This window comes from Streptomyces sp. NPDC001056 (genome assembly GCF_053598955.1).
Map to the genome: position 1 here is coordinate 388,425 of NZ_JBSFLI010000001.1, position 56,451 is coordinate 444,875.

The 56,451-nt window shown below is 72.0% G+C and carries 52 protein-coding genes and 1 tRNA gene (1 of these 53 cut by a window edge); 21 read left to right on the forward strand and 32 right to left on the reverse strand.

The features are described from left to right. The first annotated feature begins 161 nt into the window (after window positions 1-161). Entirely contained in the window at window positions 162-581 is a 420-nt protein-coding gene (locus tag ACWDD7_RS01780) for a GlcG/HbpS family heme-binding protein (RefSeq protein ID WP_450455674.1), read from the forward strand. An 80-nt stretch (window positions 582-661) separates the two neighbouring features. Here ACWDD7_RS01780 and ACWDD7_RS01785 read toward each other — a convergent pair whose 3' ends face one another. From ACWDD7_RS01785 to ACWDD7_RS01810, 6 genes are all read right to left on the reverse strand, one after another. Continuing rightward, window positions 662-1,528 carry a GNAT family N-acetyltransferase gene (locus ACWDD7_RS01785; protein ID WP_450455676.1) on the reverse strand — a complete coding sequence of 289 codons (867 nt, stop codon included), beginning with the start codon at window positions 1,526-1,528 and terminating at the stop codon, window positions 662-664. A gap of 85 nt (window positions 1,529-1,613) precedes the next feature. Then, window positions 1,614-2,096: an NUDIX hydrolase gene (locus ACWDD7_RS01790; RefSeq protein WP_351867166.1), complete on the reverse strand. Its 483-nt coding sequence runs from the start codon at window positions 2,094-2,096 to the stop codon at window positions 1,614-1,616. Window positions 2,097-2,178: 82 nt separating this feature from the next. Continuing rightward, window positions 2,179-3,084: a LysR family transcriptional regulator gene (locus ACWDD7_RS01795; RefSeq protein ID WP_450455678.1), complete on the reverse strand. Its 906-nt coding sequence runs from the start codon at window positions 3,082-3,084 to the stop codon at window positions 2,179-2,181. A 235-nt stretch (window positions 3,085-3,319) separates the two neighbouring features. Further along, window positions 3,320-4,468, reverse strand: a complete 1,149-nt coding sequence (locus tag ACWDD7_RS01800; protein ID WP_392212264.1) for a cystathionine gamma-lyase — start codon at window positions 4,466-4,468, stop codon at window positions 3,320-3,322. Next, window positions 4,465-4,986 (reverse strand): low molecular weight protein-tyrosine-phosphatase, encoded by a 522-nt coding sequence (locus tag ACWDD7_RS01805; RefSeq protein WP_450455679.1) that lies wholly within the window; start codon window positions 4,984-4,986, stop codon window positions 4,465-4,467. Before ACWDD7_RS01805 ends, ACWDD7_RS01800 begins: the two co-directional genes overlap by 4 nt. A gap of 7 nt (window positions 4,987-4,993) precedes the next feature. After that, window positions 4,994-5,371: a phage holin family protein gene (locus ACWDD7_RS01810; protein WP_450455680.1), complete on the reverse strand. Its 378-nt coding sequence runs from the start codon at window positions 5,369-5,371 to the stop codon at window positions 4,994-4,996. A gap of 59 nt (window positions 5,372-5,430) precedes the next feature. Between ACWDD7_RS01810 and ACWDD7_RS01815 the strand changes: the two genes are divergently transcribed. The 4 genes from ACWDD7_RS01815 to ACWDD7_RS01830 all read left to right on the forward strand — a co-directional run bounded on the left by ACWDD7_RS01815 (window position 5,431) and on the right by ACWDD7_RS01830 (window position 7,712). Further along, window positions 5,431-5,748, forward strand: a complete 318-nt coding sequence (locus ACWDD7_RS01815; RefSeq protein ID WP_351867154.1) for a cupin domain-containing protein — start codon at window positions 5,431-5,433, stop codon at window positions 5,746-5,748. 152 nt (window positions 5,749-5,900) lie between these two features. Further along, on the forward strand, window positions 5,901-6,113 hold the full coding sequence (locus ACWDD7_RS01820) for a DUF5326 family protein (RefSeq protein ID WP_046418730.1): 213 nt from the start codon (window positions 5,901-5,903) through the stop codon (window positions 6,111-6,113). A gap of 202 nt (window positions 6,114-6,315) precedes the next feature. Next, on the forward strand, window positions 6,316-7,176 hold the full coding sequence (locus ACWDD7_RS01825; RefSeq protein ID WP_351867151.1) for an IclR family transcriptional regulator: 861 nt from the start codon (window positions 6,316-6,318) through the stop codon (window positions 7,174-7,176). A 98-nt stretch (window positions 7,177-7,274) separates the two neighbouring features. Next, window positions 7,275-7,712 carry an SsgA family sporulation/cell division regulator gene (locus tag ACWDD7_RS01830; RefSeq protein ID WP_351867148.1) on the forward strand — a complete coding sequence of 146 codons (438 nt, stop codon included), beginning with the start codon at window positions 7,275-7,277 and terminating at the stop codon, window positions 7,710-7,712. 152 nt (window positions 7,713-7,864) lie between these two features. Here the strand turns inward: ACWDD7_RS01830 and ACWDD7_RS01835 are convergent, their stop codons facing one another. Then, the gene (locus tag ACWDD7_RS01835; RefSeq protein WP_450455841.1) at window positions 7,865-9,322 is read right to left on the reverse strand and encodes a YibE/F family protein; all 1,458 of its coding nucleotides are present in this window, start codon (window positions 9,320-9,322) and stop codon (window positions 7,865-7,867) included. A 251-nt stretch (window positions 9,323-9,573) separates the two neighbouring features. On the opposite strand from ACWDD7_RS01835, the gene thiC reads away from it, so the two are divergent. Then, a complete protein-coding gene (gene thiC / locus ACWDD7_RS01840) occupies window positions 9,574-11,358 on the forward strand; it encodes a phosphomethylpyrimidine synthase ThiC (protein WP_351867142.1) in 1,785 nt (594 codons plus the stop codon). A 277-nt stretch (window positions 11,359-11,635) separates the two neighbouring features. Here the strand turns inward: thiC and ACWDD7_RS01845 are convergent, their stop codons facing one another. From ACWDD7_RS01845 to ACWDD7_RS01855, 3 genes are all read right to left on the reverse strand, one after another. After that, complete coding sequence (locus ACWDD7_RS01845; RefSeq protein ID WP_450455683.1) at window positions 11,636-12,349, reverse strand: hypothetical protein; 714 nt, start codon at window positions 12,347-12,349, stop codon at window positions 11,636-11,638. A gap of 181 nt (window positions 12,350-12,530) precedes the next feature. Continuing rightward, the gene (locus ACWDD7_RS01850; RefSeq protein ID WP_351867135.1) at window positions 12,531-13,610 is read right to left on the reverse strand and encodes a metallophosphoesterase; all 1,080 of its coding nucleotides are present in this window, start codon (window positions 13,608-13,610) and stop codon (window positions 12,531-12,533) included. 261 nt (window positions 13,611-13,871) lie between these two features. Continuing rightward, window positions 13,872-14,984, reverse strand: coding sequence for a LacI family DNA-binding transcriptional regulator (locus tag ACWDD7_RS01855; RefSeq protein ID WP_351867132.1), 1,113 nt, complete (start codon window positions 14,982-14,984; stop codon window positions 13,872-13,874). Between the two features lie 430 nt (window positions 14,985-15,414). Between ACWDD7_RS01855 and hisC the strand changes: the two genes are divergently transcribed. From hisC to cydD, 4 genes are all read left to right on the forward strand, one after another. Then, window positions 15,415-16,494, forward strand: coding sequence for a histidinol-phosphate transaminase (hisC, locus tag ACWDD7_RS01860; RefSeq protein ID WP_351867129.1), 1,080 nt, complete (start codon window positions 15,415-15,417; stop codon window positions 16,492-16,494). 360 nt (window positions 16,495-16,854) lie between these two features. Then, window positions 16,855-18,363 (forward strand): cytochrome ubiquinol oxidase subunit I, encoded by a 1,509-nt coding sequence (locus ACWDD7_RS01865; RefSeq protein ID WP_450455684.1) that lies wholly within the window; start codon window positions 16,855-16,857, stop codon window positions 18,361-18,363. A 15-nt stretch (window positions 18,364-18,378) separates the two neighbouring features. Beyond that, a complete protein-coding gene (cydB, locus tag ACWDD7_RS01870; protein WP_450455685.1) occupies window positions 18,379-19,383 on the forward strand; it encodes a cytochrome d ubiquinol oxidase subunit II in 1,005 nt (334 codons plus the stop codon). A 59-nt stretch (window positions 19,384-19,442) separates the two neighbouring features. After that, on the forward strand, window positions 19,443-22,964 hold the full coding sequence (gene cydD, locus ACWDD7_RS01875) for a thiol reductant ABC exporter subunit CydD (protein ID WP_450455687.1): 3,522 nt from the start codon (window positions 19,443-19,445) through the stop codon (window positions 22,962-22,964). A gap of 41 nt (window positions 22,965-23,005) precedes the next feature. Here the strand turns inward: cydD and ACWDD7_RS01880 are convergent, their stop codons facing one another. From ACWDD7_RS01880 to ACWDD7_RS01900, 5 genes are all read right to left on the reverse strand, one after another. After that, entirely contained in the window at window positions 23,006-23,893 is an 888-nt protein-coding gene (locus ACWDD7_RS01880; RefSeq protein WP_351867117.1) for an HAD-IIB family hydrolase, read from the reverse strand. A 91-nt stretch (window positions 23,894-23,984) separates the two neighbouring features. Continuing rightward, entirely contained in the window at window positions 23,985-24,887 is a 903-nt protein-coding gene (locus ACWDD7_RS01885) for an LLM class flavin-dependent oxidoreductase (RefSeq protein WP_351867114.1), read from the reverse strand. Between the two features lie 55 nt (window positions 24,888-24,942). Then, a complete protein-coding gene (locus ACWDD7_RS01890; protein ID WP_450455690.1) occupies window positions 24,943-25,491 on the reverse strand; it encodes an RNA 2'-phosphotransferase in 549 nt (182 codons plus the stop codon). Between the two features lie 160 nt (window positions 25,492-25,651). Then, window positions 25,652-27,409 (reverse strand): SDR family oxidoreductase, encoded by a 1,758-nt coding sequence (locus ACWDD7_RS01895; RefSeq protein WP_450455692.1) that lies wholly within the window; start codon window positions 27,407-27,409, stop codon window positions 25,652-25,654. Next, window positions 27,406-28,248: a M24 family metallopeptidase gene (locus ACWDD7_RS01900; RefSeq protein WP_450455694.1), complete on the reverse strand. Its 843-nt coding sequence runs from the start codon at window positions 28,246-28,248 to the stop codon at window positions 27,406-27,408. Before ACWDD7_RS01900 ends, ACWDD7_RS01895 begins: the two co-directional genes overlap by 4 nt. 244 nt (window positions 28,249-28,492) lie before the next feature. Between ACWDD7_RS01900 and ACWDD7_RS01905 the strand changes: the two genes are divergently transcribed. The 5 genes from ACWDD7_RS01905 (at window position 28,493) to ACWDD7_RS01925 (ending at window position 32,329) form a co-directional block, all read left to right on the forward strand. Continuing rightward, a complete protein-coding gene (locus ACWDD7_RS01905; RefSeq protein WP_351867217.1) occupies window positions 28,493-29,470 on the forward strand; it encodes an ABC transporter ATP-binding protein in 978 nt (325 codons plus the stop codon). After that, a complete protein-coding gene (locus ACWDD7_RS01910) occupies window positions 29,460-30,368 on the forward strand; it encodes an ABC transporter permease (RefSeq protein ID WP_351867103.1) in 909 nt (302 codons plus the stop codon). Before ACWDD7_RS01905 ends, ACWDD7_RS01910 begins: the two co-directional genes overlap by 11 nt. Continuing rightward, window positions 30,365-31,276: an ABC transporter ATP-binding protein gene (locus ACWDD7_RS01915; protein WP_351867101.1), complete on the forward strand. Its 912-nt coding sequence runs from the start codon at window positions 30,365-30,367 to the stop codon at window positions 31,274-31,276. The genes ACWDD7_RS01910 and ACWDD7_RS01915 overlap by 4 nt, the downstream gene beginning before the upstream one ends. 10 nt (window positions 31,277-31,286) lie before the next feature. Further along, the gene (locus ACWDD7_RS01920; RefSeq protein ID WP_351867098.1) at window positions 31,287-32,006 is read left to right on the forward strand and encodes an ABC transporter permease; all 720 of its coding nucleotides are present in this window, start codon (window positions 31,287-31,289) and stop codon (window positions 32,004-32,006) included. Between the two features lie 83 nt (window positions 32,007-32,089). Further along, on the forward strand, window positions 32,090-32,329 hold the full coding sequence (locus ACWDD7_RS01925; protein ID WP_450455697.1) for an SGM_3592 family protein: 240 nt from the start codon (window positions 32,090-32,092) through the stop codon (window positions 32,327-32,329). A 38-nt stretch (window positions 32,330-32,367) separates the two neighbouring features. Here ACWDD7_RS01925 and ACWDD7_RS01930 read toward each other — a convergent pair whose 3' ends face one another. The 9 genes from ACWDD7_RS01930 to ACWDD7_RS01970 form a co-directional block, all read right to left on the reverse strand. Next, the gene (locus tag ACWDD7_RS01930; RefSeq protein ID WP_450455699.1) at window positions 32,368-33,165 is read right to left on the reverse strand and encodes an HAD family hydrolase; all 798 of its coding nucleotides are present in this window, start codon (window positions 33,163-33,165) and stop codon (window positions 32,368-32,370) included. Continuing rightward, complete coding sequence (gene serS / locus ACWDD7_RS01935; protein WP_351867090.1) at window positions 33,162-34,439, reverse strand: serine--tRNA ligase; 1,278 nt, start codon at window positions 34,437-34,439, stop codon at window positions 33,162-33,164. The genes ACWDD7_RS01930 and serS overlap by 4 nt, the downstream gene beginning before the upstream one ends. Before the next feature lie 508 nt (window positions 34,440-34,947). After that, window positions 34,948-35,880: a prephenate dehydratase gene (gene pheA, locus ACWDD7_RS01940; RefSeq protein WP_351867087.1), complete on the reverse strand. Its 933-nt coding sequence runs from the start codon at window positions 35,878-35,880 to the stop codon at window positions 34,948-34,950. A 137-nt stretch (window positions 35,881-36,017) separates the two neighbouring features. Further along, window positions 36,018-37,292, reverse strand: coding sequence for an iron uptake transporter deferrochelatase/peroxidase subunit (gene efeB / locus ACWDD7_RS01945; RefSeq protein ID WP_450455701.1), 1,275 nt, complete (start codon window positions 37,290-37,292; stop codon window positions 36,018-36,020). Between the two features lie 8 nt (window positions 37,293-37,300). Further along, window positions 37,301-39,280: a copper resistance CopC/CopD family protein gene (locus ACWDD7_RS01950; RefSeq protein ID WP_450455703.1), complete on the reverse strand. Its 1,980-nt coding sequence runs from the start codon at window positions 39,278-39,280 to the stop codon at window positions 37,301-37,303. A 14-nt stretch (window positions 39,281-39,294) separates the two neighbouring features. Further along, window positions 39,295-39,756: a copper chaperone PCu(A)C gene (locus tag ACWDD7_RS01955; RefSeq protein WP_450455705.1), complete on the reverse strand. Its 462-nt coding sequence runs from the start codon at window positions 39,754-39,756 to the stop codon at window positions 39,295-39,297. After that, window positions 39,753-40,409 carry an SCO family protein gene (locus tag ACWDD7_RS01960; protein WP_450455707.1) on the reverse strand — a complete coding sequence of 219 codons (657 nt, stop codon included), beginning with the start codon at window positions 40,407-40,409 and terminating at the stop codon, window positions 39,753-39,755. Before ACWDD7_RS01960 ends, ACWDD7_RS01955 begins: the two co-directional genes overlap by 4 nt. A gap of 96 nt (window positions 40,410-40,505) precedes the next feature. Continuing rightward, entirely contained in the window at window positions 40,506-41,267 is a 762-nt protein-coding gene (locus ACWDD7_RS01965; protein WP_450455709.1) for a YcnI family copper-binding membrane protein, read from the reverse strand. Window positions 41,268-41,382: 115 nt separating this feature from the next. Then, window positions 41,383-42,228, reverse strand: a complete 846-nt coding sequence (locus ACWDD7_RS01970) for a hypothetical protein (RefSeq protein WP_450455711.1) — start codon at window positions 42,226-42,228, stop codon at window positions 41,383-41,385. 212 nt (window positions 42,229-42,440) lie between these two features. Between ACWDD7_RS01970 and ACWDD7_RS01975 the strand changes: the two genes are divergently transcribed. Continuing rightward, on the forward strand, window positions 42,441-42,878 hold the full coding sequence (locus ACWDD7_RS01975) for an ATP-binding protein (RefSeq protein WP_351867066.1): 438 nt from the start codon (window positions 42,441-42,443) through the stop codon (window positions 42,876-42,878). Between the two features lie 21 nt (window positions 42,879-42,899). After that, the gene (locus ACWDD7_RS01980) at window positions 42,900-43,463 is read left to right on the forward strand and encodes a GNAT family N-acetyltransferase (protein WP_351867063.1); all 564 of its coding nucleotides are present in this window, start codon (window positions 42,900-42,902) and stop codon (window positions 43,461-43,463) included. Between the two features lie 105 nt (window positions 43,464-43,568). Here ACWDD7_RS01980 and ACWDD7_RS01985 read toward each other — a convergent pair whose 3' ends face one another. Beyond that, complete coding sequence (locus ACWDD7_RS01985; RefSeq protein ID WP_450455714.1) at window positions 43,569-45,029, reverse strand: aminopeptidase P family protein; 1,461 nt, start codon at window positions 45,027-45,029, stop codon at window positions 43,569-43,571. A 191-nt stretch (window positions 45,030-45,220) separates the two neighbouring features. Next, window positions 45,221-46,636: a PP2C family protein-serine/threonine phosphatase gene (locus ACWDD7_RS01990; protein WP_450455716.1), complete on the reverse strand. Its 1,416-nt coding sequence runs from the start codon at window positions 46,634-46,636 to the stop codon at window positions 45,221-45,223. A 610-nt stretch (window positions 46,637-47,246) separates the two neighbouring features. Between ACWDD7_RS01990 and ACWDD7_RS01995 the strand changes: the two genes are divergently transcribed. Next, entirely contained in the window at window positions 47,247-47,915 is a 669-nt protein-coding gene (locus tag ACWDD7_RS01995; RefSeq protein ID WP_450455717.1) for a bifunctional DNA primase/polymerase, read from the forward strand. 397 nt (window positions 47,916-48,312) lie between these two features. Next, a complete protein-coding gene (locus tag ACWDD7_RS02000; RefSeq protein ID WP_351867052.1) occupies window positions 48,313-48,816 on the forward strand; it encodes a hypothetical protein in 504 nt (167 codons plus the stop codon). 252 nt (window positions 48,817-49,068) lie between these two features. On the opposite strand, the gene ACWDD7_RS02005 is transcribed toward ACWDD7_RS02000, so the two are convergent. The 3 genes from ACWDD7_RS02005 to ACWDD7_RS02015 form a co-directional block, all read right to left on the reverse strand. Further along, window positions 49,069-50,058, reverse strand: coding sequence for a DUF5926 family protein (locus tag ACWDD7_RS02005; RefSeq protein ID WP_392212200.1), 990 nt, complete (start codon window positions 50,056-50,058; stop codon window positions 49,069-49,071). Between the two features lie 168 nt (window positions 50,059-50,226). Then, window positions 50,227-50,883, reverse strand: coding sequence for an ATP-binding protein (locus tag ACWDD7_RS02010; RefSeq protein ID WP_450455719.1), 657 nt, complete (start codon window positions 50,881-50,883; stop codon window positions 50,227-50,229). Window positions 50,884-50,969: 86 nt separating this feature from the next. Beyond that, window positions 50,970-51,800 carry a glycerophosphodiester phosphodiesterase gene (locus ACWDD7_RS02015; protein ID WP_392212196.1) on the reverse strand — a complete coding sequence of 277 codons (831 nt, stop codon included), beginning with the start codon at window positions 51,798-51,800 and terminating at the stop codon, window positions 50,970-50,972. Between the two features lie 323 nt (window positions 51,801-52,123). Between ACWDD7_RS02015 and ACWDD7_RS02020 the strand changes: the two genes are divergently transcribed. Then, window positions 52,124-53,656, forward strand: a complete 1,533-nt coding sequence (locus ACWDD7_RS02020) for a S1C family serine protease (RefSeq protein WP_450455721.1) — start codon at window positions 52,124-52,126, stop codon at window positions 53,654-53,656. Window positions 53,657-53,749: 93 nt separating this feature from the next. Beyond that, window positions 53,750-53,836 (forward strand) — tRNA-Ser (locus ACWDD7_RS02025). Between the two features lie 223 nt (window positions 53,837-54,059). Here ACWDD7_RS02025 and ACWDD7_RS02030 read toward each other — a convergent pair. The 3 genes from ACWDD7_RS02030 to ACWDD7_RS02040 form a co-directional block, all read right to left on the reverse strand. Beyond that, window positions 54,060-54,419 carry an ASCH domain-containing protein gene (locus ACWDD7_RS02030; RefSeq protein WP_450455722.1) on the reverse strand — a complete coding sequence of 120 codons (360 nt, stop codon included), beginning with the start codon at window positions 54,417-54,419 and terminating at the stop codon, window positions 54,060-54,062. Continuing rightward, window positions 54,301-55,530 carry a hypothetical protein gene (locus ACWDD7_RS02035; protein ID WP_450455724.1) on the reverse strand — a complete coding sequence of 410 codons (1,230 nt, stop codon included), beginning with the start codon at window positions 55,528-55,530 and terminating at the stop codon, window positions 54,301-54,303. The genes ACWDD7_RS02030 and ACWDD7_RS02035 overlap by 119 nt, the downstream gene beginning before the upstream one ends. A gap of 639 nt (window positions 55,531-56,169) precedes the next feature. Next, on the reverse strand, window positions 56,170-56,451 hold the 3' portion of the coding sequence (locus ACWDD7_RS02040; RefSeq protein ID WP_450455726.1) for a hypothetical protein. The gene runs 159 nt beyond the window's last position; only the last 282 of its 441 coding nucleotides appear in the window; its start codon lies beyond the right edge, outside the window; it ends in the stop codon at window positions 56,170-56,172.

Here is a 56,451-nt window from a genome sequence, read left to right on the forward strand (position 1 = left end):
GAACCGCGGCCCCCGCACCGAACCGCGGCCCCCGCACCGAACCGCGGCCCCCGCACCGAACCGCGGCCCCCGCACCGAACCGCGGCCCCCGCACCGAACCGCGGCCCCCGCACCGGACCGTGGTGCGGCCCCCCGCAGCAACACCCGAGGAGACACGTCCCATGACCACCACCGCCGTCGCCCCGCTCACCACCGAGGACGCCGAACTGCTCGTCGCCACGGCTCGCCGGGCGGCCGAGGACGCGGGAGTCACCATCAGCGTCACCGTCCTGGACGCGGGCGGCCATCCGCTCGCCTTCCGCCGGGACGACCGGGCGGTGCTGATCTCCGGTGAGACCAGCACCCGCAAGGCCTACACCGCGCTCCAGCTGAACGCCCCCACCGCCGACCTGGTCGACGCCGTCCAGCCGGGCGGCCTCTTCCATACGCTGCCCACGGCCCTCGACCGGCCGCTGCTGTTCATCGCGGGCGGTGTGCCGGTCCGCCGCGACGGCCGGCTGATCGGCGCGGTCGGCGTCGGCGGCGGCGCGCCGGAACAGGACCACGGCTTCGCCACCGCGGCCGTAGAGGCCCTCGCCTGATCACCCGGTCCGCGACGGACCCGGGCCCCGCCGCTCCGCGCGGCGGGGCCTGCCCGCGTCGTACGGCGTCGTACGGCGCCTCAGCCGGCGGCCACCGTCAGCGGGGCGAACCGCCGCGTCCAGTCGCCCGGAAGCTCGGCGATGCCGTACGTCATCACCGAGTTGCACGTGACCGACGCCAGGCCCCGCTCCTTCGCCCAGGCCAGCAGTTCCTCGTGGCGTACGTCGATGTCGGTGCGCAGCGGGCGGTCCGTGCCGGCCGCCAGCGAGGCGACGAGTGCCTGGGCGGTCTTTGTGTCCCGGGCGATCAGCGGGCCGACGACATGGGTGTGCATGTTGGGCCACGCGGCCGCGTACCCGATGATCCGGCCGCCCTCCTCGGCCACCCGCAGCTGGTCCGCGAAGGCGGGCAGGCGCGTGACGAGGGGCGTCCGGTCGGCACCGAACACCTCCTCGTCCAGTCGCAGGATCGAGGGAAGATCCTCCGCGGTGGCGGCACGGGTCTTGACCCCGGTCTCCGGACCGCCGGGGGTGAAGCGGCCCCTGAGCATCTCCGCCCGGCCCGTCACCTTGAAGCCCAGCTCCTCGTAGAGGGGGCGGCCGTTCTCCGTGGCGTACAGGGTCAGCGGGGTGCCGTCCATGGTGGACATCACATGGCGCATCAAGCGGCGCCCGACGCCCCGGCGGGCGTGTCGTTCGGCGACCAGGACCATGCCGATGGCCCCGAGTTCCGGCTTCCCCCAGGAGCCGTACTCGGTGATGACGCATGCGGCGACGAGACCGCCCCGGGGGTCGTCGATGCCGAAGCCCCGTCCGGCCGTGAGGAGGAAGCCCCACTTGTGTTCCTCGCGTGGCCACCCCCTGTCCTCGGACAGGTCGGCGCAGGCGGGTAGATCACGCAGCGTCAGACGGCGGATGGGCAGTGCGTCGAGGGAAGGAGTTGGCACGCACGTCAGGCTGTCCGAAGCAGGCCCCCGGCGTCCACCCGTTTCACGTGAAACATCGCCCCGTCCACCCGGCGGTCGGTGCTCCCTACCCCAGGTCGGGAGCGTGCATGGCCCGTACGCCCTCGATGTTGCCGTCCAGATAGTGGCGCAGCGACAGCGGGACGAGATGGACGGACGCGATGCCGACGCGGGTGAACGGGACGCGGACGATCTCGTACTCGCCGGCCGGCTCCTCCATCTCCGGGCCATGGCGCAGGGACGGGTCCATGGACTCCAGGCGGCAGACGAAGAAGTGCTGCACCTTCACGCCGGTCGCGCCGCCGTCCTCGCCGATGTGCTCCACGGTGTCCACGAAACACGGCACCACATCGGTGATCTTGGCGCCCAGCTCCTCGTACACCTCCCGGTGCAGGGCGTCCACGACGGTCGAGTCCCCGGGCTCGACCCCGCCGCCGGGGGTCACCCAGTAGGGATCCACGCCGGGCTTGGTGCGCTTGATCAGAATCAGGTCGTCACCGTCCAGCAGAACGGCACGGGCGGTGCGCTTGACCACGGGTCGGACGGTCATGGGAGAAATGTGGCCCGACTGGTTCCACGTGAAACATCGCAAAGCGGCACCGGGTCATCGCGGTGTGTGCTCTTCGAAGGTCTCAGCACCAGCCCGCGGCCGCCCGCAGCAGCCATTCATGGGCGCGGGCCACGGGCGGCAGAGCGAGCGTGCCCGTGCGCACGACCAGGAAGTAGGTGCGCAGTGGCGGCACCACCGGGTCGTGCAGGGCCACGACCGCCCCCCGGCCGAGGGCCGGCGCGCAGAGATAGCGGGGTAGCACGGCCAGACCCGCGCCCGCGGCCGCACAGGCGAGCACCGCCCGCAGATCGGGGACGACGACCGTGCCGGAGGCGGCCGGACGGGCGTCGAAGACAGAGGCCCAGTAGCGGGAGACGAAGGGCAGCGACTCATGGACGTCGACCACGGGCAGATCCTGGAGCGCGGGCGCCCCCTTCAGCCGGAGCGCGTCCGGGCCGAGGCGCTTCGCCCAGCGGGGTCCGGCGACCAGCACGTGCTCCTCGTCGCAGAGCGCGGTCGCGGTGAACGGGGCGCCGCGTGGCCGGGCGGTGCTGATGGCCAGATCGTGGCGACCGGCCGCCAGCCCCTCCAGAACCTCGTCCGGGGTCCCGAAGGAGACGCGCAGCGCGAGGCCCCGGCGGCCGTCCCCGGTCAGCTCGGCGAGGGCGGGCAGGGCCCGTTCGGCGGTGAACTCGGGGGGCCCGGCCAGGTGCAGCGTCGCGGGCGAGGACTCGTCGTCCGGGCGGCACTCGGCTATCTCCATCAGCGCGTCGAGGTGGGGCGCGGCCTTGTGTGCGAGTTCGTCGCCGATGGTGGTCGGGGTGACGCCGCGCGCCTGGCGCAGGAAGAGAGGCTTGCCCAGCTGGCGTTCCAGGGTGCGGATCTGCGAGGTGACGGCGGGCTGGGAGAGGCCGAGCAGGGCGGCGGCGCGGGTGAAGGAACCGGCCCGGTGCACGGTGACAAACGTGCGCAGCAAGGCCAGATCCATGGCGTGCCCTCCCTTGCCCTGACTCGTCCGGCCCCGGCAGGCGTCAACTATAAATATGTCGATAGGCGCCTGTCGTCAGCGTGATTGGACACTGACAGAGAGTCAACTAGCCTTGGTCGCAAGGTTCTTCGCAAGCGGAACCGAAGACGGTCCGAGCCACGAGGGGGGAGGCTCGGACCGTCGTTCGTCATGCGCCCGGCGGCATCCCTCCCAGTCAGGGGGCCGCCTCGGCCGGCTACTCCGCCGACTCGTCCAGGGCGCGCAGGATGTCGGCCACCAGGTCCTCGGGGTCCTCGGCGCCGACGGACATCCGGACGAAGCCCTCCGGGACCGCGTCGCCGCCCCAGCGGCCGCGGCGCTCGGCCGTGGAGCGCACCCCGCCGAAGCTCGTCGCGTCCTCCACCAGGCGCAGGGCGGCGAGAAAGCGTTCGGCGCGCGCACGCGTGGGCAGCGTGAACGACACGACACACCCGTAGCGGCGCATCTGCCGCGAGGCGGTCCTGTGCGCGGGATCGTCGGGCAGCCCCGGGTAGCGCAGAGCGGAGACCTCCGGCCGCTGCCGCAGCGCCTCGGCGACGGCGAGCGCGGTGGCGTTCTGCCGGTCGACGCGCAGCTGGAGCGTGGCGATGGAGCGGTGCGCGAGCCATGCCTCCATGGGCCCCGGGATCGCCCCGACGATCTTGCGCCAGCGGCGTACGGCGGCCATCGCCCCGGCGTCGCGGCCGGCCACGTAGCCGAGGAGGACGTCGCCGTGCCCGGTGAGCTGCTTGGTGCCGCTGGCCACGGCGAAGTCGGCGCCCAGGGCCAGCGGGCGCTGGCCGAGCGGGGTGGCGAGGGTGTTGTCGACGGCCACCAGGGTGCCCTGGGCTTGTGCCGCGACCGCCAGGCGCCGGATGTCGCACACATCGAGCCCCGGGTTCGACGGGGACTCGATCCACAGCAGCCGCGCCCCTTCCAGGACCTCCAGCTGGGCGTCCCCGCCGGTGGGGGCGGTGCGCACCTCGACGCCGTACGCCTCCAGCTGGGTGCGGACCAGCGCCAGCGCCTGGTAGCCGTCGGACGGCAGCACCACCGCGTCCCCGGCGCGCAGCTGGGAGAACAGCACGGCGGAGATCGCGGCCATGCCGGAGGCGAACACCAGCGTCTCGACGTCCGCCCGCCCGGGAGCCTCCAGCTCGCCGATGGCGTTCTCCAGCAGCGTCCAGGTCGGGTTGTCGTCACGGCCGTAGGAGTACGGCCCCGTCACCTCGCCCGGCAGATGGAAGTGCGCGGCGAAGACAGGGCCGGGCAGCGTCGGCTCGTGCTTGACCGGCTCGGGCAGTCCGGCCCGTACCGCGCGTGTGCCGTCGCCGACGGGCCCCTCGTCAACGGTCCCGTCGCTCATGCGGCTCGTCCTTCCAGGTGCTCGCGTACGACGGCGAGCAGTGCGGCGCTCGCCTCCTCCACCATCTCAAGGCATTCCTCGAAGCCCTCCGGACCGCCGTAGTACGGGTCCGGTACGTCGAGGTCGTCGCCCAGGAACTCGTCCGGTGTGAGGGCGCCGGGCGAGCGGCGGGTGTACGCGCGCAGCAGGCGGACCTTGCGCGCGTCCTCCTCGGTGGGCGCCAGGCGGCGCAGGGCCCTCAGGTGACCGGCGTCGAGGGCGATCACGAGGTCGCGGCGGGCGAACCAGGACGGCTGGAACTGGCGTGCGACGTGGTCGCAGTCGTAGCCGTGGTCATCCAGGACGGCGGCGGTGCGCGGGTCGGCGGCCTCGCCCTCGTGCCAGCCGCCGGTGCCCGCGCTGTCGATCTCCACCCGGTCCTCCAGCCCGGCCTCCGCCACCCGCGCGCGGAAGACGTACTCGGCCATCGGGGAACGGCAGATGTTGCCGGTGCACACGAAGCAGACGCGGTAGGTCACGGGGTACTCAGTCCTCGTCCGGCAGGATCATGTGCAGGGCCCAGGAGACGACCGAGATGATCAGACCGCCGAGAACGGCCGTCCAGAAGCCCTCCACATGGAAGCTCAACTGGAGCTTGCCGCACACCCACGACGTCAGCAGCAGCATCAGCGCGTTGACGACCAGGGTGATCAGGCCCAGGGTCAGGATGAACAGCGGGAAGGTGAGTACCTTCAGGACGGGCTTGACCAGCCAGTTCACCAGGCCGAAGATCAGCGCGACGACGATCAGCGTGCCGGCCTTCTTGGCGGTGTTGCCGCCGGTCAGGGTGATCTTGTCCAGGAGCCAGACGGCCACCGCAAGGGCGCCCGCGTTCGCGATCGTCTTGACTACGAAATTCTTCATGTGTCTGATCGTGGCAGAACCGATCGGATGCGAGCAGTGAGGCGAGGTCGACAACCGAGATGAAGGCATTCCGGCTGGACGAACTGGAGGCGGAACGCGCCGCCAACGAGGGTGCCTACCTCCAGTTCCTGCGCGAACGGAACATGTCGGTCGGCCTCTACGCCCTCGACGCGGGCGCGGCCGACCCCCAGAAGCCGCACGGCCAGGACGAGGTGTACTTCGTGGTCAGCGGCCGGGCGTCGATCACCGTCGGCCTGGAGACGACCGAGGTGGCGCGGGGCAGCGTGGTGTACGTGCCCGCCGGCGTCGCGCACAGGTTCCACCACATCAGCGAGGATCTGCGGGTCCTCGTCGTGTTCTCTCCCCCCGAGGCGTGAGGGTCTGTCTCCGGGTTCCCTAGGGGACGGTTCAGGGGAGGACAAGGGCTGCGAGGCTCCCGCGAGGCCCTCCCGCGGCCCTAGCATCGAGTGCGGAACATCGAGACCGTACGAGACATACGCGTACGCACGAGACGAGAAGGACGAGGGCCATGCGAGGGATCTTCGCGGGACTGCCGTGGTGGGTGAAGTGGGTCGCGGTGCCGGTCATCGCCCTGGTCGTGTTCGGCGGCCTGATAGCGAGCGTCGTCGGATTCGTGATCGGCCTGCTGTTCAAGGCGCTGGTGTTCGTGGCCCTGGTCGGCGGTCTGATCTACATCGTGCGCAAGTTCATGTCCAACTCCTCCTCGCACGGCGACTGGTGACGCACAAGGGAGCCGGTGACCGGTAAGGGGGTGCCGGTTCCCTCGGGGGAGGGAAGTTTCCCCGTGAGCCCGGCCGCACGCGGCGGCGGGCGGTTAGAGTCCGGAACTCCCCGCGGGGTGCGGCCTCGCGGGTGGCGCAGACACCCCATCCGTGCTCCCCGCCCACGCACGGGCTGCCCCCTCGCGCTTCCGGAGTAAACCCTTGGCCACGGTCGACACCGCACCGGCGGAAACCCCCGCACTCCCCGCCCAGCCCCGCCCCCGCACCCCGCCCCCCCGGCGGCCCTCCGGGATGGCCGTCCCGCGGCAGCCGGCCGCCACGACCCTCATCGGCTCCGTGCAGCGCGCCATGCGGCTGCTGGAGACGGTCGCGGCCCATCCGTACGGCGCCCCCGCCAAGCAACTCGCGCGCGCGACCGGCCTGGCCCTGCCCACCACCTACCACCTGCTGCGCACCCTGGTGCACGAGGGCTATCTGCGCCGGGACAAGGGGCTCTTCTTCCTCGGCGACGCGGCCGAGCGGCTGAGCAGCAGCGGGGCCCGGGAGAAACGTCGCGGCAGGGTCGCGGACACGCTCGCGCACTGGCGCGATTCCATCGGCGCCCCGATGTACTACGCGATGTACCGGAACGGGGAGGTCGAGGTCCTGTGCGTCGCCGACTCCCGTGAGGCCCCCGCGGCCGAGGAATGGGCCGACTTCCGCGAGACCGGGCACGCGCACGCCATCGGGCAGTGCCTGCTCTCCCAGCTGGACGAGGGCGCCCGGCGGGAGTATCTCGCGCGCTATCCGGTGCAGGCCCTCACGCCGTACACCGTGCGGGACAGCGACGCCCTGCTGCGGCGGCTGACCCGGGTGCGGCGCATGGAACCGGTGACGGAGCGCCAGGAGTACGCGCTCGGCACGGTCTGCGCGGCGGTCCCCATCACGGTCGGCACGACCGCGGCCACCGTGGCCCTCTCGCTCCCCGCCCACCAGGCCGACCGGCTGCTGCCCGCCGCCCAGCGGCTGCAGGCCGAGGTCGGACGGCACCTGGGATCCCTCGCCCTCTCTATCAGCATCTGAAAACTTACTCCTTGTGATCCACTGAGTACTTTCAGCAAGATTTACCACGGTCAGAGGGATCAAACCCGGCCAGTCGATGTCATATGACGGGGTAGGCGATGCGCGAGTCCGTACAGGCAGAGGTCATGATGAGCTTTCTCGTCTCGGAGGAGCTCTCCTTCCGTATTCCGGTGGAGTTGCGCTACGAGACCGGCGATCCCTACGCCGTGCGGCTCACCTTCCATCTGCCCGGCGATGCCCCGGTCACCTGGGTCTTCGGCCGGGAACTGCTGATCGACGGCGTCGGACGGCCGTGCGGGGAGGGCGATGTGCGGATCTCCCCCGTCGAGGCCGAGGTGCTGGGCGAGGTCCTGATCAGGCTTCAGGTCGGCAGCGACCAGGCCCTGTTCCGCTCGTCGGCGTCGCCGCTGGTGGCCTTCCTCGACCGTACGGACAAGCTGGTGCCGCTCGGCCAGGAGGGAGCGCTCGCCGACTTCGACGCGCATCTGGACGAGGCGCTGGACCGCATCCTGGCCGAGGAGCAGAGCGCGGGCTGAGACGCCGCGGGACGGAGCGAGGACGTCCCACCGGGTGGCACGGGGTCTTGCAGTAACGCTTCTTCATGGGCCTCCGCGCGGGCTCCCACACGGTGCGGCGGCCGTTCCCGCACCGCCGCACCGCCGCACCGCCGCCGGGCAGCCGACCCGCCTCACCGCTTCCGGCGCCGCCCCCGGCCCCCACGCGTCGGCAGGGAATGGCCGCCGGTGGAGGTCTCCGCCTCCGGGGCGCCGCGGTCGGCCGCGACCACCAGGGCGGCGAGCGCGGTGGTGACCGGGACCGAGGCGACCAGCCCGATGGAGCCCACCAGGGTGCGCACGATCTCCTCGGCCACCAGCTCGCTGTCGGCCACCGCCCCCACGCTGCTCTGCGCGATGGAGAACAGCAGCAGCAACGGCAGCGCGGCACCGGCGTAGGCGAGCACGAGGGTGTTGACGACGGACGCGATGTGGTCGCGGCCGATGCGGATGGCCGCCCGGTACAGCCCGCGCGGGCCCATCGCCGGGTTGGCCTCGTGCAGCTCCCACACGGCCGAGGTCTGGGTGACCGTCACATCGTCCAGGACGCCGAGGGAGCCGATGATGACGCCGGCCAGCAGCAGACCGCTCATGTCGATCTTCGGGTACAGGCCGTGGATGAGACCGGTGCTGTCGTCGGTGTTGCCGGTCAGGGCGGCCCAGCCGATGAACACGGAGCCGAGCAGGCCGATCAGGGTCAGCGAGATCAGCGTGCCGAGCACCGCCACCGACGTGCGGGCCGACAGGCCGTGGCACATGTACAGGGCGATCAGCATGATGGCGCTCGACCCGATGACCGCGACGAGCAGCGGATTGGAGCCCTGGAGAATCGCGGGCAGGATGAACTGGTTCAGGACCAGGAAGCTCACCGCCAGCGCCACGAGGGCCATGACCCCGCGGATCCGGCCCACCACCACGACGGCGAGCGCGAAGATGCCCGCGAGCAGCGTCATGGGGAACTCGCGGTTCACATCGGTGACCGAGTACTGCAGGTCCTTCGGGGCGGTGGGTTCGTAGGCGGCGACGACCTGCTCGCCCTGGTGCAGCTGCCGGGGCTGGTCGGGCTGCACGATCTCGGTGAACGTACGGCCCTTGTCCTTGCCGGTGTCGACGCGGACGGTCGCCTTCTTGCAGGTGCCGCCGGGCTTCTGTCCCGTAGAGGCGTCCCCTGCGCCGTCGCCGGCCGGCGCCCCGCCGGAGGCGTTCACCGAGGCACAGCTCACCTCGACCACCCGGGTGACGGTGGCCTGTTGGGTCTGCCGGTCGAAGCCGACACCACTGTGCTTGTGCGAGGGGGCGCCACCGGGCCAGAGCACCACGAGGCCGACCAGGACCGCCGCGGTGAACGGGACGAGGATGGCCGCGATCACCTTGCGCAGATGCCGGGAGACGGGCGCGGCGGGCCCATGGCTGTGGCTGTGCCCGTGCCCGTGTCCGGTGTCGTGGCCGTGGGCCTGCGCCTGCGCCTGCGCCTGTGCCTGCGCTGAGGATTGCCCCTGGGCGTGGCCATGGCGGTGACGGTGGCCCTGGCTCGGCTGCACCGAGTCGTCGGGCCGGCGCGGGCCGGGTGGCTGGTACGGGTGCTGGTCCATCCGGGTCATCGCCAGATCATCGCAAGAACCGAGGAGGGCCCACTGTTCATCGCGTCCCTGAGGACGCTAGCGTGGAGACACCTTTGCACACGCGGGAGCTCGGAGCACCGGGCTGAGAGGGCGCTGACCTCCGTAGACGCGATGTTTCACGTGGAACATGTGATGTTCCCCGAGAGACGTCGAACAACGGGAATCGCTGCGTCGACCGCCGAACCTGTTACCGGGTAATGCCGGCGTAGGGAGTAGGTCTCATGACCAACAAGGACGCACGCACGCCTGCCTCCGTCCAGGACGACATGTCCTCGGAGGCCGGGAAGTCCATCGGCTGGCACAAGGCGTATGTCGAGGGTTCGCGCCCCGACCTGCGCGTGCCGGTCCGTCAGGTGCACCTCACCAACGGGCAGTCGGTCACGCTGTACGACACGTCGGGCCCGTACACCGATCCGCTCGCCGACACCGATGTGCGCCGGGGCCTGGCGCCGCTGAGGGAGAACTGGATCATCGCCCGCGGCGACACCGAGGAGTACGCGGGCCGTCCCGTCCGTCCCGAGGACGACGGGATCAAGCACACCTCGCCGCGTGGCGGGCTGCGCAACCTGGACGCGGTCTTCCCGGGGCGTCCGCGGCAGCCGCGGCGGGGCCGCGGCGGGCAGGCGGTGACGCAGCTCGCGTACGCGCGCCGGGGTGAGATCACTCCGGAGATGGAGTTCGTGGCCCTCAGGGAGAACGTCTCCCCCGAGGTGGTGCGCGAGGAGATCGCTGCGGGCCGGGCGGTGCTGCCGGCCAACGTCAACCACCCGGAGATCGAGCCGATGATCATCGGCAAGCGGTTCCTGGTGAAAGTGAACGCCAACATCGGCAACTCCGCGGTGACGTCGTCCATCGAGGAGGAGGTCGAGAAGATGACCTGGGCGACCCGCTGGGGCGCCGACACGGTCATGGACCTCTCCACCGGCCGCAACATCCACACCACCCGCGAGTGGGTGCTGCGCAACTCCCCCGTGCCGATCGGCACGGTGCCGCTGTACCAGGCGTTGGAGAAGGTCGACGGCAAGGCCGAGGAACTGACCTGGGAGATCTACAAGGACACGGTCATCGAGCAGGCCGAGCAGGGCGTGGACTACATGACCGTCCACGCGGGCGTGCGGCTGCCGTTCGTGCCGCTCACGGCCAACCGCAAGACCGGCATCGTCTCGCGCGGCGGCTCCATCATGGCCGCGTGGTGCCTGGCGCACCACAAGGACTCGTTCCTGTACGAGAACTTCGAGGAACTGTGCGAGATCCTCGCCGCCTACGACGTCACGTACTCGCTGGGCGACGGGCTGCGCCCCGGCTCCATCGCGGACGCCAACGACGAGGCGCAGTTCGCGGAGCTGCGGACGCTCGGGGAACTGGGCAGGATCGCCCGGCGGCTGAACGTGCAGACGATGATCGAGGGCCCCGGGCACGTCCCGATGCACAAGATCAAGGAGAACATCGACCTCCAGCAGGAGATCTGCGACGAGGCCCCGTTCTACACACTCGGCCCGCTGACCACGGACATCGCGCCGGCGTACGACCACATCACCTCCGGCATCGGCGCCGCGATGATCGCCTGGTGGGGCACGGCGATGCTCTGCTACGTCACGCCCAAGGAGCACCTGGGCCTGCCCAACCGGGACGACGTCAAGACCGGCGTCATCACCTACAAGATCGCCGCCCACGCGGCCGACCTCGCCAAGGGACACCCGGGCGCGCAGGACTGGGACGACGCCCTCTCGGACGCGCGCTTCGAGTTCCGCTGGGAGGACCAGTTCAACCTGGCCCTCGACCCGGACACGGCCCGCGACTTCCACGACGAGACCCTCCCGGCCGAACCCGCCAAGACGGCCCACTTCTGTTCCATGTGCGGCCCGAAGTTCTGCAGCATGAAGATCTCCCAGGACATCCGCCGCGAACACGGCGGCAACCGGGCCGAGATCGAGGAGGGCATGGCCCAGAAGTCGAAGGAGTTCGCCGAGGCGGGGAACCGGGTGTACCTGCCGATCGCGGACTGACCGACGCGCGGACGAGCGCCGTTTTGGACCGGAACCCCGGGGCGGCGCTCGGGACGGGTGCGGACGCCTCGACGGCGGTGCGCTCTTCGACTTCCTTCGTTTTCTCGGCATGGAGTGGCGCACCGGCCGCGGTACCGACCCGTCTGTCTGGCCTTGCTCACCACCGAGCCGTCGTGGCGAGGGAGACCGGCAGGGCACGCCGAACTCGCCGTGCCGGCGAGCCGGTTGGCTGCGGCTCGCGGGACGGCGGGGGCGGGACGTGCTCGGGACGGATCGGTCAGTCCGGCTGGTGTCCTGGGCCGTGGTCGGGGCCGGCGTGTTCCGAGCCGGTGTAGTGGGGGCGGTCGGTGAGGGACTCCTGGAGGAAGGGGAGGATGCCGCGTTCCAGCAGGGCGTCCTCCCAGTCCGCTCTCGCTCTGGCTACTTCCTCGGCTGCGGCGTCGTGGGCCCGGGATTCGGGGGAGGCGCCGTTGCGCAGGGCGGTGAGGAGCAGGCCGGCGGCGGCGACGAGGAGCGCGGCCACGGTCAGGGCCCCGAACACCCAGCCGGCGGTGAGCATGGTGCCGGCGAAGGACTGTCCGGGGTCCAGGGTTCTCAGGATGTAGCCGATGAGCAGGAATATCGCCGCCGCGGTCGCGGACAGGAGCGGCGCCAGGACGGCGACGACCGCGACCGCGCCCGCGCCGTGCGGGGCGGCGAGGTCCGCCGCGACCGCGTTCGGCTCGGCGGGGCCGGTCGCCCCCGAGGCCTGCTCCGGGTGGCGCAGTTCGTCGCGGACCCGCACATAGCGCTGGTACTCGGCGGCCGCGGCCGCCGCGATGAGTGCGGAGGCGTCGATGGCCATGGCGCGCAGTTGCGCGCGGCTGAGCCGCTGTCCCACGGCGGCCAGTTCCGGTCGGTGTGGTGCGGAGCGCAGTACCTCGTCGAGGAGCCGTTCGAACTCCCGGCGGTCCTCGCTCCGCAGGTGCTGCGGAAGGCTGTTCATGTGCATCCCCCGATGCTCCGTAGGGCTTGGGGCTCGCACACCGGCGAGCCGTCGGGCAGAAACGGAGGGGAGCCTGCTACGGATAAGCAGATGGTAGAGCCGTGACGGCGCGTGGTGACAGGGGATTGCCGGAAATTGCGTCCCGGCCTGCGCGTACTCCCGTGGGCCGAGGCCCGGACGAGGAACGTCAGCCTTCCAGGGGGAGCTGCCTCACCAGCAGCTTCCCGGCCATGGTCACCCCGCCGTCCATGGCGATGGCGAGCCCGTCGGCGTAGACATGCGGACCCTCGACCACCGGACCGGTGCTCTCCTCGCCCTCCTCGGAACCGACCTCGCCGAGGAGGTAGGGGATGGGGCTGTGGCCGTGCACGATCCGCGTGCCGCCGTAGGTGTCCAGCAGGGAGCGCACGGCGTCGGCGCCGCCCTCGTCGCGGAAGGAGAAGCGCTTGGTGAACTTGCGGAACAGGTCCCAGCACTCGTCCGCGTCGTTGCGGGTGAGTCTCTCGCGGACCGTGTCGTTGACGGCCTCGATCGAGTCGCCGTAGTCGAGGTAGGCCGTGGTGTCGGAGTGCACCAGCAGATAGCCGTCGACCTCCTCAAGCGCGTCGAGGCGGGCCATCCACTGCAGATGGTGGTCCTGGAGGCGGTCCATGTCGGTCTTCTGGCCGCCGTTGAGCAGCCAGGCCGCCTGGAACGTGGCGGTGCCCGCACCGGAGTTGACCGGCGTGTCGCCGAACCGCTTGGCGCCGAGCAGCAGCAGCTCGTGGTTGCCCATGAGCGCCTTGCAGTAGCCGCCGGCCGCGGCCGCCTCGGCGGACAGCCGCATCACCAGGTCGATGACGCCGATGCCGTCCGGACCGCGGTCGGTGAAATCGCCGAGGAACCACAGCCGGGTGGTGCCCGCGCACCATCGGCCCGCCTCGTCGATCAGCCCCTGCTCCCGCAGGGCGGCCATCAGCTCGTCGAGGTAGCCGTGCACGTCTCCGACGACGTAGAGCGGCCCGGGGCCGGCCGCGGGCTGCGGAGCCGGGGCGGCGGGGGCCGGTTCGACGGGGACCTGGAGGGTGTCGCCGCGGTTGATGACGGGCAGATCGCGCTCGGTGGGGGTGTACCCCTCGGGGTACGACTCCTCGGCGGGCGGCGCGGCCTCGTCCTGCTGGGCGTGGGGGACGTACGGACCGGACTCGTGGACGTACGCGGGCACCCGGAAGTCACGCAGCGTCGCCGTCCGCTCCACCTCGGGTCCCTGACCGGCCCCCTGAGTCATCAGACCCCTCCACCATCGCGCCGCATCTGCACCGCTTCGGACTGCCTGGTCGCAGCGGTCCGCGGTGTCGTGGGCCCATCATAGGAATGCGCGTCGCGCCATGTGATGACCCAGGGGTGGTGAATCGGAACAAGACTCCGCTTCACCGGGGCTTTCGCCCCGTTTGGGCAGGTGTTCGCCTGTGGTCCGGGGACCACAGGCCCTGTACGGCCCGCCCGGCGCCTCGGCCGAACGGTGCCCTCCGCCCGTGCGCGGCCCCTCCTACGTGTCGTCCGGGGACCGGGGCGGGCTGACCGTGGTGCGCGGGGGCCGCCGCTGGGAGGAGGTGCGCACGATCAGCTCGGTCGGTATGACCTGCTCCACCGGTTGCTCCGACTCCACGCCCTCGATGGCGTCGATGAGCAGCTGCACGACGGCGGTGCCGATGCGGCGCGGCTTGAGGGAGAGCGTGGTGACGGGCGGCTCGGTGCTGGCGTACACGGTGGATTCGCTGCAGCACACCAGCAGCAGATCCTCCGGGACGCGCAGCCCGTAGCGGCGGGCGGCGGCGAGCAGGTCGGTGCCGTTGGGGTCGAACAGTCCGTAGACGGCGTCGGGCCGGTCGGGGCGGGCGAGCAGCCGGTCGGCGGCGACGGCGCCCGCGCACGGGTCGTGCGCCGGGTAGGCCTCGTAGACCGGGTCCTGGCCGACCCGGTCGCACCAGTGCAGGTAGGCCGTGGTCGACAGATGGGTGTAGGTGTCGGTCGAGGTGCCCGTGAGCAGGCCGATCCGGCGGGCGCCGGCCGCGGCGAGGTGGTCGAGGATGCCGAGGACGGCGGCCTCGTGGTCGTTGTCCACCCAGGCGGTGACCGGGAGCTCGCCGGCCGGGCGGCCGTCGGAGACGACGGGCAGGCCCTGGCGGACCAGTTCGCTGACCACCGGGTCCTGGTCCGAGGGGTCGATGACGACGGTGCCGTCGAGGGCGACGTTGGACCACACGTCGTGGCGGGAGGTCGCGGGCAGGATGACCAGGGCATAGCCCCGCGCCAGCGCGGCCGAGGTGGCGGCCCGCGCCATCTCGGCGAAGTACGCGAACTCCGTGAAGGTGAAAGGTTCATCCCCGTACGTGGTCACGGTCAGGCCGATCAGCCCCGACTTGCCGGTACGGAGGGTGCGGGCGGCGGCCGAGGGGCGGTACCCCAGCCGGTCGGCGACCTCGCGGACGTGGCGTCGGGTGGCGTCCGGGAGCCGGCCCTTGCCGTTGAGGGCGTCGGAGACGGTCGTGATGGAGACCCCGGCGGCGGCGGCAACGTCCCTGATGCCCGCCCGGCCCGGCCGACTGCCTCGACGTGAGGTTTCCGCGCGGCTCACCTGGTGCTTCCCTGCTGCTGTCATGGCGAGCCGATAGTAGGGCTCATGCGGTGGGGTAGTGCGGACGCATATGCACTCGTTGACAGGCACGTTTCTGCATGGCGCAAAAGCGCTAACTGCCTGTGAATCAAAGGTAGTTGAGCGGTTTCTTGGCAGGACATAGCGTAACGGCGCGCATGAGCCTGCCAACGGTCGGATGTCTCGAAGAGGTCTCAACTCACCTGCACGGGTGATGCGCGCTACGGCGCGAGCCACCGGCGCATAGATATATGTACGGTGCGCCCCCCGAAAGATCCGCCTTCATGCGTCGATGTCCCGTGATGCCCGGGTTGCCGTCGCGGTCCCACGAGGTTTGCCCGCGGCCGGTACTCAGCGCAGCCGAATCCTCATATGGTGAGCAGTATTGGAAGCCGGCGGCGTCGACGGTCCGCCGGTGGTCGCGAGGAGGACTGTGGTGAGCGAGACGAGCCCGAAGCTGCGCGCCGAGCTGGAGGGTATCCCCACCTACAAGCCGGGCAAGCCGGCCGCGTCCGACGGACCGGCCGCCTACAAGCTGTCCTCGAACGAGAACCCGTACCCGCCGCTGCCCGGTGTGCTGGAGAGTGTGACGGCGGCCGCCGCCTCCTTCAACCGCTACCCCGACATGGCGTGCGCCGCCCTGACGGAGGAGCTGGCGGAGCGCTTCGGGGTGCCCGCCGCCCATGTGGCCACCGGCACGGGTTCGGTGGGCGTCGCCCAGCAGCTGGTCCAGGCGACCAGCGGTCCCGGCGACGAGGTGATCTACGCCTGGCGGTCCTTCGAGGCGTACCCGATCATCACGCAGGTCAACGGGGCCAGGTCGGTGCAGGTGCCGCTCACGGAAGGCGATGTGCACGACCTGGACGCGATGGCGGACGCGATCACCGACCGGACGCGGCTGATCTTCGTCTGCAACCCGAACAACCCGACCGGCACGGTGGTGCGGCGGGCCGAGCTGGAGCGCTTCCTCGACCGGGTGCCCAAGGACGTCCTGGTGGTGCTGGACGAGGCCTACCGGGAGTTCAACCGCGACCCCGAGGTACCCGACGGCGTGGAGCTGTACCGGGAGCGGCCCAATGTCTGCGTCCTGCGGACGTTCTCCAAGGCGTACGGCCTCGCCGGGCTGCGCGTCGGCTTCGCGATCGCCCATGAGCCGGTGGCCGCCGCGCTGCGCAAGACGGCGGTGCCGTTCGGCGTGAGCCAGCTGGCGCAGGAGGCGGCGATCGCCTCGCTGCGGGCCGAGGACGAGCTGCTGGGCCGGGTCGGCTCGCTGGTGTGCGAGCGCACCCGCGTGGTCGACGCGCTGCGCGCGCAGGGCTGGACGGTGCCGGAGACGCAGGCCAACTTCGTGTGGATGCGGCTCGGGGAGCGTACGACGGCGTTCGCGCAGGCATGTGAGGAGCACGGTGTGGTGGTCCGGCCGTTCGCGGGCGAGGGTGCCCGGGTCACGATCGGCGAGGCCGAGGCGAACGACATCTTCCTGAAGGTGACGGAGGCCTTCCGCAGCCGGCCGTAAGCCGGCTCACGGCTGTAATCCGGCTCACGCCGGAGAAGACCACGGGCGCCCGGCTCTGCCGGGCGCCCGTTTCACGTGAAACGGGGTGGTGGGGTCAACTGCCGTGCAGGCGACGGGAGTTACCCACGAACGGGCAGATCCATGCCCGCCCTGCGGCCCCTTCGTCGCGACCTTCGGGGGACTTCGGGAATCTTGACTCCGAGGCAAGAGAGCGACCCCGAACTTCCTGGCTGAAAACCGGTGCGCCATAATGGCTTGTGAATGTGAACGCGTTCACAAGCGCGTCCCGTTTGCCCCGTATGTAGGTGACAGGCGGGGCGAATCGCCGCAGTACCACGGCGTAGTAAGGAGAGTGACGACGTGGACCTGGCTCTGGCGCCGGAGACACTGGCGCGCTGGCAGTTCGGCATCACGACCGTCTACCACTTTCTGTTCGTTCCGCTGACGATCTCCCTGGCCGCCCTCACGGCCGGGTTGCAGACGGCCTGGGTGCGGACGGAGAAGGAGAAGTACCTCCGCGCGACGAAGTTCTGGGGCAAGCTCTTCCTGATCAACATCGCGATGGGTGTGGTCACCGGCATCGTGCAGGAGTTCCAGTTCGGCATGAACTGGTCCGACTACTCGCGCTTCGTCGGCGACATCTTCGGCGCCCCGCTCGCCTTCGAGGCGCTGATCGCGTTCTTCTTCGAGTCCACGTTCATCGGGCTGTGGATCTTCGGCTGGGACAAGCTGCCGAAGAAGATCCACCTGGCCTGCATCTGGATGGTCTCGATCGGCACGATCCTGTCGGCCTACTTCATCCTCGCGGCCAACTCCTGGATGCAGCACCCGGTCGGCTACCGGATCGACAAGGTCAAGGGGCGTGCCGAGCTCACCGACTTCCTGGCGGTGCTCACCCAGAACACCGCGCTGAGCCAGGTCTTCCACACGCTGTCCGCCGCGTTCCTGACCGGTGGCGCCTTCATGGTCGGCATCTCCGCCTACCACCTGGCCCGCAAGAAGCACATCCGCGAGATGAAGACCTCGCTGCGGCTGGGCCTGATCACCGTGATCATCGCCGGCATGCTCACCGCGGTCAGCGGCGACACCCTCGGCAAGGTCATGTTCAAGCAGCAGCCGATGAAGATGGCCGCCGCCGAGGCGCTGTGGGACGGCCAGAAGCCGGCTCCGTTCTCGATCTTCGCCTACGGCGACGTGGAGAAGGGCCACAACACGGTCGCGATCGAGATACCCGGCCTGCTCTCCTTCCTCGCCAACGACAACTTCACGTCGGAGGTCCCCGGGATCAACGACGTCGACAAGGCCGAGCAGCAGCAGTTCGGGCCCGGCGACTACCGGCCCAACATCCCCGTCGCCTTCTGGGGCTTCCGCTGGATGATCGGCTTCGGCATGGCCTCCTTCGCCCTCGGCCTGGCCGGACTCTGGCTGACCCGCAAGAAGTTCATGCTGCCCGAGCAGCTGCGGGTCGGCGAGGACGAGGTGCCGCATCTGGTGCTGTTCCGGAAGAAGGCGCTCGGCCCCAAGCCGGCCACCTGGTTCTGGCGCATCGCGACCTGGACCATGGCCTTCCCGCTGATCGCCAACTCCTGGGGCTGGATCTTCACCGAGATGGGCCGTCAGCCGTGGGTCGTCTACGGCGTCCTGCGGACCCGGGACGCGGTCTCCCCCGGTGTCTCCCAGGGCGAGGTCCTCACCTCGATGATCGTCTTCACCTCGCTGTACGCGATCCTCGCGGTGATCGAGGTCAAGCTGCTCGCGAAGTACGTCAAGGCCGGCCCGCCCGAGCTGACCGAGGACGACCTCAACCCGCCCACGAAGATCGGCGGCGACACCCGTGACGCCGACAAGCCGATGGCCTTCTCGTACTAGGCCGAGGGAACAGTCATGGAACTTCACGACGTCTGGTTCGTCCTGATCGCCGTCCTGTGGACCGGCTACTTCTTCCTGGAGGGCTTCGACTTCGGGGTCGGCATCCTCACCAGGCTGCTGGCCCGGGACCGGTCCGAGCGCCGGGTGCTCATCAACACCATCGGACCCGTCTGGGACGGCAACGAGGTGTGGCTGCTCACGGCGGGCGGCGCGACCTTCGCCGCCTTCCCCGAGTGGTACGCCACCCTCTTCTCCGGCTTCTACCTGCCCCTGCTGGTCATCCTGGTCTGCCTGATCGTCCGCGGTGTCGCCTTCGAGTACCGGGCGAAGCGACCCGAGGAGAACTGGCAGCGCAACTGGGAGACGGCGATCTTCTGGACCTCCCTGATCCCGGCGTTCCTGTGGGGCGTGGCCTTCGGGAACATCGTGCGGGGCGTCAAGATCGACCGGCATTTCGAGTACGTCGGCAGCTTCTGGGACCTGCTCAACCCCTATGCCCTGCTCGGCGGGCTGGTGACGCTCACGCTGTTCACCTTCCACGGCGCGGTGTTCACGGCGCTCAAGACCGTCGGCGACATCCGGGGGCGGGCGCGGCAGCTTGCCCTGTGGGCCGGTCTCCTCGCGGCCGTGCTGGCGGTGGCCTTCCTGCTGTGGACGCAGGCCGACAGCGGTGACGGCAAGAGCCTGGTCGCCCTGATCGTGGCGGCCGTCGCCCTGATGGGTGCGCTGGCCGCGAACCAGCTCGGGCGCGAGGGCTGGGCGTTCACCCTGTCCGGCCTCACCATCGTGGCGGCCGTGGCGATGCTCTTCCTGTCGCTCTTCCCGAACGTCATGCCCTCCACCCTCGACGGGGACTGGAGCCTGACGGTCAGCAACGCCTCGTCCAGCCCGTACACCCTGAAGATCATGACCTGGCTCGCGGTGATCGCGACCCCGCTGGTGCTGCTCTACCAGGGCTGGACCTACTGGGTGTTCCGCAAGCGGATCGGCACACAGCACATCGCCGAACCCGCACATTGAGTCCGCCGAGGGTGTGTTTCACGTGAAACACACCCTCTGGACCGAAGGGCCTGTTTCACGTGAAACCAGTCGATCCTCGTCTGCTGCGGTACGCCCGCGCCACCCGCTTCTTCCTGGTGGCGGTCGTCGCCCTGGGCGCCGTCGGTGCCGGGCTGGTCATCGCCCAGGCGATGCTCATCGCCGAGGTGGTCGTCGGCTCCTTCCAGCGCGGACGGTCCGTCGCCGAGCTGTCCGCCCCTCTGCTGCTCCTGGTGGCGGTGTCCGCGGGCCGGGCCCTGGTCGCGTGGCTCACCGAACGGGCCGCCCACCGGGCGGGCGCGGCGGTGAAGTCCGAGCTGCGGGGGCGGCTGCTCGACCGGGCGGCGGCGCTCGGCCCCGGATGGCTCGGCGGTCAGCGCACCGGCTCGCTGGTCACCCTGGCCACGCGCGGGGTCGACGCCCTCGACGACTACTTCTCGCGCTATCTGCCGCAGCTGGGGCTCGCGGTGGTGGTGCCGGTGGCGGTGCTGGCGCGGATCGTCACCGAGGACTGGGTGTCGGCGGCGATCATCGTCGGCACCCTGCCCCTCATCCCGCTGTTCATGATGCTGATCGGCTGGGCCACACAGGCGCGGACGGACCGGCAGTGGCGGCTGCTGTCCCGGTTGTCCGGGCACTTCCTGGACGTGGTCGCGGGGCTGCCCACGCTGAAGGTGTTCGGGCGGGCCAAGGCCCAGGCCGAGTCCATCCGCCGGATCACCGGTGAGTACCGCCAGGCGACCATGCGGACCCTGCGGATCGCCTTCATCTCCTCCTTCGCGCTGGAGCTGCTGGCCACGCTGTCGGTGGCGCTGGTCGCCGTGACGATCGGCATGCGGCTGGTCCGCGGCGACATGGATCTCTACATCGGTCTGGTGATCCTGGTGCTGGCGCCGGAGGCGTATCTGCCGCTGCGCCAGGTGGGGGCCCAGTACCACGCGGCGGCGGAGGGGCTGGCCGCCGCGGAGGAGATCTTCGCGGTGCTGGAGACGCCGGTGCCGGCGTCCGGGGCCGGTGCGGTGCCGTCGGGGGCGGTGGCCTTCGAGGGGGTCACCGTGCGGTATCCCGGGCGGTCCGTGGACGCGGTGACCGAGGTGTCGTTCACCGTCGAGCCCGGGGAGACCGTGGCGCTGGTTGGGCCGAGCGGGGCGGGCAAGTCGACACTGCTGAACGTGCTGCTGGGGTTCGTACGGCCCGCCACGGGCCGGGTGCGGGTCGGAGGCGTCGACCTCGCCGAGCTGGACATCGCGGAGTGGCGGTCGCGGATCGCGTGGGTGCCGCAGCGCCCGCATCTGTACGCCGGGACGATCGCGGAGAACGTGCGGCTGGCGCGGCCGGACGCGGACGACGACGCCGTGCGCCGGGCGCTGCGGGACGCGGGGGCGCTGGACTTCGTGGACGCGCTGCCCGACGGCGCCGGCACGGTGCTCGGGGAGGACGGGGCAGGGCTGTCGGCGGGGCAGCGGCAGCGGCTGGCACTCGCGCGGGCGTTTCTCGCGGACCGGCCCCTGCTGGTGCTGGACGAGCCGACGGCGGCGCTGGACGGGGTGACCGAGGGGGAGGTCGTCTCGGCGGTTCGCCGGCTGGCGGCCGGACGGACGGTGCTGGTGGTCGTGCATCGGCCCGCGCTGCTGGATGTGGCCGACCGGGTGGTACGGCTGGACCCCGCGGAACCGTGGGGCGCGCGTGAGGGCGCCGGGCCTCCCGTGGGACTCCGCTCCCCGGACCCCCGGCCGCGTCCCCTTGCCGCCCGGAACGGCCCGCTGGAAGGGGAGCCCGGCGAGCCGGGAGGGCCCGGCGGGGCGGAGCGGGCGCGGAGCGTGCTCGGCTGGGTCCGGGGGACGGCCGGGGCCCGGCGGGGAAGGCTGGTCCTTGCCTGGCTGCTCGGGGGGATGGCGCTCGGGAGTGCCGTCGGGTTGATGGCGACCTCCGGGTGGCTGATCTCGCGGGCCTCGCAGCAGCCGCCGGTGCTGTACCTGATGGTGGCGGTGACGGCGACGCGGGCGTTCGGGATCGGGCGGGCCGTGTTCCGCTACGCCGAGCGGCTGGTCTCGCACGACGCCGTGCTGCGGATGCTGGCCGACACCCGGGTCGCGGTCTACCGGCGGCTCGAACGCCTCGCGCCCGCGGGACTGCGCACCGCCCGCCGCGGTGACCTGCTGACCCGGCTGGTCGCGGACGTGGACGCGCTCCAGGACTACTGGCTGCGCTGGCTGCTGCCCGCCTCCGTCGCCGTACTCGTCTCCGGCGCGACCGTCGGCTTCACCGCCTGGCTGCTGCCCGAGGCGGGCGCCGCCCTCGCGGTGGGCCTGCTCGCGGCCGGGGTCGGCGTGCCGCTGGTGACCGCGACCGCGGCCCGGCACACCGAACGCCGGCTGGCACCCGCCCGCGGCGAACTCGCCACCCGCGTCACCGATCTGCTCACCGGCACCGCCGAGCTGACCGTGGCCGGCGCGCTGCCCGCCCGTACCGGCGCGGCCCGGCGCGCGGACGGCACCCTGACCCGGATCGCCTCGCGCGCCGCCGCCGTCACCGCGCTCGGTGACGGGCTCACCGCGCTGGTCTCCGGCCTGACCGTCACGGCCATGGCGCTGCTCGGCGTCCAGGCGGTGGCGTCGGGCCGGCTCGGGGGCGTCGCGCTGGCCGTCGTCGTGCTCACCCCGCTGGCCGCGTTCGAGGCCGTGCTCGGGATGCCGCTCGCCGTCCGCTACCGGCAGCGGGTGCGGCGCAGCGCGGAGCGGGTGCGCGAGGTGCTGGAGGCGCCCGAGCCGGTCTCCGAGCCCGAGCGGCCCCGGCAGGCGCCCGCGACACCGTTCCCGGTGGTCCTCAAGGGGCTGACCGCGCGGCACGCGGGGCAGCGGCAGGAGGCGCTGGCGGGGCTCGACCTGACGCTGGACCAGGGCCGCCGGATCGCCGTGGTCGGGGCCTCCGGCTCCGGCAAGACGACCCTCGCCCAGGTGCTGCTGCGCTTCCTCGACCCGCGTTCCGGCTCCTACACCCTCGCCGGGGTGAACGCCCGCGAGCTGGCCGGCGACGATGTGCGGCGACTGGTCGGGTTGTGCGCGCAGGACGCGCACCTCTTCGACAGCTCGGTGCGCGAGAACCTGCTGCTGGCCAGGAAGGACGCCACCGAGGCCGAGCTGCGCGGGGCGCTGGCCCGGGCCAGGCTGCTCGACTGGGTGGACGGGCTGCCCGACGGCCTGGACACGCTGGTCGGCGAGCACGGGGCGCGGCTGTCCGGCGGCCAGCGGCAGCGGCTCGCGCTGGCCCGCGCACTCCTCGCCGACTTCCCCGTACTGGTCCTCGACGAGCCCGCCGAACACCTGGACCTGCCCACGGCCGACGCCCTCACCGCCGACCTGCTGGCCGCCACCGAGGGTCGTACGACCCTGCTCATCACCCACCGGCTCGCCGGTCTGGACGAGGTGGACGAGGTGCTGGTGCTCGACGCGGGCCGCGTCGTGCAGCGGGGCCCCTACGCGGAACTGGCCGCGGTGGACGGTCCGTTGCGCGAGATGGTGCGCCGGGAGGCGGAGGCCGAGACGCTGGTGGGGGCGCGCTGACGCCCCGGCACCCGGCGCGGCGGGTGCCGGGGCGACGGTGCTCAGGCGTGCAGGCTGAGCAGCTGCTCGATCACGATCGCCACGCCGTCCTCGGTGTTGGCGGCCGTTCGGCCGGAGGCGGCGGCGACGGCGTCGGGGTGGGCGTTGCCCATGGCGTACGAGCGCCCGGCCCAGGTCAGCATCTCGATGTCGTTGGGCATGTCCCCGAAGGCGACGACCTCCTCGTGCGAGATGCCGCGTTCGGCGCAGCACAGGGCGAGGGTGCTGGCCTTGGAGACACCGGGGCCGCTGAGTTCCAGCAGGGCGCTGGGGCTGGAGCGGGTGACGGTGGCGCGGTCGCCGACGGCCAGCCGGGCCAGGGTGAGGAAGGCGTCGGGGTCGAGGGCCGCGTGGTGGGCGAGGATCTTGAGCACGGGCTGGTCGGCGGTCGGGCCGTCGGGCGCGAGCAGTTCCTCCGCGGACAGCAGGTGGCCCGGCACCTCCATGTGCAGCCTGGGATAGGCGGGCTCCTGGTGGAAGCCGTACGTCTGCTCGACCGCGAACACCGTGCCGGGCGCGGCCTCGCGCAGCAGCCGTACGGCGTCCAGGGCGTTGGCGCGGGCCAGTTCGCGCACCTTGGTGAAGCGGTGGGCGCCGGGGCCGCCGTGCAGGTCGACCACGGCCGCGCCGTTGCCGCAGATGGCCAGCCCGTGGCCGTGCACATGGTCGCTGACGACGTCCATCCAGCGGGCCGGGCGGCCGGTGACGAAGAAGACCTCGATGCCCGCCTGCTCGGCGGCGGCCAGGGCGGCGACGGTCCGCGGGGAGACCGACTTGTCGTCGTGCAGCAGGGTGCCGTCGAGGTCGGTGGCGATCAGCCGCGGGCGGATCGCGGCGGCGGGGGTCCCGGGTTGTCTGGTCGCTGAGGTCATCCGGTCATTCTCGCGCATATGCCCGCACGGGCGTGCGGAACTGTGCACAGATGAGACACAGATGACGCTCCGGGCGCCCCTGCCGCCCCACGAGTCATCTCCGGACGCATCAGTCCAGCTGCGCGAGGGCCTCCATGGCGATCTTCTCGAAGACCTTCTGGTCGGCGGCGAAGTCGGAGTCCGGGATGGGCCAGTGGAGGACGATCTCGGTGAAGCCCAGTTCGCGGTGGCGGCCGGCGAAGTCCACGAACGCGTCCACGGAGGTGAGCGGGCGACCGCGGTCCGGGGTGAAGCCGGTGAGCAGGATCTTGTCCATGCCGGCGGCGTCCCGGCCGGCCTCCGCGCAGGCGTCGGTCAGCCGGGCGAGCTGGCCGCGCAGCGCCGTCACGGACTGCTCCGGGGTGCCGGTCTCGTACAGCTTCGGGTCACCCGTGGTCACCCAGGCCCGGCCGTGGCGCGCGGCGATCTTCAGGCCGCGCGGGCCGGTGGCGGCGACGGCGAACGGCAGCCGGGGGCGCTGGACACAGCCGGGGATGTTCCGGGCCTCGTCCGCCGAGTAGAAGCGGCCCTCGTACGACACCGCGTCCTCGGTGAGCAGCCGGTCGAGCAGCGGCACGAACTCGGCGAACCGGTCGGCGCGCTCGCGCGGGGTCCACGGGTCCTGGCCGAGGGCGGTGGCGTCGAAGCCGGTGCCGCCGGCGCCGATGCCGAGGGTGACGCGGCCGCCCGAGATGTCGTCCAGGGAGATCAGTTCCTTGGCGAGGGTGACCGGGTGGCGGAAGTTCGGGGAGGTGACCAGGGTGCCGAGACGGAGCCGCTCGGTGGCGGCCGCGGCGGCGGTCAGGGTGGGGACGGCGCCGAACCAGGGGCCGTCGCGGAAGCTGCGCCAGGACAGGTGGTCGTAGGTGTACGCCGTGTGGAAACCCAGCTGCTCGGCGCGGACCCAGGCGGCGCGGCCGCCCTCGTGCCAGCGGCGGTACGGCAGGATCACGGTGCTCAGACGCAGACTCATGCGTTCGAGGGTAAGCGGACGGGGCGACGGGGGAGCAAGCGGTCGCACCGTGTGCTCAGTGGGCGGCGGGAAAGCGCAGGTACTCGGGCGGCACGGCGGCGGTCAGCCACACCCCGTTGGCGCTGACGCGGAAGACGTGGCCGTCGCGGTGCATGGCGGCGGCGTCGACGGCGAGGACGACGGGTCGGCCGCGGCGGGCGCCGACGCGGGTGGCGGTGGCGCGGTCGGGCGAGAGGTGCACGGCGTGCCGGCCCATCGGCTTCAGACCGCTCGCGCGGATCGAGGCCAGGGCGCGGGGGGTGGTGCCGTGGAAGAGGTACGGCGGCGGGGTCGCCGGGGGGAGGCCGAGGTCGACGGTGATGCTGTGGCCCTGGGCGGCGCGGATCCTGGTGCCGTCGATCGTGAAGCGCTGTTTGTCGTTGACGGCGACGACGGTGTCGAGTTCCTCGCGGGTGAAGGGGAAGCCGTGGGCCGTCGCCGCGGCGACCAGGGTGTCGATGTCCACCCAGCCCGCGGGGTCGGGGGTGAGGCCGATGCGGGCCGGCTGGTGGCGGAGGTGTCTGGAGAGGTACTTCGAGATCTTGATCGTGCGTCTTTCGTCCACGCGTCCAGGGTGTGGGAGAGACGCGGATCACGCAGCTCGTTTTCACGGGGAGGTTTGATCCACAGACAACTGCGTTTATCCACAGGGGATGTGGCGGAACTGTGGACAACAGGGCTGCTCCGGGCGCGTGTTGGGAGGGAGACCCTCCCAACACCCCGCCTCACACCTTCGGTTCCACCCGCGCCAGCCGTCGCAGCGCCCCCGGCATCACCCTCGACAGGAAGTGCGCGCCCCGGGCCTCCGGGGTCACCGGAACCACCGGGCGGTTGCGGGCCACCGCGTCCAGGACGGCGGAGGCCACCTTCTCCGGAGGGTAGTTGCGCAGGCCGTACAGGCGGGCTGAGCTCTTCTGGAGGCGGCGTTCCTCCGTCTCGTCCGCGCCGGCGAAACGCGCCGTCGACGTGATGTTCGTGTTGACGATGCCGGGGCAGATCGCCGTGACGCCGATGGACCGGGAGGCCAGTTCCGCGCGGAGGCACTCGGAGAGCATGAGGACCGCGGCCTTGGAGGTGCTGTACGCGGGGAGGATCCGGGAGGGCTGGAACGCGGCGGCGGAGGCGATGTTCACGATGTGGCCGCCCTGCCCCCGCTCGGCCATCCGCGCCCCGAACAGCCGGCACCCGTGGATCACGCCCCAGAGGTTGACGTCGAGGACCTTGCGCCAGTCCTCGGTGGTCGTGGCGAAGAAGGACCCGGACAGGCCGATGCCCGCGTTGTTGACCAGCACGTCCACCACGCCGTACGCACGGTGGACCCGCTCGGCCAGCTTCTCCATCGCCTGCTCGTCCGAGACGTCCGCCGTCTCGGCCCACGCCTGTGGCGCGCCGATCAGCCGGGCCAGGTCGGCCGTGCGGGCCGCCGCCTCCGCGTCGCGGTCGACGGCCACCAGCCGCGCGCCCGCCTCCGCGAACGCGAACGCCGTCGCCCGGCCGATGCCGCTGCCCGCGCCGGTGATCAGCACCAGCTGCCCGCCGAACCGGGCCGCATGGGGCCCGGTCGCCCTCGGTTCGGGGCGGCCGCCCTCCACCGACACCACGAACTCCTCGATCCACGCGGACAGCTGGTCGGGCCGGGTGCGCGGGACCCAGTGCTTGGCCGGGACCGTGCGCCGGGTCAGCTGGGGGACCCAGCGGTCCAGGTCGTCGTACAGCCGCTCGGAGAGGAACGCGTCGCCCTGGGGCGTGATCAGCTGCACCGGCGCGTGCGCGTACGCGTCCGGGCGGGGGTGGCTCAGCCGCGGGCGGACGTTGTCCCGGTACAGCCAGGCGCCGTGGGCCGCGTCGGCGGACAGGGACGCGGTCGGGTAGTCGCCGGAGGGGAGACCCTCGGTCCGCTCCAGGAGTCCCGGCCAGCGCTTGCCGAGCGGGCCGCGCCAGGCCAGCTCCGGCAGGGCGGGGGTGTGCAGCATCCCCACGTACCAGGATCTGGCGCCCTGGCCGAGGAGCTGGGCCACGCGGCGGGGTGTCGGACGCCTCAGGCGGTCCTTGATCCAGTGCCCGAAGTGGTCCAGGGACGGCCCGGAGATCGTGGTGAAGGAGGCGATGCGGCCCTCGGTACGGCCGACCGTGACGAACTCCCAGGACTGCACCGAGCCCCAGTCGTGGCCGACGAGATGCACCGGGCGGTCCGGGCTCACCGCGTCCACCACGGCCAGGAAGTCGTCCGTGAGCTTGGCCAGCGTGAAGCCGCCGCGCAGCGGCCGCGGCGCGGTGGAACGGCCGTGGCCCCGGACGTCGTACAGCACCACATGGAAGCGCTCCGCGAGGCGCGGGGCTATCTCGGACCACACCTCCTTGCTGTCCGGATAGCCGTGCACCAGGACCACCGTCGGCTGCCGGGCGTCGCCCAGTTCGGCCACGCACAGCTCGATCCCGCCGGTCCGTACCGTGCGCTCGCGCGCACCCTTCAGCGTCGTCACTTCTCCTCCGCCCAGCGCCGCACGTGCGGCAGTTCGTCGTCCAGCCAGAACGCGCTCTCCCCGGGGTCCTTCGAGTCGGTGACCACGAGGATCTCCTCGAACTTCGCCCCCGTGCCCCGGAAGCCGAGGTGCGGCTCGACCGCCCACAGGCCCGGCTGCGGCGGGTGGTCCGAGAAGCGGTAGGGCGACCACAGCGGGGACCAGCCCTCGCGGTGGCCGTGCAGCGCGTCCGAGGCCAGGCCCTTCAGGGACCGCGTCCCGAACCCGAACAGGTGGGGCGCCCAGCGGCGTTCCCCCACCCGGTCCACCTTGTGGGCGATCACGCCGAAGGGATAGGCGCGGTGCCGGTTGGCATAGCCCTGGCGGACCATCAGCCGCTCCACGTCCTCGTAGATCTCCCGCAGGGAGCGCCGCTCGCGCACCTCGCGCAGGATCAGCTCCCGGTGCGCCTCCAGATCGGCCATCAGCCGGTCGTGCACGGGATTGGCCCCGAGGGACCCGGAGTAGCCGATGTCCGCCGTGTATCCCCCGTGCACCGGGGCCATGTCCAGGATGAACGGCATCCCGGGCGCCAGCTCGCGGTCGGTGGGGAAGAACTGCCACGGGACGCGGAAGTCCACGAACGCCGTGCGGTCCCCGAACCAGGCGAAGGGCAGATGGAACCAGTCCCGCACCCCGCGCTCGCGCAGCCACTCCCGCTGCATCCGTGCCGCTTCACGCTCGGTCACGCCCGGCTCCAGGCGCGCGGCGACCGCCTCCGCGCACTCGTAGGCGAGGCGCTGCACCGTTCTGAATCCCCGCAGCTCCGTGGTGAGTTCGCTGCTCACTGCCGTCGTCATGCCGCCTCGTCCCGTGGTCCGGCCGATTCACGTCGGCTGCGGTACGCGTCCGTAACTTGACAGTGGAGAATCTCGCAGTTGTTAGAGGTTGCGTCAATAGGCGGGAGCGCGGGCCCGGGACGACTCCGGGTGCCCCTGGGGAACGGCGGCCCCTAGGGTGCCGTAATACCTGGGTCGGACCCGAAGACGGCTCTGTGGTCTGACGACCGGCGTGGCCGGGATCACTACCGTCGGCTGGGTGACTGTGATCGCGACCGAAAGCCTGAGCAAGCGGTTCCCCCGGGTGACCGCGCTCGACCGGCTGTCCGTGGACATCGGGCCCGGGGTGACCGGACTCGTCGGCGCCAACGGCGCCGGCAAGTCCACCCTGATCAAAATCCTGCTGGGACTGTCCCCCGCCACCGAGGGCAGCGCCCGGGTGCTCGGCCTGGACATCGCCACCGAGGGCGCCGCCATCCGCGAACGGGTCGGCTACATGCCGGAGCACGACTGCCTGCCGCCGGACGTCTCGGCGACCGAGTTCGTCGTGCACATGGCCCGCATGTCGGGGCTGCCGCCCACGGCCGCGCGCGAGCGCACCGCGGACACCCTGCGCCATGTCGGCCTCTACGAGGAGCGCTACCGCCCCATCGGCGGTTACTCCACCGGCATGAAGCAGCGCGTGAAGCTCGCGCAGGCCCTGGTGCACGACCCCAAGCTGGTCTTCCTGGACGAGCCGACCAACGGCCTCGACCCGGTCGGCCGCGACGAGATGCTCGGCCTGATCCGTCGTGTCCACGCCGACTTCGGCATCTCCGTGCTGGTCACCTCGCACCTGCTGGGCGAGCTGGAGCGGACCTGCGACCACGTGGTCGTCATCGACGGCGGCAAGCTGCTGCGGTCCAGTTCCACCACCGACTTCACGCAGACCACGACCACGCTGGCGATCGAGGTCACCGACAGCGACACCCATCCCGACGGCACCCGGGCCGTCCGCGAGGCGCTGCAGGAGCGCGGGGTGGAGATCCACCACGAGGGCGCGGGCCTGCCCGGCGCGGGCCACATCCTGCTGCTGACGGCCGCGGGTGAGCAGACGTACGACCTGGTGCGCGACGTGGTCGCCGACCTCGGGCTCGGCCTGGTCCGCATGGAGCAGCGCCGGCACCACATCTCCGAGGTGTTCACCACCGACGACGGCAACAGCGACGAGCAGCGGAAGGAGGCCGTCGGCCATGGCGGTTGAGCAGCCCCTGACCTCGCCCCCGGGCGAGACGACCCGGATCCACGACATCGGCTACCGCGGCTACGACGGCCCGCGCCTCGGCCGCGCCTACGCCCGCCGCTCCCTGTACTCGCAGTCCCTGCGCGGCGCCTACGGCCTCGGCCGCTCGGTGAAGTCCAAGGTGCTGCCCATGCTGCTGTTCGCGGTGATGTGCGTGCCCGCCGCCATCATGGTCGCCGTCGCCGTCGCCACCAAGGCGCACGAACTGCCGGTCGCCTACACGCGGTACGCGATCATGCTCCAGGCCGTCATCAGCCTGTACGTAGCCTCGCAGGCGCCCCAGGCCGTCTCCCGCGACCTGCGCTTCAAGACGGTGCCGCTGTACTTCTCGCGGCCCATCGAGACCGCGGACTACGTGCGCGCCAAGTTCGCCGCGCTCGCCTCGGCGATCTTCATCCTCACCGCCGCTCCCCTGCTGGTGATGTACGTGGGGGCGCTGCTGTCCAAGCTGGGCTTCGCCCACCAGACGAAGGAATTCGCCGAGGGACTGGTCTCCGTGGCCCTGCTCTCCCTGCTCTTCGCCGGCATCGGCCTGGTCATCGCCGCCGTCACCCCGCGCCGCGGCTTCGGCATCGCCGCCGTGATCGCCGTACTGGTCATCACGTACGGGGCGGTCTCCACCCTCCAGGCCATCGCGGAGGTCCAGGGGCACTCCGGCGCCATCCCGTGGATCGGCCTGTTCTCGCCGGTCACCCTGATCGACGGCGTGCAGTCCGCCTTCCTCGGCGCCACCGCCCGAAACCCCGGAGGGGTCGCTCCCTCGACCGGAGAGGGCATCGTCTACGTCCTCGTCACCCTCGCACTGATCGCCGGCAGCTACGGCCTCCTGCTGCGCCGCTACAAGAAGGTGGGCCTGTGACGACCCTCAGCCTCGACCATGTCTCCCGCTGGTTCGGCAACGTGGTCGCCGTCAACGACATCACCATGACCATCGGACCCGGCGTGACCGGCCTGCTCGGCCCCAACGGTGCCGGGAAGTCCACGCTGATCAACATGATGGGCGGCTTCCTCGCCCCCTCCACCGGCACGGTCACCCTCGACGGGCGGCCGGTGTGGCGCAACGAGGAGATCTACCGGCACATCGGCATCGTCCCCGAGCGTGAGGCGATGTACGACTTCCTCACCGGGCGCGAGTTCGTCGTGGCCAACGCGGAGCTGCACGGACTCGGCGACGAGGCCGCCCGGAAGGCCCTGGCCACGGTCGAGATGGAGTACGCCCAGGACCGGAAGATCGCCACCTACTCCAAGGGCATGCGCCAGCGCGTGAAGATGGCGAGCGCCCTGGTGCACGAGCCGTCGCTGCTCCTGCTGGACGAGCCGTTCAACGGCATGGACCCGCGCCAGCGCATGCAACTGATGGACCTGCTGCGGAAGATGGGCGACGAGGGCCGCACCGTGCTCTTCTCCTCGCACATCCTGGAGGAGGTCGAGCAGCTCGCCCGGCACATCGAGGTCGTCGTCGCCGGGCGGCACGCGGCCAGCGGCGACTACCGGAAGATCCGCCGCCTGATGACCGACCGCCCGCACCGCTATCTGGTGCGCTCCAGCGACGACCGGGCCCTCGCGGCCGCGCTGATCGCCGACCCGTCCACGTCCGGCATCGAGGTCGACCACGCCGAGGGCGCGCTGCGTGTCCAGGCCGTCGACTTCGGCCGCTTCACCACACTGCTGCCGAAGGTCGCCAGGGACCACGGCATCCGGCTGCTCACGGTCTCGCCGTCGGACGAGTCCCTGGAGTCCGTGTTCTCGTACCTGGTCGCGGCGTAGGAGGCCGAAGATGTACGACCCCACCGTCGCCCGGCTCACCTACCGGGCCCTGCTCGGCCGTCGCCGGGCCCTCATCCTCGGCGCGCTGCCGCTGTTGCTCATCGTGATCTCCGTGGCCGTGCGCGCCCTCAGCGGCGCCGACGACCAGACCGCGGCCGACGTGCTCGGCGGGTTCGCGCTCGCCACGATGGTGCCGATCATCGGTGTCATCGCGGGCACGGGGGCGATCGGCCCGGAGATCGACGACGGCTCTGTCGTCTACCTGCTGGCCAAACCCCTGAAGCGGCCCGCGATCATCTTCACCAAGCTGATCGTGGCCATCGCGGTGACCATGGTGTTCTCCGCCGTGCCCACGATGATCGCGGGGCTGATTCTCAACGGCAACGGCCAGCAGATCGCCGTCGCCTACACGGTGGCCGCGCTGGTCGCCTCCATCGCCTACTCCGCGCTGTTCCTGCTGCTCGGCACGGTGTCCCGGCACGCGGTGGTCTTCGGGCTCGTGTACGCGCTGGTCTGGGAGGCCCTGTTCGGCTCCCTGGTGCCGGGGGCGCGCACGCTGAGCGTCCAGCAGTGGGCGCTCGCGGTCGCGCACAAGGTGGCCGGGAGCGACCTGGTCACGTCCGAGGTCGGGCTGACGACGGCGGTGGTGCTGCTGGCCGCGGTGACCGTGCTGGCGACCTGGTACGCGGGGCAGAAGCTGCGCTCGCTGAAGCTGGCGGGGGAGGAGTGAGCGCCGCCGCGTGATCTTGACGGGGACCTCATCCCCGGCCGGGCAGACTGGGTGAATCGTGACATACGGCTGGGAGGCCGGGGATGACAGAGGAGATACCGGGGGGTGACGGGGCGCCCGCGGGGGACGTCTTCGAGGGGCTGGTCCTGGACGACGACTTCGTGCGGGCCGCGGAGGCGTCCGAGCCGTCGGCCCGGGCGCGGATGCTGGCGGCACGCTGGCGCGCGGAGGCTCCCGAGCCCCGACCCTGGCGCTCCGACGAGCCCCCGGCGGGGTGGTTCTTCAGCAAGGCCCGCCGCCGGGGTCGGCGCCGGCGGCGGTGATCCGTGCCGGGGCCGGGCGGGTGCCGCCGGGCCCGCGGCTACGACAGCAGTTGTTCGAGTATCGCCGCGATGCCGTCCTCCTCGTTCGAGGACGTCACCTCGTCGGCCACGGCCTTCAGCTCCTCGTGGGCGTTGGCCATCGCCACGCCCCGGGAGGCCCAGCCGAACATCGGGATGTCGTTCGGCATGTCGCCGAAGGCGATCGTGTGCGCCGCCCTGAGGCCGAGCCGGCGCGCGGCCAGGGACAGACCCGTCGCCTTGGAGAGGCCGAGCGGGAGGAGCTCCACGATGCCCGCGCCGGCCATCGCGACCGAGACGAAGCCGCCGGCCGCCTGCCGGGCCGCCTCCGCCAGCTCGTCGTCGCCCAGCGTCGGATGCTGTATGTAGATCTTGTTCAGCGGCGCCGCCCAGAGATCGGACGCGTCGGTGAAGGGGACCGCGGGAAGGGGCCCCGCGACCGCGTACCCGGGCCCCGCGAGCACCTCGCCGTCCAGCCCGTCCCGGCTCGCCGCGAGGTGCAGCGGACCGACCTCCGCCTCGATCTTGGCCAGCGCCACGCCCGCCAGCTGGCGGTCCAGGGTGACGGACGTCAGCAGGCGGTGCGCCCCGGCGTCGTACACCTGGGCGCCCTGGCAGCAGACCGCGAGGCCGTCGTAGCCGAGGTCGTCCAGGATCTCCCGGGTCCAGGGGACGGCCCGGCCGGTGACGACGATGTGCGCCGCGCCCGCCGCGGTGGCCGCGGCGAGCGCGTCACGGGTGCGCTGGGAGATCGAGCCGTCGGAGCGCAGCAGCGTCCCGTCGAGGTCGGTCGCGACGAGCCCGTAGGGGAAGCTCACCTGGCCACCGGCTCCAGGACCTCCCGGCCGCCCAGGAAGGGGCGCAGCACTTCGGGGATCCGGACGGAGCCGTCGGCCTGCTGGTGGTTCTCCAGAATGGCGACGATGGTGCGCGGTACGGCGCACAGCGTGCCGTTGAGCGTGGCGAGCGGCTTGACCTGCTTGCCGTCGCGGACGCGGATCGACAGGCGCCGGGACTGGAACTCGGTGCAGTCCGAGGTCGAGGTCAGCTCGCGGTACTTGCCCTGGGTCGGGATCCACGCCTCGCAGTCGAACTTGCGGGCCGCGGAGGAGCCGAGGTCACCGGAGGCGACGTCGATCACGCGGAACGGCAGCCCCAGCGAGGTCAGCCACTGCTTCTCCCACTCCAGCAGCCGCTGGTGCTCGGCCTGGGAGTCCGCGGGGTCGACGTACGAGAACATCTCGACCTTGTCGAACTGGTGCACGCGGAAGATGCCCCGGGTGTCCTTGCCGTGCGAACCGGCCTCGCGGCGGAAGCAGGGCGAGAAGCCCGCGTAGCGCAGCGGCAGCTTGTCGGCGTCGAGGATCTCGTCCATGTGGTACGCCGCGAGCGCCACCTCGGAGGTGCCGACCAGGTACAGGTCGTCCTTGTCGAGGTGGTACACGTCCTGCGCGGCCTGGCCGAGGAAGCCGGTGCCGGCCATCGACTGCGGACGGACCAGCGCGGGGGTCAGCATCGGGGTGAAGCCGGCCGCGGTGGCCTGGGCCATCGCGGCGTTCACCAGGGCCAGCTCCAGCAGGGCGCCGACGCCGGTGAGGAAGTAGAAGCGGGAGCCGGAGACCTTGGCGCCGCGCTCGACGTCGATCGCGCCGAGCAGCTGGCCCAGCTCCAGGTGGTCCTTGGGCTCGAAGCCCTCGGCACCGAAGTCGCGGATGGTGCCGTGCGTCTCCAGGGTGACGAAGTCCTCCTCGCCGCCGACGGGCACGTCGGGGTGGACGAGGTTGCCGAGCCGGAGCAGCAACTCCTGGGTCTCGGCGTCGGCCGCGTCGCGCTCGGTGTCGGCGGCCTTGACGTCGGCCTTGAGCTGCTCGGCGCGCTTGAGCAGCTCGGCCTTCTCGTCGGCGGAGGCCTTGGGGATCAGCTTGCCGAGCTGCTTCTGCTCGGCACGCAGTTCGTCGAAGCGGACGCCGGAAGACCTGCGCCGCTCGTCGGCAGACAGGAGGGAGTCGACGAGCGCGACGTCCTCTCCACGGGCGCGCTGGGACGCGCGCACACGGTCGGGGTCCTCACGGAGCAGGCGAAGGTCAATCACGGGGCCAAGGCTACCGGTGCGGGGAAGCCGCTCACGAATCACTATTACGGAGCGCCTCGATTTGCGGCTTACGGTGCGTTATGCGCTCATTGCCGGCCGGGTCAAGGGAAAGTGTCTCACTCCCTGGGACGGGGCACGCGCCGGGCGGGCGGTTGACCCGAATTCCTTGCGGGGAACGGAACTTGGCGGGGGCGGTTGTCCACAGAAATCCACACCGCCCGAAGAGTTATCCACAGGGTGTGGGGAAGTTCTGTGGATACGGGAATTGATCACTCCGGATCCGTTGGGCGGCTTGCAGAATTCCCTGGCCAAAGTGGATCGACACCCACTATCGGGTGGAAACCGGTCGCCCCAAAAGATGAACCAAAGGAAACGGGTGGACGAAGGGTGGGTCAGGCGACGGTTGCCTCGTCTGTGCGCTGTGGGGCGATTTGTCGACCAGGTCGCACTTCGCTGTCGACTTGTCCCCAGGTCGAGAAGAGCGCCTGTGGATAACTCTTGTGGATAACTAGAAGCGGCCGTCCTGGCAGCGCGCCACCCAGTCCGCGGCTTGCATGAACTCCTCGTCGGAGGTCCCCGGCCGCACCGCTCGGGCCTGGCCCGGTTCGATGTCGGCGCGCGGGTACGAGCCGAGGAAGCGCACTTCCAGGCAGAGCCGCTTCAGGCCCATGAGCGCCGCCGCCATCCGGCGGTCGGAGATATGGCCCTCGGCGTCCACGCAGAAGCAGTAATTGCCGATGCCCGCGCCGGTCGGCCGGGACTGGAGCAGCATCAGGTTGATCCCCCGCGAGGCGAATTCGCCGAGCAGGTCGCGCAGTGCGCCGGGGTGGTCGGTGCGCTGCCACAGCACCACCGAGGTCTTGTCGGCGCCGGTCTTCGCGGCGGGCCGGGCCGGGCGGCCGACCAGCACGAACCGGGTCTGCGCGTTCTCCGCGTCGTGGATCCCGGTCTCCAGGGCCTCCAGGCCGTACCGGGCGGCGGCGAACTCGCCCGCGAAGGCGGCGTCGTAGCGGCCCTCCTGGACCAGCCGGGCCGCGTCCGCGTTCGAGGCGGCCGACTCCCAGACGGCGTCCGGGAGGTTGGCCTTCAGCCAGTTGCGCACCTGCGGCTGGGCCGCGGGGTGGGCGGAGACCGTCTTGATGTCGGCGAGCCCGGTGCCCGGCCGGACGAGCAGCGCGAAGGTGATGGACAGCAGCACCTCGCGGTAGATCATCAGCGGCTCGCCCGCCACCAGGCCGTCCAGGGTGGCGGTGATGCCGCCCTCGACCGAGTTCTCGATCGGCAGGAACGCGGCCTCGGCCTCGCCGGCCCGTACCGCGTCCAGCGCGGACTGCACCGACACGTAGGGGATCAGCGCCCGGGTGGCCGCCTCCGGCAACGTCCGCAGGGCCACCTCGGTGAAGGTGCCCTCGGGGCCGAGATACGCATAGCTCGCTGGCATGGTCCTCACCCTAATGGCCGCGGGCCGTCATAGCTCAGGTGTCTCAAGATGACCACTCGACCGGGTGGTTTGACCCCGGAAATTCCGCGGAGCCGAGGAAAGGCCGATCCGAGGCCGGATCCGGGCACGGGACCGGCTCACCCCTCCAGCAACCGCTGTCCCACGTACTCGCCCTTCCCCGCCCCGCCCGGCACCGCGAACAGTCCGCTCGCCTCGTGCCGGATGAACCGCGACAGCGCGTCGCCCCGGTCGAGTTTGCGCTGCACCGGCACGAAGCCGCGCAACGGATCGGCCTGCCAGCACACGAAGAGCAGTCCGGCGTCCGGTGTCCCGTCCGCGTCGATGCCGTCGTGGTACGAGAACGGGCGCCGCAGCATCGCCGCCCCGCCGTTCTTGTCCGGCCGGGTGATCCGCGCGTGCGCGTTGAGCGCGATGACGTAGTCGCCCTTGGCGTCGGCCTTCTCCAGGTCCATCGGCGTCGTCTCCTGCCCCCCGGTCAGCGGCGCGCCGTCGGTCTTGCGCCGCCCGATGACCTGCTCCTGGGCGGACACGGACAGCTTCTCCCAGTCGTCCAGGAGCATGCGGATGCGGCGCACGACGGCGTAGGAGCCGTTCGCCATCCACGCGGGCTCGCCGGAGGCGGGCACGAAGATCTGCTTCTCGAAGGCGGCGTCCGTCGGCTTGGGGTTGCGGGTGCCGTCGATCTGGCCCATGAGGTTGCGGGCCGTCATCGGACGGGCGGTGGCGCCCGGGGCGCGGTTGAAGCCGTTCATCTGCCAGCGCACCCGCGCGGCGGCCCCGGCGTCCTTCTGTATCGCGCGCAGTGCGTGGAAGGCGACCAGGGCGTCGTTCGCGCCGATCTGCACCCACAGATCGCCTTCGCCGCGGGCCTTGTCGAGGCGGTCGGAGGAGAAGTCCGGCAGCGGGTCGAGGGCGGCGGGCCGCTGCTTCTCCAGGCCGGTGCGGGCGAAGAAGCTGCGCCCGAAGCCGAAGGTGACGGTCAGGGAGGAGGGGCCCGCGTCCCGCGACACGTCGGTGTCGTCGTGCGGGGCCGGCTCGCCCGCCATCAGCCGCTCGGCCGTCGTCGACCAGCGGCGCAGCAGGGCCGCCGCCTCCTTGCGGCCCGCGCCCGCCGCCAGGTCGAAGGCGATGAGGTGGCCGCATGCCTGGAGGGCCTCGGTGATGCCCGGCTGGTGTTTCACGTGAAACATCGCCCGGTCGGAGCCCACCGAGGTGAGCGGGGTGCCCGGGGCGGGCGCGGCGGCATAACCGGCGGCTCCGGCCGCCGTGCCGAGCACCAGCCCGGTGGCGCCCGCGGTGCCGAGCAGGGTGCGGCGGGAAACGCCCCCGGAACGGGGCTCGGGCGCCGGGGCCTCGGGGGTACGGGCCTGCTGGGTGGACTGGTCGGTCATGGTCTGTTTCAGCCGATCTGCGCGTTCTTGGAGACGGTCACTTCGTCGATGTCGGAGGTGCGCACGGTGACGGCGACCTTCCAGCCGCCGGCCATCGGGATCTGCACCCCGTCCGCCGACCAGTGGCCGGTGGTGATGTGTTCGGGGGACACGGTGAGCGGGCCGATCTTCCTCGCCTCCAGGGTGAGGGCGATCTTCACCTCGGGGACGTCGAAGGGCTGCCCGTCGGGTGTGCGGACGAAGAGGTGCAGCTCGTTGGCGCCCGCGTGGGCGGGGTCGAGGTCGAGGGCGACCACGCCCTTGCCGTTCGTGCCGCCCGTGTCGAAGGGCAGGTTCAGGCTCACGGTGTCGTTCGTGGGCACCGTGACGGAGCCGGTGGAGGTGGCGCCCCTGGCCTCCTGCTCGGTGCGGCCCGGCTCGGTCTGCGTCAGCGCCGTGGTGACGGCGAGCAGGACGACCGCGACGGCGGCCTCGGCGAGTACCGAGCGGCGCAGCCCGAAGCGCCCCGCGTCGCCGTCCCGCAGCCGCTTCTGCCGCGCGGCGTCCACCGCGGCCCGCTGCCGGGCGAGCTGGGCGGCGCGGGCTGAGCCGCCGAAGTCCTCGCAGGCCTCGGAGTCCCGGCCGGCGGAGCCGGACTCGACCGCGTCCCGCGCGGTCCTGTCCGCGGCGGCCGTGTCCGGCCCGGCCGCCTTCGCCGCGGTGACGGACTCCCTCTCGGACCCCTCCTCGTGCGGGACCTTCTCCCCCTCCGCGCCCTGATCCGCGAGCCGCCCCGTCCACCGCCGGGACACCGACGCGATGCCCACCATGACCGCCACCAGGGCGATCTTGGCCAGCAGCAGCTGCCCGTACCGGGTGTCGGTGAAGGCGGACCAGGAGCCGAGCTGGCGCCAGGACTGGTAGACGCCGGTGGCGACGAGGACGAGCACGGAGCCGAAGGCCAGCCGGGAGAAGCGGCGCACGGCGGCGGCCTCGACCGGCGTCTCCGCGGGTGCCCGGTACAGGGCGACCAGCAGCGCGGTGAGCCCGCCCAGCCAGGCGGCGACGGCCAGCAGGTGGACGACGTCGACCGGCATGGCGATGCCCGGCTGGAGCCCCACCGAGGCGTGCTCGGCCATCGCCCAGCTGCTCGCGAGCCCCGCCGCGACCACCACACCGCCGAGCCCGAGCCCGAAGGTCAGGTCCCGCTTCTCCGCGCCCTCCTCGCGCCGCTGGTACGAGCCGAAGAGGACGGCGATGAACAGCGCGGCGGCGGCGAGCAGCAGCAGCCGGGAGACCAGCGCGGCCCCCGCCTTGGTCTGCAGCACCTGGCCGAGCAGCCCGAGGTCGAAGACGTCGGCGACCTTCCCGGAGCTGGTGTACGAGCCGCGCAGGAGCAGCAGCCACAGCGTGGCCGCGGTCAGCGCCAGCCAGCCGCCGACGACCAGCCGTTGCAGGGCCCGTACGCCCGCGCCGCGCCGCCAGCAGACGAGCACGAAGGCCGCGCCACCCGCGAGCACGATGAAGCCGGCGTACGACACGTACCGGCCGGCCTGGTAGAGGTCGCCGACGACCCCGCCGCCCACGGTCGGTCCGCTGCCGGGGACCACGGTCCGCGAGGGAGCCCCGATGGAGAAGGTGTAGGCGCCGGCGACGGGGTGGCTGTCGGCGGAGACGACCTCGTAGGTGACCGTGTACGTGCCCTTGCCCAGGCCGCCCTTGAGCCGCACGGCGTAGGTCGTCCCGCTCACGTTGGCGGGCGCGCCGGTCTGGACGGCCCTGCCGCCGGGGTCGAGGACGCGCAGCGAGTCGTCGTTCACCGCCACCTTCTCGGAGAAGGTGAGCGAGACCCGGGCGGGCGGCTGCTGGACCACCGCCCCCTGCGCGGGGTCGCTGCCGGTCAGCGCCGCGTGCGCGGCGGCCGGTCCGGCGCCCGCGAGCAGCGCGCCGGCGACGGCGAGGAGCAGCAGCACCAGGGTCCGCAGGCGGGGGGTGGTGGTCCGGGTCACGGTGGTCCCTTCCCTCAGTGGCCGGTCATCGGGTGGTACGTGGCGGACTTCACCGGCATCTCGACGGTGAGGGGCCCGCTCTTGGCGAAGGTGAGCTTCAGTTCGACCGTCTGGCCCTGCCGCGGCCTGTGCCGCAGCTGCTCGAACATCAGGTGGTTGGCACCGCTCCTGAAGACGAGCCGGCCATGGGCGGGTATGGCGAAGGAGGACTGCTCCCGCATCTCGCCGCCCACGGTGCTGTGCATGGTGACCTGGCCGGCGGCGTCGCTGGACACCGAGGTCAGCTCGTCCTTCGTACCGCCCTTGTTGGTGATCGTCAGGAAGCCGGCGGCCATGTCGGCGGAGACCGGCTGCGGCATGTACGAGCCGCTCACCGACAGTTCGGCCTTCGAGGCACCGGACCCGGAGCAGCCCGTGAGCGCGAGCGCGCCGGTGAGGGCGGCGGTGGCCGCCAGGACGGCGGGGCGGCGGCTCACGGCCTGGCCCCCTCGACCAGCTTGGGCAGGTCCTTGATGTAGTCGTCGACCGTGGCGTCCTCGCCGTAGAGGACGTAACCGGCGTTCGTCTTCGGCGAGAAGGCGATGACCTGGGTGCCGTGGACGGAGACGAGCTTGCCGTCCTTGTCCTTCGTCGTCGGCTCGACCGCGATGCCGACCGAGCGGGCGCCGGCCTGGACGGCCTTGAAGTCGCCGGTCAGGCCGATGAACCGGGGGTCGATGCCCTTGAGCCAGCTGCCGAGCGCGGCCGGGGTGTCCCGGCCGGGGTCGGTGGTGACGAACACGACCCGCAGGTCGTCGCGCTGGGCCGGGGTGAGCGACTTCTGGGCCGCGACGGCGATGTTGCTCATGGTCGCCGGGCAGATGTCGGGGCAGTGCGTGTAGCCGAAGTAGAGCAGGGTCGGGTGGCCCTGGGTCTCCTTGCGGAGGTCGTACTTCCTGCCGTGGGTGTCGGTGAGTACCAGGCCGGGCTTGTCCCAGGGCTGGTCGAGGACGGTGGCGGGGCCGCTGCTGCCGGAGTCCTGCGAGAGCGAGGAGACCGGCGACCGGTCGGCCTTCTGGCCGCCGCAGGCGGAGAGGGTCAGGGTGGCGGCGGCGAACAGCGCGGCCGCGGCGAACGTCTTCTTGCGCATAGAGAAATGTCCCAGATGTGATAACTCCGGCGCGCACCGGGGTCGTACGGGAGCCAAGCCTGGCACGGCTCCGGCGCGCGCCGCGGAAGGGCGGGGCTAGACGGTGCGGCGGCGGCCGGCGAGGACGCCGTAGGCCACGCCCGCGGCGCCGACGACGATCCCGGCCATGCCGAGCACCCGGGCGGTGGTGTCACTGCTGCCGCCGGAGCCCGGGGCGGCGGCCGCGTTCTCCTTCTCGGCAGCGGAGTTCTCGTCGTCGGAGGCGGCATGGGCGCTCGCCGTGCCGTGCTCGTCGGCGGGGGCGGTCAGCTGGAGCACCGGGGCCGGGCTCTGCGGCTCGTCCTGGCCCGCCCGCGGCACCTCGATCCAGCGCACGACCTTGTCGTCGGAGTACGTCTGGAGCGCCTTGAACACCAGCTGGTCGGTGTTGTCGGGCAGGGCGCCGACGGAGAGCGGGAACTTCTGGAAGTAGCCGGGCTCGATGCCCTTGCCGTCGGCGGTCCAGGTGACCTTGGTGACGGCCTGGTCGATCTTGTCGCCGTGCACGGTCACCGGCTCGGCGAGCTTGGTCCTGGTGAGCTGCACGCTCCAGCCCGGGAGGGGCTGGGCCATGACGGAGGCCAGCGGGTGGTCGGTGGGGAGGTTCACCTCGACCTTGGTGGTCGAGGCGTCGTCGCGCTCGTTGGGGACCTTGAAGTCGACGACCGCGTAGCCGCCCTTGGCCGCGGCGCCCTCGGGCTGCACGGTCACGTGCGCGAAGGCGGGGACGGACAGGGCGAGCACGGCGGTACCGGCGACGGCGGCACCGGCGGCGACGCGGGCGGCCGTACGGCGGGAGACGATCTGGGAAACCTGCATGGCAGGAGCACTCCACGGTGAGAGTTCCGGTGAGGGGAAGGGTGCGCGCGGGCACGCGTGCCGCGCGACGGCGGCCCTTCTCCCCGGATCGGATCCCCGGAGTGGTCGCGTCGCGTCAGGCGGCGAGCCGGAAGGCGGCGGGTGGGCCGCGCCGGATCACCGTGTGCTGGAGCGTGAGGGCGCCCGGAGCGGGCGGCGCGTCCCGGTGGGCGCGACGGCCGCGCGGACCGGGTCCGGTGGTGGCAGGCAGCCCGGCGCACAGGGCGAGCGCCAGGGTGAGGGCCGCGCGCAGGGACCGTACGAGCGCCGTCTCGGCGACTTCGTGGACCGACAGTTCGAGCAGCCGCAGCACGGCCAGGTCGCCGCGGCGCAGCAGCCAGCCGACGGCGACGGCCGCGAGGACGTGCCCGAGCAGCATCGGCAGCGAGGGCAGCAGCGCCGCGGAGGCGCCGGTGGCGTCGGCCGCGTGCTGCACGGGCACGGGGACCCCGGCCACGGGGCGGCCCGAGCGGTCGATGAGGCGGGCGGCGAGCAGCAGGTGGAAGGCGTGCCCGGGGGTGAGCGCGGCGGCGTTCGCCCCGCACAGCAGCCGGGTGGCCCGTTCCACCAGCGCGGCATCGCTCAGCGCGGACCCCGCCGCACCGGTCTGCCCCGTCGGCATCCCGCCCATGGCCATGGCCGCGCCGTGCTGGCCCAGGCCGAACAGCGTGTGCAGGGCGGTCTGGCCGAGCGCGAGGAGCGCGGCGATGCCCGGCAGCGAGCGGGCCCGACCGGCGAGCGGGATCACCAGCAGCAGGGAGCCGAGGAAGCCCGCGCCGAGCGTCCACAGCGGCACGCGCGCGCAGGAGGCCAGGGTGTGCCCGGCCGCGGCCAGCACGACGCAGACCGCGGCGAAGACCGCGGCCCGCAGCATCCGGAGCCCGGCTCCGGGACGCGCCGTGCGCGCGTGAGGGGCAGACATGGCGGGCTCATCATCCCACCGCGCCCCGCGTCGCCCTACGTCAGGTCCGGGCCAAACGTCCCTCCACCCACCCGAGGGGTACGTCCCTCATACACCGATTCCTCCCGGGCCGCATCGGCTGTATGGGCGGAGTCACGTCAACGGTGTGCTTACGGCCACCTATGGGCGGCAATAGGTATCGGTATGTCGAGCCGCGGCCTGGAGGCTGGAGCATGAGCATCTGGTGGTCACTCCATCTGCGCCGCGAGGCCGCGAGTGTGCCGCTCGCGCGGCGGCTGCTGATCGGCACCATGGAGACCGCCGGGGTCGACCCGGAGATCTCCTACGACCTCTCCGTCGCCCTCAGCGAGGCGTGCGCCAACGCCGTCGAGCACGGCGGCGACGGCGGCACCTCGGCGGTCTACCGGGTGACCGCGTACCTCGACGGCGAGAAGTGCCGTATCGAGGTGGCCGACTCGGGGCCCGGCTTCCACCACACCCGCGAGTTGCGCCCCGCCCGCCCCGACGCCGAGCACGGCCGCGGCCTCTGTCTGATCCGCGAACTCGCCGACCACGTCCACATCGGCCCCAAGCCCGGCCGCCGTGGCACGGTGGTCAGCTTCGACAAGATCCTCAAGTGGCGCGACGACGCACCGCTGCTGGCGGTGTAGCTCCGGCCCCATAGTGGTGCCATGAGCATCGAGAACGGGGAGATGGCGGCCGGGGTGACGCTACGGCCGCTCGCCCTCGGGGACGCGGAGGCGCTGGCCGCCGCCTACACGGTCAATCGCGCGCACCTCGCGCCGTGGGAGCCGGTACGGCCGGACGCCTTCTTCACCCCCGAGGGGCAGCGGGAGCGGATCGAGGGGCTGCTGCGGCAGCGCGCCGAGGGCTCGGCGGTGCCCTGGGCGTTCGAGGAGACGGACGGGCGGATCGTCGGGACCATCACCCTGACGGGGATCAGCCGGGGCCCCTTCTGCAGCGCGTACCTCGGCTACTGGGTCGCCGCGGACCGGCAGGGCCGTGGCCTGGCCAGTGCCGCCGTGACGCGGGTGTGCCGACTCGCGCGGGACACGGTGGGCCTGCACCGGATCGAGGCGTCCACCCTGGTGGAGAACACCGGTTCGCAGCGCGTGCTGGAGAAGTGCGGGTTCGAGCTGATCGGTACGGCGCCGAACTACCTTCACATCAACGGGCGTTGGCGGGACAGCCGGCTGTTCCAGCGGGTCCTGCACGACAGGGACCCCGTGCTCTGAGCCGCCCCGGGCGCGGGGGAGCGCGCGAGGGCTCGGAGCACGGGTCACCCGCGGACGCGAACGGCCGGGCACCTCCCGGTACCCGGCCGTCCCGTCACCTCGGGTTCAGCTCTTGAGCGAGGCCATCCACGCCTCGACCTCGTCGGAGCGCCGCGGCAGACCGGCCGACAGGTTCCGGTTGCCGTCCTCCGTCACCAGGATGTCGTCCTCGATCCGCACCCCGACGCCCCGGTACTCCTCCGGCACGGTGAGGTCGTCGGCCTGGAAGTACAGGCCCGGCTCGACGGTGAGGACCATGCCCGGCTCCAGGGCCCCGTCCACGTACGTCTCGGTCCGCGCCACCGCGCAGTCGTGGACGTCCATGCCGAGCATGTGACCCGTGCCGTGCAGGGTCCAGCGGCGCTGGAGGCCCAGCTCCAGGACGCGCTCGACCGGACCCTCGACCAGGCCCCACTCGACCAGCTTCTCGGCCAGCACCCGCTGCGCGGCGTCGTGGAAGTCGCGGTACTTGGCGCCGGGCTTCACCGCCGCGATGCCGGCCTCCTGGGCCTCGTACACCGCGTCGTACACCTTCTTCTGCAACTCGCTGTACGTGCCGTTGACGGGCAGCGTGCGCGTGACGTCGGCGGTGTAGAGGGTGTGCGTCTCCACGCCGGCGTCGAGCAGCAGCAGGTCGCCGGAGCGGACCGGGCCGTCGTTGCGGACCCAGTGCAGGGTGCACGCGTGCGGGCCGGCGGCGCAGATGGAGCCGTAGCCGATGTCGTTGCCCTCGACGCGGGCGCGCAGGAAGAAGGTGCCCTCGATGTAGCGCTCGCTGGTGGCCTCGGCCTTGTCGAGGACCTTCACCACGTCCTCGAAGCCGCGCACCGTGGAGTCGACGGCCTTCTGCAGCTCGCGGATCTCGAAGTCGTCCTTGACCAGGCGCATCTCGGAGAGGAAGACGCGCAGCTCCTCGTCGCGCTCGGCGGTGACCTTGTCGGTCAGGGCCGCCTCGATGCCGGCGTCGTGACCGCGCACGACGCGCACCGGGCCGGTGGCCTCGCGCAGCTTCTCGGCCAGCTCGCGCACATCGGCGGCGGGGATGCCGTACAGCGCCTCGGACTCGGTGAGGGAGTGGCGGCGGCCGACCCACAGCTCGCCCTGGCCGTCGAGCCAGAACTCGCCGTTCTCGCGGTCGGAGCGGGGCAGGAGGTAGATCGTCTCCTGGTGGCCCTCGCCCTCGGGCTCCAGGACCAGGACGCCGTCCTCGGTCTGGTTCCCGGTGAGGTACGCGTACTCGACGGAGGAGCGGAAGGCGTACTCCGTGTCGTTCGAGCGCGTCTTCAGGTTGCCCGCCGGGATCACCAGGCGCTCGCCCGGGAAGCGCGCGGAGAGCGCGGCGCGGCGGCGGGCGGTCTCGGCGGCCTGCTCGATGGGCTTCAGGTCACGGAGCTCGGTGTCGGCCCAGCCGGACCGCATGTTCTCGGCCAGTTCGTCGGAGACGCCCGGGTACAGGCCGTTCTTCCGCTGCTTGATGGGCTCCTCGGACTCGGTTTCCGGGGTCGCCGGAATGAGTTCGTCGGCCACGTGATCCTCCTCGGTACGGCGTGTGATCTCCCCCGGGCGGTCCGTGTGGCTCGCCGCGGTGGGGTCACTGTGTCCGAGCCGGGGACCTCCATCATCGTACGGTCGTATCGGGAGGGGATCGGGGGCGGATGCCCTGTTATGCCTGGTCACCGCCCGGTCACCGACCGGTCATGCCGGATCGGGGCGCCGTCTCAGTCGAAACGGGCCGCCAGCAGCACCACGTCCTCCCCGTTGTCGGCGGCGTCCGGGCCGTCCGGCAGCACCGCGCGCAGCACGTGGTCGGCGACCGCCCCGGGGTCCTGTCGCAGCGCCCGCGGGACACTCGCGGCGGCCGTGCGCAGCCGGGCGAAGGCGCGGTCCACGGGGTCGCCGGTACGGTGCAGCAGCCCGTCGGTGTAGAGCAGAACCGTCTCTCCGGCTTCGGCCTGGATCTCCACGCTGGGCGCCTCCCAGCACGCGAGCATGCCGAGCGGCGCGGAGACGGAGGTCTCGGCGAACTCGGTGCGCCGCTCACCGACCAGCAGCGGCGGGCTGTGCCCGGCACCGGCGAGGGTGACCCGGCGCAGCGCGGGCTCGCAGTAGGCGAACAGGGCGGTGGCCGAACGCGCGGGCTCGGTCAGCCGCAGCAGCAGCTCCAGATCGGACAGGACGGCGACCGGGTCCTCGCCCTCCATCACGGCGTACGCGCGCAGGGAGGCGCGCAGCCGGCCCATCGCGGCCACCGCGCTCGGTCCCGAACCGGTGACCGAGCCGACGGACAGGCCGAGCGCCGCGTCCGGCAGCGGCAGTGCGTCGTACCAGTCGCCGCCGCCGTGTGGTCCGGTGCGGTGCCGGGCGGCGAGCCGGATGCCGGGCACACGGGGCAGCCGGGAGGGCAGCAGCTCCTCGGCGACGGTCGCCAAGCACGCGCGGGCGCGCTCCAACTCCCGCAATCGGGCGAGGTGTTCGGCGGCGTGCCGGACATAGAGGCCGGCGAGATGACGCTGCCGCTCGTGCGGTTCGGCGGGTTCGTCGTAGAGCCAGACGGCGGCGCCGAGGCGGCCGGCGGAGTCGGTGGCGAGGGGCAGGGCGTAGCTGGCGGCGTAGCCGAGGCGGGCGGCGACCTCGCGGTGCCGTGGGTCGAGGCCGTCCTCGGTGAACAGGTCGGCGTGGACGATCTCGCCGCCGCTCGCGGTGTCGGGCGCCAGCGCGCCGCGCGGCACGGTCTCCAGCTGGCCGAGGTCGGCGCGGCCGAGTCCGAGGCCGAGGGTGGTGCGGGGACCGAGTCCGTCGCCGGGCTCCAGGGCGACGAGGCCGCGGCGGGCGCCGACCAGGGCGGCTCCGGCGCGCAGCAGCTCGTCGAGGGCGGGCTCCAGGGCGCTGGTGCGGGTGAGCCGCTCGGTGAGTTCGTGCAGCGTGGTGAGGTCGGAGACCCAGCCGGCCAGGCGGTCCTGGAGGAGCGTGCCGGGGGCGGGGACCGGGGGGTGCGGGGCGGGGAGGGCGGGGGCGGTGCCCGTGGTGCTTCCCGGGACGGTTCCTGATGCGGAAGAGGCGGGCGCGACAGTGTGGGCGGGCGTGGGAACAGTGGGATCGATTCCAGCCACTTTCGGGGGGTGCGGGGCGCTCATGGCGCCCGGCCTTCAGACCGGTGCACAGTGCTCAAAAGCATCGCAAACCCCCATGTGATTCTGCGCCGCTAGCAGTGTCTCCACATGTACACGCACTCGTGAGGGGATGTCCAGCATTGTCCTGCGGGGATTCCTGGTGTCCAAGGGGCTGACGGGTGATTTCCCCGAAGCCCTTGCCTTACCGTCAAGTTGGCTTAAAACTGCCTGGGGGAACGGTCCACTGCGGTCGACTGGGCTCGCTCCACGGAGCGTCACAGCGGTCGTGATGGGTACGTACTCGGAGAAGGCCAGGGGTGGTTGGGGGCCACCCGGAACCTGGCGACGGACCCGGGCGTCATAGCCACCGACGGCCGAGCCCCATCCTCCCGTGGCGGAGGCGGAGAGAACCGCGCGCGACGGCAAACGCCATGCTTCGCCACCCCCACGCCCGTGACCGTGCCCTGCCTTGAGTGCCGTGGACGCGGCCACGGCCGACGCTCGACCCCCTGGGGATCCCTTGCCGTGTGCGGGGATGTGATGCGCCACCAGGTACGCACAGTGAAGTGATCGACACATGTTGTGATGTGGACCACGGTGTTGCCAGCGGTGCAACGGAAAGGAACGAGCGCTCATGCGCGAGATCCTCGGAAGGCGACGCAGGCTCCTGTCCAGGCGACGGAACGACGGGAAGCCTGAGCCGATCAGCGCGGCCCTGACCTTCGCGACGGAGTGGCAGTGGCCCGTACTCCCGGGTGTGGCCCCGGACCCGCAGGGCCGGGCCCGGTGCGGCTGCCCCGACCCGGAGTGCACGGTGCCCGGCGCCCACCCCTTCGACCCGGGCCTGCTCGCGGCCTCGACCGACGCGCGCATGGTGCGCTGGTGGTGGACCAACCGGCCGAGCGCGCCCATCATCCTCGCGACCGGCGGCAAGGCGCCCTGCGCGGTCAGCCTGCCCGCGCTCGCCGCCTCCCGCGCCCTCGCCCTGCTCGACCGGCGGGGCATGCGGCTCGGCCCGGTGATCGCCTCGCCCACCCGCTGGGCGCTGCTCGTCGAGCCGTACACCATGGCGCAGTTGGGCGAACTGCTGTACGCCAAGGACTTCGTCCCCGGCTCGCTGCGCTTCCACGGCGAGGGCGGCTATATCGCGCTGCCCCCCTCCGAGACCGGCGCGGGCACGGTGCGCTGGGAGCGGGCGCCGCTGCCGGGGTCGGCCGCGCCCTGGGTGCCGGACGTCGAGGCCGTGGTGGACGCCGTGGTCGACGCCCTCACTCGTACGGGTGTGAGCGCGCCCGAGTTGTAGGGGTGTCCGGCGCGCACCGTGCGGACGGGCGTGCCGCGCTCGTTATGTTCCGCCCATGCTGCGAATTCTTGGGGGCCATGGGACGCGTCGGCCGAGCCACGGGGGACTCGGGCGCCGACGACCGAACGGCGCGGGGCCGGGGCGCGACGGCGGGTCGGATCGTGGGCCGTCGGGTGACGGGAGCGCCGGTCTCCGGGCGTCGTCGGCCGAGGGCCGGACCGGCTCCCAGCCGTCGCCCGCCGGCGCCCGGAGCGACTCCCCGCCGTCCAGCGGCGGTACGACCGCGTTCCGGGGCGCCCCCGGCGGACCGGAGCCGCGGCCGAGGGCAGGCTTCCGGCGGGCGCGCTACGGCAAGGCCGATCCGCGGCGGCTGCATCTCGTGGGGCTCGCCTGTGCCGTGACCGTCGCCGTCGTCGTGCCGCTGACCGTGGCGTCCGCCGGGCAGGTCCGGGACGTGGGCGCGGCACTGGTGCCGGGCGCGCTGCGGCACGGGGACGGCAAGGATTCCCCGGCCGCGCCCGGCGGTTCGCCCGGTCTGCTGGACCTGGGCCTCGCCACCGCCGCCCGCTGCGGCCCCCAACTCAGCTCCCCTGAGGGCATCGAGGCGCAGACCTGCGTGCTGACGCAGGGCGCGGACACCTGGGCGCGCACCTACTACCGCAACGCCACCGGCACGTCGCTGGACGCCGGGCTGAGCCTCATGGGCCCCGGCGGGCGCACCACGCGGACGCGCTGCGACACGGGGACGGACGACGAGCCCGCCACCTGTGAGACGCCCCGCGAGCACAGCCGGGGCGGACCGGACGCCTATACGGCCGTCGCGGAGTTCGCCGAGCGCGGGCCCGAGGGTGCGCTGCTGCTCCGCTCGGGCAGCAACTCCGGTGAGTCGACAGCCGATTGACGCTGCGCGAGGGCCGGGCGCCGGACGCGGACATGGAAAGGCCCGGTTGCTGGCGACGGGGGATGCACCAGCAACCGGGCTACTGGAACGGTAACAAGAGATCGGCCGTTCGCAAATTCCGACTCAGGCATTCGGCCACCGAATTCCCGCCGATTCTCCTCTCGGAGCCACGTGTTGTGACCCGGGTCACCCGCCCCGGGGCCCGTGTCATGACTGACCGACCATTCAGTCATGACACTCGCTCGGGCGGCGTCAGCTCAGCGTGACCTGCCGGTTGGTGAGTCCGCCGCGGGCCCGGCGCTCCTCCGCGGTGAGCGGTTCCTCGACGGCGAGGGCGGCGGCCAGGCGCTCGGCGAACTCGGCGGCCGGCTTCTCCACGTCCTCCGCGCGGACCTCGCTCGGCAGGTCCCAGACCGGCACGGTGAGCCCGTGAGCACGGAAGGAGCCCACCAGCCGGGTGCCCTCGCCGAGGCTGGAGCGGCCCTGCGCGTGCAGTCGCGCGAGAGCGTCCAGAAGCCGCTCCTCCGGGTGGGGCATCACCCAGCGCAGGTGGTTCTTGTCCGGGGTCTCGCACCAGTACGCCGCGTCCACACCGGACAGCCGGACCGTCGGGATCGCCGCCGCGTTGGCCCGCTCCAGGGAGGCGGCGACCTCCGGGGTCGCGTTCTCCGCGTCCGGCACCCAGAACTCGAAGCCGCTGTGCACGACGGGCTCGAACGGGGCGTCGGCGGCCAGCAGTTCCTGCAGCCGGGGTCCGTCGGCGGGGGCGCGCCGGCCCTGCACCGGGGTGCCCGGCTCCGCCGCCAGCGCGCGCTGGAGGGTGTCGGCCAGGTCGCGGCTGATGTCGCCGGACGCCGTGTCGTTCTGCAGGCCGATCAGGACCGAGCCGTCGTCGCGGCGCAGGGCGGGCCAGGCCATCGGCAGCACCGTGGCGAGCGTGACCGACGGGACGCCCTCGGGCAGGCCGTCCTTGAGGGTCAGCTCGACCGTGGCGGCCGGGACCAGCTCGCGCAGCGCCACCCAGTCGCACTCGCCGGGCAGGCCCTCGAACGGGCGCTGCACCAGCTCGGTCACCGCGTGCGCGGCGGCCCGGCCGTGGCACGCCTTGTAGCGCCGGCCGCTGCCGCAGGGGCAGGGCTCGCGGCCGCCGACAACCGGAATGGCACCATCGGCGCCTGCGGCGCCCGCCCCGTCCGCCGGCTGCGGGCGCTGGGCCTTCGTCTGGGGTCGCTTCTTGGCCATCGTGGGTCTCTCCCGGTTACGGCTCTTCTGGTACGGCGGGAGCCTAGCCGTTCGGGCCATCGCCGACGGGAACCTGTGGACAACGTTCGCGCGCGGGGCGGCCGGCGGTGTGAACCGCGGACGGCGCCCGCCCGCCGGACCCCGGCGCCGCGCCCCCGTGACCTGCTCTCAGGCCAGGTCCTCGAACGCCTCCGCGAGATCCAGCCCGGACAGGTCCGGCGGCGCGGACGCGGTGAGCCGCGCGACGGCATGGTCGCGGCTGCAGCGGGCGTCCGGGTCGTGCACGTCCCCGTGGACCACCACCCAGACCGTCACCTCGCCGTGGACGTCGTCCCGTACGCCCCAGTCGTCGGCGAGCGCGGTGATGATGTTCAGCCCCCGGCCGCCGTGCGCCGTCACCGACGGGGTGGCCGGTGCCGGGCGGGTCGGACCCCCGCCGTCCGTGACCTCCACGATGAGCCGGCCGCGCGCGTCGACCCGCCAGGCGGCTCGTACGTCACCGTCGTCGTGCCCGTCGCCGTTCCTCGTCCTGGTGCCGTCCAGCGGCCGGCCGTGCTTGCACGCATTGCTCAGCAGTTCGGAAAGGATCAGTACGGCGTCGTCGACGACCGATTCCGACACGCCTCCGCCGCGCAGCTGCGCGCGCATCCGGCGCCTCGCGTCCCCCACGCCCGCAGGGCCATGGGGTACGGCCATGCACGACGACGTGGGCACCTCCTGTGCCACCACCAACGCCACCCCCGAGACCTCCTTCGCCCCACGCCACGGTGTGGATGCCCCAGTGACCTGTGCCGGAAACCGGCCAATCCCCTTCCGGTGACGCATTCGACACACGCGCACACGCAGCGAACGCGCCGGAGCACTCCCTGTGACGGTGATCCCGGCGCGCGGCGGGGTGTCAATAAGGAAGGTCAGCGGCCGAGCTGGTCCAGGACGGCGCGCGGGCGGTTGGTGATGATGGCGTCGACGCCGAGTTCGAGGCAGAGATCGACGTCCTCGGGCTCGTTCACGGTCCACACGTGCACCTGGTGGCCGGCCCGCTTCAGCCGCTCCACGTAGCCGGGGTGGTTGCGCAGGATGCGCACCGAGGGGCCCGCGATCCGCACACCCGCGGGCAGCCGGCCGTCGCGCAGCCGGGGCGAGAGCCACTGCACCAGGTAGACCGTCGGCAGCGTCGGTACGGCCGTGCGCACCCGGTGCAGCGAGCGCGCCGAGAAGCTCATGATCCGCACCGGCGACTCGGCGGCCGCGGCGGGCGCGGCCAGGCCGAACCGGTCCAGCAGGGTCAGCAGCTTCTCCTCGACCTGGCCCGCCCAGCGGGTGGGGTGCTTGGTCTCGATGGCCAGCTCGATGCGCCGCCCGGAGTCCGCGACCAGTTCGAGCAGCCGCTCCAGGGTGAGGACGGAGGTCTCCTCGCGGTCCTCGGGCCGGTGCTCCCAGTCCGGCTCCTCGATCCGGCCGCGGTAGGCCTCGCCGGTCTTCCAGGAGCCGAAGTCCAGGGCGGCGAGATCGGCCAGTTCCAGGGCGGAGACGGCGCCGCGGCCGTTGGAGGTGCGGTTCACCCGCCGGTCGTGGACGCAGACCAGGTGTCCGTCGGCGGTCAGCCGTACGTCGCACTCAAGGGCGTCGGCGCCGTCCTCGATCGCCTTGCGGTAGGCGGCCAGCGTGTGTTCCGGGGCGTCTTCGGAGGCGCCCCGGTGGGCGACGACCTGGACGGAGAGCTGTGGTGCGTGGGTGGTCACCGCGTCATGGTGCCACCCCGGTGGGGTACGCGGGGCGGCGCTCCTGCGTACGAGGGGCGAACGGTGGCACGCCACGCGCTGGTTTATGTAACTTTTGCGTTGGATGCCCTAAGTAAAGGCTGGGCCTGGACCCACAGGCACGGCTTATGGTGCTCTGACGGCCCGTGGGAAAAGCTGACTGCATACAGACTGGAACAGTGAACGCAGGACCATGCGCAGCCGCATCGTGACAGGCCACGACCAGCGTGCACGCGCCGCCGAGCGTGAACGAGCGTGACCGAGTGCGACCGAGGACAAACAGCCGTGGATCGAGGAGTAGAGCTGTGAGCACCGAGAACGAGGGCAACGCGGTACCTCCGGCCCCGTCCGCACCTCCCGTGCCGGTGGCCTCTCCCGACGCGTCCCCGCAGGCACAGGGCACCACGCCGGAGGGGACCGTGGGGCCGGCGGGCCCGGGGTACCAGACGGAACGGACCGAGCAGCAGGGGCAGCCGGCCCCGGCTCCCGAGGCGCCGTACGCGGGCGGGAGCGGCCCGGCGGTTCCGGGCGGCAACGAGCCGACCGCCCCGCTGCCGCCGGTTCCCGGGAGCGCCCCGCAGCCTCCCGCCGCCGGCCCCGCGGGCGCCTGGCCGCCCCCGCCGCCGTCCACTCCCGCCTACGCCGACGGCGCCGCCGCGGCCGGTGGCGCGGGGGGCTGGGGAGCGTCGTACCAGCAGCCCGCCCCCAAGCCCCGCGGACGCGGCGGCCTGGTCGCCGCGGTCCTGGTGGCCGCGCTGGTCGCGGGCGGTCTGGGCGGCGGCCTCGGCTACACCCTGGCCAGGAACAACGACAACGGCGGCTCCACCACCGTCTCCGCGTCCGACAACGGCGCGGCGCAGGTCAAGCGCGCGCCCGGCACCATCGCCAACGTGGCCGCCAAGGCGCTGCCCAGCACGGTCACCATCGAGGCCGAGGGCAGCAACGGCGACGGCGGCACCGGCACCGGCTTCGTCTTCGACAAGCAGGGCCACATCATCACCAACAACCACGTCGTGGCGGACGCCCTCGACGGGGGCAAGCTGACCGCGACGTTCCCGGACGGCCGGAAGTACGACGCCCAGGTCGTCGGGCACGCGCAGGGCTACGACGTGGCGGTCGTCAAGCTCAAGAACCCGCCGTCGGACCTCAACCCGCTGCCGCTCGGCGACTCCGACAAGGTGGCCGTCGGCGACGAGACCATCGCCATCGGCGCCCCCTTCGGCCTGTCGAACACGGTGACGACGGGCATCATCAGCGCCAAGAACCGCCCGGTGGCCTCCAGCGACGGCAGCGCCACGAGCAAGGCGTCGTACATGAGCGCCCTGCAGACCGACGCGTCCATCAACCCGGGCAACTCCGGCGGTCCGCTGCTGGACGCCTCCGGCGCGGTGATCGGCATCAACTCGGCGATCCAGTCCTCGGGCAGCGGTGGCGGCTTCGGTTCCGGCGGCCAGTCCGGCTCGATCGGCCTCGGCTTCGCCATCCCGATCAACCAGGCCAAGTACGTCGCCCAGCAACTGATCAAGACCGGCAAGCCGGTGTACGCCAAGATCGGCGCGTCCGTCTCCCTGGAGGACTCGACGACCGGCGCGAAGATCACCGACCAGGGCGCGGGCGGCGCCGCCGCGGTCGAGGCGGGCGGCCCGGCCGACCAGGCGGGCCTGAAGCCCGGTGACGTGATCATCAAGCTCGACGACTCGGTGATCGACAGCGGTCCGACCCTGATCGGCGAGATCTGGACGCACCAGCCCGGCGACAAGGTGACGATCACCTACAAGCGCGGCGGCCAGGAGCACACGGCCCAGCTGACCCTCGGCGCCCGCACCGGCGACAGCTGACCGCTTCCCACCGGGAGCGTCGCCACCAACGCCCCCGCGACCGCCCCCGGGCCGGTACGCTGTACCCCGCTCCGCCCCAGGTGGGCGGCGCGGGGAGGCGTGCCCGAGCGGCCTAAGGGAACGGTCTTGAAAACCGTCGTGGCAGCGATGTCACCGTGGGTTCAAATCCCACCGCCTCCGCACAGACCGTAGACGTACCGGCCAGAAGGGGTGCCCCTGATGAGGGGCACCCCTTCTGCATGCGTCCTGTCTCACCTTGATCCGGCTCTGTCACGTCGTTGATCAGCGCGTGTGGACCAGGCGTGGACCAGTTTTGAGGTGGCGCGAGCCCGACGTGGCGGAAGGCAGGCGCCGAGGAAGCCGCGCTGTCCCCCTCGGGGGGGGCGGGGGCTACGCGGCGGGCTTACTGGGGCAGCGGCTCGATTTCGATGGCGAGCGCGCCGAGCGCTTCCTTCTCCGCTGGGTAGATCTCGCGGATGTTGGCGAGCTGCTGCTCACGGGTGGAGGCCGGGTTGACGTTCGCCGGGCCCTCCCCGTCGAGCAGTTCCTCGAACGTCTTGTACTCCGTGACCCGCTTCACCAGCACGTCGCACGTCTCGTCCGTGCCCTTGATGCGGAAGCGGATGACGTCTCCGGCAGCCAAGTCATTGAGGTGGGGGTACTTCACCCGCACCTCGATCGTCTTCTGGCCAGCGGCGACGAGGTCGAAGTACCGGCGGTAGAGGTTCAGTTCGCGGACGCGTGCGGCGGCAGTTTCCGTCATTGGGCGGAACTCTCCTAGCTGTTGCAGTGGACATCAGCCGGCCGAGTTCACCGGCCGCGTACGAGCGGAAGAAGTGGCGTGGGTCAGCGAGTAACACGTCAGCCAGACCGAGCAAGCGGTCGACGTATTCAGCCAACGAGCCCGGCCACTCTCGGGTGTCGAGCATCCACGGGGCCGCACCGTCGGGCAAGGGCGCTTGCCTTTCGCGGATGAGAGACTTGGACAGCTTCGCGCCCGTGTCCGTGACGACCTGGGGGCAGAACAGCCGGGCGGGCAGTTGCCCGCGGGTGAGGCCGACGGCCTGTAGCGCGCCGTCGACGAGGAAGCAGCCGGGCATCCAGTCGCCGCCCTTGACCATGACGTACAGCGTGCCGACCGCTCCAGTGATGGCCAGCTCCTTGACCAGGTTCCGGTACAGCGTGGCCAGGTCCAGGTAGCCACCGTTGGCCGGTTCGATGACGACCTCGTATTCGCCATGGTGCAGGCATACGGCCGAGACGGTTGCCCGCTCGAAGCCCTCGTCACGGACGCGGGTTCGCTCCGCGTACTTCTCGGCCCACCCGCAGCCGGGACGCGGGCAGGGGACACGGACGTGCGGGACGCCGGACGACGGAGACAGGTACCAGCGGGCAGCGTCCATGCGAGGCAGCACGCGCAGCCAGGTGCGGCGGAAGTGCTCGCCCGCCTGCTGCTGGCTGTAGGTCTCGACCGAGTACGACACATGCAGGCGCTCGGACAGGGCCGTGAACAGCGGCCGGTACAGCGTGTCGACCTGTTCCGCGATGCCGGCCGCGCCCAGGGCGTGCGCGTAAGCCCGCTGGTAGCGGTGACCGGTCTTCTTGTCGGTGACGATGGCGTACGGCGCGTTGTCGAGGGCACCGAACTGGACTTCGGCCGGTACGCCGAACTTGTCGCGGATGCGCGCCGCAGTGGCAAACGTGAGCGACTGAACCAGGGACGTTCCGATGTGCGGCGCTCCGTTGATCTGCGTTCCCACCACGAACACGATCCGCTCCGGAGCCACGTTGACGATGTGCGGCCTGAGCAGGTCCTCAGCGCTGGTGAGCGCGTTGGCCAGCACGGTGTTCGGCGATACGGGATAGGTGGTCACCGTGTCTTCCCCTCGGTAGGTGGGCAGGGCTGCGCCGCAGAGCGACGAGAGTGCTTGAGCGGTAGAGATCCGGTCGGGTAGTGGACCCGCCCCCGCGCCGGGGGAACCAGGAAGGACGCGGGGGCGGGGGTCATCGGCGCCGTCTCTGTGTCTTCCGGCGACCCGTCCCTGCCGGGGAGTGGGGTGGACACCGGGCGGCGACGGGGATTTGCGGGGGTGCCGGGCGGCGTGTGGGCAGCGGATACACCCGGAGGAAGTACCGGGCGTCGTAGTCCGTCACCGCGAACATGAACGCGCGTCCTGTGGCGAGAGCGCGTAGCGCGTGCTCGTACGCCTGGTCACTGCCGGCCCACGCGCGCAGTTCGGCATCAGGGCGGGAAACCTTCGTCCCTGTGGTGACGAGCGGCGCATTCCAGAGGAATACGGTCCCGGGTTCCGGGGACAGGAGCCGGGCGAGGTGGAATGCCTGGGCGCGTAGCCAGCGGGCGGCGAGACGCGGAGACCGGCCGCGATGGGCGGCGAGCAGAACCTCGCGGGTGCCGCTGAGGTCGTGGGCGGTCGCCTCACAGCGGAACGCGATGGGCGACAGCATCGGGGGAAGTGCAGAGGCCGGCGGAGCGATCACCAGCATGGCCGGGGTCACCGATCGTGCTCCTGAGCCGATTCCCTTGCTTCGATCAGCTGGTCGAACTGCATGTAGTAGAGCTCGACTTGCATCGCGGTAAGCACGAGCATCGTCTCGCAGACGCTGCCGTCCTCGTAATGCACGGTGACCGGTACCGCGGCCTGCCGCGCGCGGTGGTCGTAGACGGCATCCCGCTTCACAGGCGTGACGTGCGTGACCGGGACGGGCACGGGCCGCAAGGTGCTTCCGTCAGACCTGGCCCGCCAGTCCTCGCCACCCTGGGCAGGGCGCAGTTG

Bases quoted from the DNA above. Each gene is read 5' to 3' on its own strand.
- ACWDD7_RS01965 (WP_450455709.1), bottom strand. From the start codon at position 41,267: ATGCAGGTTTCCCAGATCGTCTCCCGCCGTACGGCCGCCCGCGTCGCC.
- efeB (WP_450455701.1), bottom strand. From the start codon at position 37,292: ATGACCGACCAGTCCACCCAGCAGGCCCGTACCCCCGAGGCCCCGGCG.
- ACWDD7_RS01855 (WP_351867132.1), bottom strand. From the start codon at position 14,984: ATGACAGCAGCAGGGAAGCACCAGGTGAGCCGCGCGGAAACCTCACGT.
- ACWDD7_RS01880 (WP_351867117.1), bottom strand. From the start codon at position 23,893: ATGCGCGAGAATGACCGGATGACCTCAGCGACCAGACAACCCGGGACC.
- ACWDD7_RS01925 (WP_450455697.1), top strand. From the start codon at position 32,090: ATGACAGAGGAGATACCGGGGGGTGACGGGGCGCCCGCGGGGGACGTC.
- ACWDD7_RS02005 (WP_392212200.1), bottom strand. From the start codon at position 50,058: ATGGCCAAGAAGCGACCCCAGACGAAGGCCCAGCGCCCGCAGCCGGCG.
- ACWDD7_RS02010 (WP_450455719.1), bottom strand. From the start codon at position 50,883: ATGCGTCACCGGAAGGGGATTGGCCGGTTTCCGGCACAGGTCACTGGG.
- ACWDD7_RS01800 (WP_392212264.1), bottom strand. From the start codon at position 4,468: ATGAGCGACGGGACCGTTGACGAGGGGCCCGTCGGCGACGGCACACGC.
- cydB (WP_450455685.1), top strand. From the start codon at position 18,379: ATGGAACTTCACGACGTCTGGTTCGTCCTGATCGCCGTCCTGTGGACC.
- ACWDD7_RS01975 (WP_351867066.1), top strand. From the start codon at position 42,441: ATGAGCATCTGGTGGTCACTCCATCTGCGCCGCGAGGCCGCGAGTGTG.
- ACWDD7_RS01780 (WP_450455674.1), top strand. From the start codon at position 162: ATGACCACCACCGCCGTCGCCCCGCTCACCACCGAGGACGCCGAACTG.
- thiC (WP_351867142.1), top strand. From the start codon at position 9,574: ATGACCAACAAGGACGCACGCACGCCTGCCTCCGTCCAGGACGACATG.
- ACWDD7_RS01845 (WP_450455683.1), bottom strand. From the start codon at position 12,349: ATGCACATGAACAGCCTTCCGCAGCACCTGCGGAGCGAGGACCGCCGG.
- ACWDD7_RS01920 (WP_351867098.1), top strand. From the start codon at position 31,287: ATGTACGACCCCACCGTCGCCCGGCTCACCTACCGGGCCCTGCTCGGC.
- ACWDD7_RS01815 (WP_351867154.1), top strand. From the start codon at position 5,431: ATGAAGGCATTCCGGCTGGACGAACTGGAGGCGGAACGCGCCGCCAAC.
- pheA (WP_351867087.1), bottom strand. From the start codon at position 35,880: ATGCCAGCGAGCTATGCGTATCTCGGCCCCGAGGGCACCTTCACCGAG.
- ACWDD7_RS01900 (WP_450455694.1), bottom strand. From the start codon at position 28,248: ATGACGACGGCAGTGAGCAGCGAACTCACCACGGAGCTGCGGGGATTC.
- ACWDD7_RS01830 (WP_351867148.1), top strand. From the start codon at position 7,275: ATGCGCGAGTCCGTACAGGCAGAGGTCATGATGAGCTTTCTCGTCTCG.
- ACWDD7_RS01850 (WP_351867135.1), bottom strand. From the start codon at position 13,610: ATGACTCAGGGGGCCGGTCAGGGACCCGAGGTGGAGCGGACGGCGACG.
- ACWDD7_RS01885 (WP_351867114.1), bottom strand. From the start codon at position 24,887: ATGAGTCTGCGTCTGAGCACCGTGATCCTGCCGTACCGCCGCTGGCAC.
- ACWDD7_RS01910 (WP_351867103.1), top strand. From the start codon at position 29,460: ATGGCGGTTGAGCAGCCCCTGACCTCGCCCCCGGGCGAGACGACCCGG.
- ACWDD7_RS01795 (WP_450455678.1), bottom strand. From the start codon at position 3,084: ATGGATCTGGCCTTGCTGCGCACGTTTGTCACCGTGCACCGGGCCGGT.
- ACWDD7_RS01835 (WP_450455841.1), bottom strand. From the start codon at position 9,322: ATGGACCAGCACCCGTACCAGCCACCCGGCCCGCGCCGGCCCGACGAC.
- ACWDD7_RS01980 (WP_351867063.1), top strand. From the start codon at position 42,900: ATGAGCATCGAGAACGGGGAGATGGCGGCCGGGGTGACGCTACGGCCG.
- ACWDD7_RS01790 (WP_351867166.1), bottom strand. From the start codon at position 2,096: ATGACCGTCCGACCCGTGGTCAAGCGCACCGCCCGTGCCGTTCTGCTG.
- ACWDD7_RS01810 (WP_450455680.1), bottom strand. From the start codon at position 5,371: ATGAAGAATTTCGTAGTCAAGACGATCGCGAACGCGGGCGCCCTTGCG.
- ACWDD7_RS01990 (WP_450455716.1), bottom strand. From the start codon at position 46,636: ATGAGCGCCCCGCACCCCCCGAAAGTGGCTGGAATCGATCCCACTGTT.
- ACWDD7_RS01960 (WP_450455707.1), bottom strand. From the start codon at position 40,409: ATGCGCAAGAAGACGTTCGCCGCGGCCGCGCTGTTCGCCGCCGCCACC.
- ACWDD7_RS01970 (WP_450455711.1), bottom strand. From the start codon at position 42,228: ATGTCTGCCCCTCACGCGCGCACGGCGCGTCCCGGAGCCGGGCTCCGG.
- ACWDD7_RS02030 (WP_450455722.1), bottom strand. From the start codon at position 54,419: ATGACGGAAACTGCCGCCGCACGCGTCCGCGAACTGAACCTCTACCGC.
- ACWDD7_RS01995 (WP_450455717.1), top strand. From the start codon at position 47,247: ATGCGCGAGATCCTCGGAAGGCGACGCAGGCTCCTGTCCAGGCGACGG.
- ACWDD7_RS01820 (WP_046418730.1), top strand. From the start codon at position 5,901: ATGCGAGGGATCTTCGCGGGACTGCCGTGGTGGGTGAAGTGGGTCGCG.